Annotated in this window: 40 protein-coding genes and 1 pseudogene; 22 read left to right on the forward strand and 19 right to left on the reverse strand. The window is 64.2% G+C overall.

The features are described from left to right. Positions 1 to 127: 127 nt before the first annotated feature. Both J7I44_RS13880 and J7I44_RS13885 read left to right on the forward strand, forming a co-directional pair. Positions 128 to 532 (forward strand): hypothetical protein, encoded by a 405-nt coding sequence (locus J7I44_RS13880; protein ID WP_209622031.1) that lies wholly within the window; start codon positions 128 to 130, stop codon positions 530 to 532. A 100-nt stretch (positions 533 to 632) separates the two neighbouring features. After that, the gene (locus J7I44_RS13885; RefSeq protein WP_209622033.1) at positions 633 to 2444 is read left to right on the forward strand and encodes a copper resistance system multicopper oxidase; all 1812 of its coding nucleotides are present in this window, start codon (positions 633 to 635) and stop codon (positions 2442 to 2444) included. A gap of 49 nt (positions 2445 to 2493) precedes the next feature. Here J7I44_RS13885 and J7I44_RS13890 read toward each other — a convergent pair whose 3' ends face one another. Next, complete coding sequence (locus J7I44_RS13890) at positions 2494 to 2709, reverse strand: hypothetical protein (RefSeq protein WP_209622035.1); 216 nt, start codon at positions 2707 to 2709, stop codon at positions 2494 to 2496. Between J7I44_RS13890 and J7I44_RS16935 the strand changes: the two genes are divergently transcribed. The 3 genes from J7I44_RS16935 to J7I44_RS13905 are packed head-to-tail and all read left to right on the forward strand — an operon-like array spanning position 2690 to position 5324. Continuing rightward, entirely contained in the window at positions 2690 to 3787 is a 1098-nt protein-coding gene (locus J7I44_RS16935) for a copper resistance protein B (protein WP_209622036.1), read from the forward strand. The genes J7I44_RS13890 and J7I44_RS16935 overlap by 20 nt on opposite strands. A 14-nt stretch (positions 3788 to 3801) precedes the next feature. Then, positions 3802 to 4881, forward strand: a complete 1080-nt coding sequence (locus J7I44_RS13900; RefSeq protein ID WP_209622038.1) for a c-type cytochrome — start codon at positions 3802 to 3804, stop codon at positions 4879 to 4881. Further along, complete coding sequence (locus J7I44_RS13905) at positions 4878 to 5324, forward strand: DUF411 domain-containing protein (RefSeq protein WP_209622039.1); 447 nt, start codon at positions 4878 to 4880, stop codon at positions 5322 to 5324. Before J7I44_RS13900 ends, J7I44_RS13905 begins: the two co-directional genes overlap by 4 nt. Positions 5325 to 5391: 67 nt before the next feature. Here J7I44_RS13905 and J7I44_RS13910 read toward each other — a convergent pair whose 3' ends face one another. Continuing rightward, positions 5392 to 7413 carry an acyltransferase family protein gene (locus J7I44_RS13910; RefSeq protein WP_209622040.1) on the reverse strand — a complete coding sequence of 674 codons (2022 nt, stop codon included), beginning with the start codon at positions 7411 to 7413 and terminating at the stop codon, positions 5392 to 5394. A gap of 131 nt (positions 7414 to 7544) precedes the next feature. Beyond that, positions 7545 to 10259 carry an NAD-dependent epimerase/dehydratase family protein gene (locus J7I44_RS13915; RefSeq protein WP_209622042.1) on the reverse strand — a complete coding sequence of 905 codons (2715 nt, stop codon included), beginning with the start codon at positions 10257 to 10259 and terminating at the stop codon, positions 7545 to 7547. A gap of 20 nt (positions 10260 to 10279) precedes the next feature. Here J7I44_RS13915 and J7I44_RS13920 point away from each other — a divergent pair, with 20 nt between their 5' ends. From J7I44_RS13920 to J7I44_RS13945, 6 genes are all read left to right on the forward strand, one after another. Beyond that, positions 10280 to 10681, forward strand: a complete 402-nt coding sequence (locus J7I44_RS13920) for a DUF305 domain-containing protein (RefSeq protein ID WP_209622045.1) — start codon at positions 10280 to 10282, stop codon at positions 10679 to 10681. A 101-nt stretch (positions 10682 to 10782) separates the two neighbouring features. Continuing rightward, positions 10783 to 11205, forward strand: a complete 423-nt coding sequence (locus J7I44_RS13925) for a hypothetical protein (protein ID WP_209622048.1) — start codon at positions 10783 to 10785, stop codon at positions 11203 to 11205. Positions 11206 to 11274: 69 nt separating this feature from the next. Further along, complete coding sequence (locus J7I44_RS13930; RefSeq protein WP_209622050.1) at positions 11275 to 12549, forward strand: TolC family protein; 1275 nt, start codon at positions 11275 to 11277, stop codon at positions 12547 to 12549. Beyond that, positions 12546 to 13841: an efflux RND transporter periplasmic adaptor subunit gene (locus tag J7I44_RS13935; protein ID WP_209622053.1), complete on the forward strand. Its 1296-nt coding sequence runs from the start codon at positions 12546 to 12548 to the stop codon at positions 13839 to 13841. Before J7I44_RS13930 ends, J7I44_RS13935 begins: the two co-directional genes overlap by 4 nt. Continuing rightward, positions 13838 to 17008 (forward strand): efflux RND transporter permease subunit, encoded by a 3171-nt coding sequence (locus tag J7I44_RS13940; RefSeq protein WP_209622056.1) that lies wholly within the window; start codon positions 13838 to 13840, stop codon positions 17006 to 17008. Before J7I44_RS13935 ends, J7I44_RS13940 begins: the two co-directional genes overlap by 4 nt. A gap of 3 nt (positions 17009 to 17011) precedes the next feature. After that, positions 17012 to 17356, forward strand: a complete 345-nt coding sequence (locus tag J7I44_RS13945) for a copper-binding protein (protein WP_209622059.1) — start codon at positions 17012 to 17014, stop codon at positions 17354 to 17356. Positions 17357 to 17371: 15 nt separating this feature from the next. Here J7I44_RS13945 and dmeF read toward each other — a convergent pair. Then, positions 17372 to 18196 (reverse strand): annotated as a pseudogene (dmeF, locus tag J7I44_RS13950) (CDF family Co(II)/Ni(II) efflux transporter DmeF); the annotation flags it as partial. 43 nt (positions 18197 to 18239) lie between these two features. Between dmeF and J7I44_RS13955 the strand changes: the two are divergent. Next, the gene (locus J7I44_RS13955) at positions 18240 to 18506 is read left to right on the forward strand and encodes a metal/formaldehyde-sensitive transcriptional repressor (protein WP_209622065.1); all 267 of its coding nucleotides are present in this window, start codon (positions 18240 to 18242) and stop codon (positions 18504 to 18506) included. A gap of 57 nt (positions 18507 to 18563) precedes the next feature. Continuing rightward, positions 18564 to 19328: a site-specific integrase gene (locus J7I44_RS13960; protein ID WP_209622068.1), complete on the forward strand. Its 765-nt coding sequence runs from the start codon at positions 18564 to 18566 to the stop codon at positions 19326 to 19328. Positions 19329 to 20555: 1227 nt separating this feature from the next. Here the strand turns inward: J7I44_RS13960 and J7I44_RS13965 are convergent. Further along, on the reverse strand, positions 20556 to 20726 hold the full coding sequence (locus J7I44_RS13965) for a hypothetical protein (protein WP_209622071.1): 171 nt from the start codon (positions 20724 to 20726) through the stop codon (positions 20556 to 20558). A 469-nt stretch (positions 20727 to 21195) separates the two neighbouring features. Further along, entirely contained in the window at positions 21196 to 22380 is a 1185-nt protein-coding gene (locus J7I44_RS13970; RefSeq protein WP_209622075.1) for a DesA family fatty acid desaturase, read from the reverse strand. A gap of 228 nt (positions 22381 to 22608) precedes the next feature. On the opposite strand from J7I44_RS13970, the gene nhaA reads away from it, so the two are divergent. Then, positions 22609 to 23973, forward strand: a complete 1365-nt coding sequence (nhaA, locus tag J7I44_RS13975) for a Na+/H+ antiporter NhaA (RefSeq protein WP_209622078.1) — start codon at positions 22609 to 22611, stop codon at positions 23971 to 23973. A 226-nt stretch (positions 23974 to 24199) separates the two neighbouring features. Beyond that, positions 24200 to 25333, forward strand: coding sequence for an ATP-binding protein (locus tag J7I44_RS13980; protein ID WP_209622082.1), 1134 nt, complete (start codon positions 24200 to 24202; stop codon positions 25331 to 25333). Between the two features lie 397 nt (positions 25334 to 25730). Here J7I44_RS13980 and J7I44_RS13985 read toward each other — a convergent pair whose 3' ends face one another. Continuing rightward, a complete protein-coding gene (locus J7I44_RS13985) occupies positions 25731 to 26231 on the reverse strand; it encodes a hypothetical protein (RefSeq protein WP_209622085.1) in 501 nt (166 codons plus the stop codon). A gap of 643 nt (positions 26232 to 26874) precedes the next feature. Between J7I44_RS13985 and J7I44_RS13990 the strand changes: the two genes are divergently transcribed. After that, a complete protein-coding gene (locus J7I44_RS13990; RefSeq protein ID WP_209622088.1) occupies positions 26875 to 27177 on the forward strand; it encodes a hypothetical protein in 303 nt (100 codons plus the stop codon). Between the two features lie 403 nt (positions 27178 to 27580). On the opposite strand, the gene J7I44_RS13995 is transcribed toward J7I44_RS13990, so the two are convergent. The 4 genes from J7I44_RS13995 to J7I44_RS14010 all read right to left on the reverse strand — a co-directional run bounded on the left by J7I44_RS13995 (position 27581) and on the right by J7I44_RS14010 (position 30860). Beyond that, positions 27581 to 28408, reverse strand: a complete 828-nt coding sequence (locus tag J7I44_RS13995; RefSeq protein WP_209622091.1) for a DUF5677 domain-containing protein — start codon at positions 28406 to 28408, stop codon at positions 27581 to 27583. 61 nt (positions 28409 to 28469) lie between these two features. Continuing rightward, a complete protein-coding gene (locus J7I44_RS14000) occupies positions 28470 to 28847 on the reverse strand; it encodes a DUF4160 domain-containing protein (RefSeq protein ID WP_209622094.1) in 378 nt (125 codons plus the stop codon). Positions 28848 to 29097: 250 nt separating this feature from the next. Beyond that, on the reverse strand, positions 29098 to 30387 hold the full coding sequence (locus J7I44_RS14005; protein ID WP_209622097.1) for a Y-family DNA polymerase: 1290 nt from the start codon (positions 30385 to 30387) through the stop codon (positions 29098 to 29100). Further along, positions 30387 to 30860: a LexA family protein gene (locus J7I44_RS14010; protein ID WP_342451988.1), complete on the reverse strand. Its 474-nt coding sequence runs from the start codon at positions 30858 to 30860 to the stop codon at positions 30387 to 30389. Before J7I44_RS14010 ends, J7I44_RS14005 begins: the two co-directional genes overlap by 1 nt. A gap of 285 nt (positions 30861 to 31145) precedes the next feature. Here J7I44_RS14010 and J7I44_RS14015 point away from each other — a divergent pair, with 285 nt between their 5' ends. Continuing rightward, positions 31146 to 31364: a hypothetical protein gene (locus J7I44_RS14015; RefSeq protein WP_209622103.1), complete on the forward strand. Its 219-nt coding sequence runs from the start codon at positions 31146 to 31148 to the stop codon at positions 31362 to 31364. Positions 31365 to 31432: 68 nt separating this feature from the next. Next, positions 31433 to 32194, forward strand: coding sequence for a S1/P1 nuclease (locus J7I44_RS14020; RefSeq protein WP_209622106.1), 762 nt, complete (start codon positions 31433 to 31435; stop codon positions 32192 to 32194). On the opposite strand, the gene J7I44_RS14025 is transcribed toward J7I44_RS14020, so the two are convergent. From J7I44_RS14025 to J7I44_RS14040, 4 genes are all read right to left on the reverse strand, one after another. Continuing rightward, positions 32191 to 32517, reverse strand: a complete 327-nt coding sequence (locus J7I44_RS14025) for a hypothetical protein (RefSeq protein WP_209622109.1) — start codon at positions 32515 to 32517, stop codon at positions 32191 to 32193. The two genes, J7I44_RS14020 and J7I44_RS14025, sit on opposite strands and share 4 nt — an antisense overlap. A 239-nt stretch (positions 32518 to 32756) precedes the next feature. After that, positions 32757 to 33287, reverse strand: a complete 531-nt coding sequence (locus tag J7I44_RS14030; RefSeq protein ID WP_209622112.1) for a 2'-5' RNA ligase family protein — start codon at positions 33285 to 33287, stop codon at positions 32757 to 32759. Continuing rightward, a complete protein-coding gene (locus J7I44_RS14035) occupies positions 33256 to 33549 on the reverse strand; it encodes a hypothetical protein (RefSeq protein WP_209622115.1) in 294 nt (97 codons plus the stop codon). Before J7I44_RS14035 ends, J7I44_RS14030 begins: the two co-directional genes overlap by 32 nt. 36 nt (positions 33550 to 33585) lie before the next feature. Continuing rightward, entirely contained in the window at positions 33586 to 34554 is a 969-nt protein-coding gene (locus J7I44_RS14040; RefSeq protein WP_209622118.1) for an SOS response-associated peptidase family protein, read from the reverse strand. Positions 34555 to 34718: 164 nt separating this feature from the next. On the opposite strand from J7I44_RS14040, the gene J7I44_RS14045 reads away from it, so the two are divergent. The 4 genes from J7I44_RS14045 (at position 34719) to J7I44_RS14060 (ending at position 39596) form a co-directional block, all read left to right on the forward strand. Next, positions 34719 to 37130, forward strand: a complete 2412-nt coding sequence (locus J7I44_RS14045) for a DEAD/DEAH box helicase (protein WP_209622121.1) — start codon at positions 34719 to 34721, stop codon at positions 37128 to 37130. Further along, complete coding sequence (locus J7I44_RS14050) at positions 37127 to 37984, forward strand: ribonuclease H-like domain-containing protein (protein ID WP_209622124.1); 858 nt, start codon at positions 37127 to 37129, stop codon at positions 37982 to 37984. Before J7I44_RS14045 ends, J7I44_RS14050 begins: the two co-directional genes overlap by 4 nt. Positions 37985 to 38927: 943 nt before the next feature. Continuing rightward, complete coding sequence (locus J7I44_RS14055) at positions 38928 to 39242, forward strand: helix-turn-helix domain-containing protein (protein ID WP_425599762.1); 315 nt, start codon at positions 38928 to 38930, stop codon at positions 39240 to 39242. A gap of 36 nt (positions 39243 to 39278) precedes the next feature. Further along, positions 39279 to 39596, forward strand: a complete 318-nt coding sequence (locus J7I44_RS14060) for a hypothetical protein (RefSeq protein WP_209622130.1) — start codon at positions 39279 to 39281, stop codon at positions 39594 to 39596. Between the two features lie 592 nt (positions 39597 to 40188). On the opposite strand, the gene J7I44_RS14065 is transcribed toward J7I44_RS14060, so the two are convergent. From J7I44_RS14065 to J7I44_RS14080, 4 genes are read right to left on the reverse strand one after another with little or no spacing between them, the layout of a single operon-like run. After that, a complete protein-coding gene (locus J7I44_RS14065) occupies positions 40189 to 40656 on the reverse strand; it encodes a hypothetical protein (RefSeq protein ID WP_209622133.1) in 468 nt (155 codons plus the stop codon). A 2-nt stretch (positions 40657 to 40658) separates the two neighbouring features. After that, a complete protein-coding gene (locus J7I44_RS14070; protein WP_209622135.1) occupies positions 40659 to 42641 on the reverse strand; it encodes a hypothetical protein in 1983 nt (660 codons plus the stop codon). Between the two features lie 46 nt (positions 42642 to 42687). Continuing rightward, entirely contained in the window at positions 42688 to 44256 is a 1569-nt protein-coding gene (locus J7I44_RS14075) for a site-specific integrase (protein WP_209622139.1), read from the reverse strand. Next, entirely contained in the window at positions 44246 to 45556 is a 1311-nt protein-coding gene (locus J7I44_RS14080; protein WP_209622142.1) for a site-specific integrase, read from the reverse strand. The genes J7I44_RS14075 and J7I44_RS14080 overlap by 11 nt, the downstream gene beginning before the upstream one ends. Positions 45557 to 45772: the final 216 nt, after the last annotated feature.

Below are 45772 nucleotides of genomic sequence, written 5' to 3' on the forward strand. Positions count from 1 at the left end.
GGGCCATCACGTACCATCCATCCTCAGGTCTCGCTAAGACCGCGGGGCAAAATCAGAGTTTCCCTAAGACCGCATGGACCCGCCTCCAGGGTTGAGGGGGCGGGGTCCTGCCGGTACGCTCCGGGTCATGACCGCCTCGCTTCGTCCGTTCGTCCGTTCCCGTGGCCTGCGTGCCCTGGGACTGATGGCGTGGCTGATGCTGGTCATCACCTCGCTGGCCGCCGCGCCGCTGGGCATGGGAAGCGCACCTGCGCATGCCATGCATGCAGCGACCGCGGCGGTCGGTGAACCATTGCATCACCCGGCTTCGGGCCACGCGCCCTCGCACGATTGTTGCGAGCGGCACGCTGACTGCTGCGGCAACCCCAGCGGGCATGTCTGTGGCTGTGTCGGCATGTGCGCCAGTGCACTGCCGCCGACGCCCGCCGGCGTGGTCATGGCGTCCTGGATCGGTGCGGTGTACGCCCCGCCCTTGCGCCTGCATGCGCCTTCGGCGCCAACGGCGCCCCCGTTGCGCCCACCGTCCGCCTGACCCTCCCCCGCTAGATCCGATGCGTGCGTCGGGCGCCGTGAGTGCCCACCGTCGCGCTGATCGCGCTTTGGCGCGACGTTTGGCCTTTGGAGAGTTCCCCATGAAGTCGTTTTCCTCGCCTGCCGCGACCGATCTGTCGCGGCGGCGCTTCGTCCAGGGCATCGCCCTGGGTGGTGCGGTGGCCGGTCTTGGCCTGCTGCGGCCCGGCCGGGCCTGGGCACAACCGGCCCACGCCGGCCAACTCCCCGTGCTCAGCGGCACCGATTTCGCCTTGGCGATCGGCCAGACGCCGGTCAACTACACCGGTGCGTCACGCCTGGCCACCACCGTCAACGGCAGCCTGCCCGGCCCCATCCTGCGCTGGAAGGAAGGGACCACGGTCACGTTGCGGGTGAGCAATCACCTGCCCGTCCAGACGTCCATCCATTGGCACGGCATCCTGCTTCCCTTCCAGATGGACGGCGTGCCTGGCATTGCCTTCGACGGCATCGCGCCGGGCGAGACCTTCGTCTACCGCTTCGAGGTGCGCCAGTCGGGCACCTACTGGTACCACTCGCACTCGCGCTTCCAGGAGCAGACGGGCGTGTTCGGTCCGCTGGTGATCGAGCCGGCCGGCCCCGAACGCTACCCGGCCGACCGCGACTATGTGGTGATGCTCAACGACTGGACGGATGAGGATCCGGAACGGATTTTCGCCAAGCTCAAGAAGCAGAGTGACTACTTCAACTTCCACCAACCGACCGTGCCGGACCTCGTCCGGGACGTGCGTCAGATGGGCCTCAGCCAGGCGCTGGCCATGCGCAAGATGTGGAATGAGATGCGCATGAACCCCACCGACCTCTCCGACGTGGGTGGCTATACCTACACCTACCTGATGAACGGTGCGGCGCCCGCCGGCAACTGGACCGGCCTGTTCCAGCCGGGCGAGAAGGTGCGCCTGCGCTTCATCAACGGCTCGGCCTCGACCCTGTTCGACGTGCGCATTCCGGGCCTGAAGATGACGGTGATCTCGGCCGACGGCCAGGACATTGCGCCGGTGCCGGTCGATGAGTTCCGCATCTCGGTCGCCGAAACCTACGACGTGCTCGTCGAGCCGCAGGAAGATCGCGCCTACACCGTATTCGCCCAGTCGATCGATCGCACCGGCTACGCCCGGGGCACGCTCGCGCCCCGTCCGGGCATGGAGGCGGAGGTGCCGGCGATGGATCCGCGGGTATGGCTCAGCATGCAGGACATGATGGGTGCGATGCCGATGGGGGCCATGGGGCACGGCGGCCAGCCGGACGGCATGGGTGCCATGCCCGGCATGGACATGAGTGGCATGCAGGGCATGGGCGACCCGCAGGGGATGCACATGGGCAGCATGGGCAACCTCACGCCCGCCGGCATGCCGAAGGTTCGCCACGCGCGCACCGAGTACGGTCCCGGCGTGGACATGCACGTCGACATGCCACGAACCAACCTGGACGATCCGGGCATCGGCCTGCGCGACAACGGCCGGCGCGTGCTGACCTACGCGGACCTGCATTCACTCGATGGCCCCATCGATCCGCGCGAACCGGAACGCGAGATCGAGCTGCATCTGACCGGCAACATGGAGCGCTTCATGTGGTCGTTCGACGGCCAGAAGTTCTCCGAAGCCAAGCCCGTGCATTTCAACTTTGGCGAGCGCCTGCGCATCGTGCTGGTCAACGACACGATGATGAACCACCCGATCCACCTGCACGGCATGTTCAGCGAGCTGGAGGACCCGAGCGGCCAGTTCCTGGCGCGCAAGCACACCATCAACGTGCAGCCGGCGCAGCGGGTTACCTATCGCGTCAACGCGGACGCCGCGGGGCGCTGGGCCTACCACTGCCATCTGCTGTACCACATGGAGGCGGGCATGTTCCGCGAGGTGGTGGTGTCATGAGGCGCTCTCCTTCCCTCGCCCTGAGGCACCTCATCCCCGGTGCCACCCTCTACTGCGCACTGGTGCTGCCGGCCCAGTCCCAAACAGTCCCGGCGCCGGCCACCAGCACCTCGTCGGCCGATAGGGGATCGATGTCCGGCATGGACATGGGTGGCATGCCCGGCATGACGATGCCGGCGCCAGCAACGACCGCCGCGCGGCCTACGCCTTCGACAACGGTGGCTCCACCACCGGCACACGGGTCCATGAAGGGTATGCAGGGCATGGACCATGGCTCGATGCAGGGCATGGACCATGGCTCGATGCAGGGCATGGATCACAGCTCGATGCAGGGCATGGACCACGGCTCGATGCAGGGCATGGACCATGGCTCGATGCAGGGCATGGACCATGGCTCGATGCAGGGCATGGACCATGGCTCGATGCAGGGCATGGATCACAGCTCGATGCAGGGCATGGACCATGGCTCGATGCAGCGCATGGATTACAGCTCGATGCAAGGCATGGACCATGGCGCGCTGCAGGGCATGGACCACGGCTCGATGCAGGGCATGGATCACAGCTCGATGCAGGGCATGGACCATGGCGCGATGAAGGGCATGACCATGGGCCCCATGCAGGGCGGCAGTCCCCCTCCCGACGCCCGCGATCCGGATTACTCCGCCGGCGTCGGCTATGGGCCCAAAGGCGGTATCCATGAGGCCATGGACGACAACGCCAGTTTTGCCAAGGTCTTGGTCGACCAGTTGGAGGCCTTCAACGGCAAGGGCGGCGACGGCCAGCAGTGGGAGATGCAGGCCTACTACGGCAACGACTACGACAAGCTATGGGTGCGTACGGAAGGCGAACGCAGCGGCGGCAAGCTGGAAGACGGCGATATCGAGGCGTTTTGGAACCACACCGTTGCCACTTTCTGGAGCACCCAACTGGGCGTGCGCAGCGATGCGGGAGAAGGCCCCAACCGCCAGTGGGCCGCCTTCGGCATCGAAGGGCTGGCGCCCTACTGGTTCGAACTGGAAGCCACCGGTTATGTCGGCCCGTCCGGCCGCACCGCCGCCCGCTTCCGCGCCGAATACGAGCTGTTTTTCACGCAGCGGCTGATCCTGCAGCCAGAGTTCGAAGCCAACGCCTACGGTAAGGACGACCCGGGCCGCCGCCTGGGTAGTGGGCTATCCAACGCCTCCCTTGGCCTGCGCTTGCGCTACGAGTTCCACCGTCAATTTGCGCCCTACGTCGGCGTGGTCTGGACGCGCCGCTTCGGCGGCACGGCCGACTTCGCCCGGCAGGATGGACAAGGCCTGTTCGACCGGCAGTGGGTCGCCGGCGTCCGTATCTGGTTCTAGATAAGGGGATAACCATGAAGCAACACGTCAAGCACTACAGCATCGCGGTGGTCGCGCTGCTCGCCATCCTGATCGCCGGCGGCGCGGTGTTCGTCTACTCCGGCGTCTACAACATCGGCGCCGATGACCACCACACTCGTCCGGTGTTCGCCATTCTCCAGGCGTTGCGCGAGCGCTCGATCCACGCACGCTCCGAGCACATCGTGGTGCCCAACCTGGAGGACCCGCAACTGATCCTCAAGGGCGCCGGCCAGTACGCGGCCATGTGTACCGACTGCCACCTGAAACCCGGCATGAGCGACTCGGAAATCCGCCCCGGCCTCTACCCGCAGCCGCCCAACCTCTCGCAGGTGCGGGTCGACCCCAAGGATGCGTTCTGGATCATCAAGCACGGCATCAAGATGAGTGCGATGCCCGCCTGGGGCACCAGCCACGAGGATCCGGCCATCTGGAGCATGGTCGCCTTCCTGCAAAAGCTGCCGGACATGACACCGCAGCAGTACAAGGAGATGGTCGCCAAGGCGCCGCCGGATGAAGACATGGACATGGGTGACGAAGACGGTGGTCACTCGCACAGCCACGGCGGCGACGAGGCCGAAGGCCACCACCAGGGCGAAGCCGGCAGCATGGCGCAAGCGGATGAAGGCCACGCCCACGAGGCGTCGCCCGCCGCGCAGCCCGAGCTCTCGCGGGAGGGCCTGACCCCACGCGCCGCGCCGGACGCCGAAGCCGCCGCGCAGGCCTTCCACGGGGCGTTACAGCGGGGCGATCGCACGGTGGTGCTCGGCATGCTCGCGCCCGAGGCCACGCTGACCGAAGACGGGCAGACCCAGTCGCGCGAGACGTACGCCGCCGACCACCTGGCCGAGGACATCGCGTTCCTGAAGCACGCCACGGTCGTGCCGCTGTGGATGGGTTCGATGCCCATGGGCGATATCGCCATGGTCGGCAGCGAGGCACGCATCACCCCGACCCGCGACGGCAAGCCGCGCGTGCTGCGCAGCCATGAGCGGCTGACGCTCAAGAAATATGGCTCGGCCTGGAAGATCACCGCCGTGCAATGGCAGTCCGCACCCGAGGAAACCACGCCGTGAGCTCCTGGCTGGTGCGGTTGGCAGGGCTTGCCCTCGGCTTCACAGCAGCGACGGCAGCGGCCGCTCCCGCCGTCGAGGTCTGGCGCGATCCCTCCTGCGGTTGTTGTGCGGCATGGGTGACGTACCTGCGCGAGCATGGCTATGCGGTCCTCGTCCACGAGGATGCTGCCATGGCCGGCATCAAGGCCAAGTTTGGCGTTCCAACGACCGCCGCGTCCTGCCACACCGCGCGCTTTGGAAGCTACGTCGTGGAAGGCCACGTGCCTGTCGAGGACATCCAGCGGCTGCTGCAGGAGCACCCCCAGGCCCGTGGCCTGGCAGCGCCGGGCATGCCCATGGGTTCGCCCGGTATGGACATGGGTACGCCTGAACGCTACGCGGTCGTGCTGATCGGGATGGACGGCAGCGTGAGACCCTTCGCGATCCACGGCCCGGGCGCCTGACGGGCGCCGATGAAGATGGGCGGCACGCGGTGCGTGCCGCCTATTCCGCCATACGACTCAGCGGCCATCAGCGGCGCGACGCCGACGCGTGCCCACGCAACGCCGGTGTTCCTGTCGATCGTCCCCGCCGGCCCGTGACGGTGGCGCGGCGCCAGGCCGCCACGCTCGACGGCGCCGTCGCGGTAGGCGGCCATCGTGTCCACTGTAGCCAGGCGGCCGCCAGCGCAATGCCACCGAAGGTCAACGGGCCCCCTGGCCATGAGTGGCTGTGCACCACGTTCAGCACGCAACCGGAGAGCGCCAGCAGCAGCGCCGGCGCCCACGGTCGCCCGGCGCGCCAAAGCGAAAGCGCCGCCGCCAGCGTGCCTATCGACAAGGCGACGCGTCCGGCGATCGCCAGGATGGGACTGTCGGTACCGCCCAGGATCGGATGGGTCCAGATCGCCTCGACCGGGGCCCGCCACGTCGCCGGCGAGGCTGAGGCATGGGCCACCTCGACCAGACTGCCGACCACGATACCGGCGGCGGTATCGAAGACGATGAAGCTCATCGCGAACACGAACAAGGCCACGCGGCACACCATCGCAGGCGCATCCGCCCGTGATCGCACCAACCGGGCCACGGCCAGCGCCGACAAGGCGAAGAGTGGCACTTGGCAGTAATGCACGAGGAGCCACGTGTGCACGTCCAGGGCCATGAGGTCGTCCGGATGCGGATGGAAGATTTCGAGGATCGCCAGCAGCGCCGGCGCTCCGGCGACCGCGATCAGCTCCCATAGGCGCGCACCCGCTACCCGCGGCAGGCGTTGCCTGGCAGTGCCGGCCCATGCCGGCTGTACGGCCGGGACAGGTGCGTAGAGTGGGCTGGTGAGCGGCTTGTCGGCCGTGCCCGTACCCGAGGTCGCACCCTGCCCTTGCGGACCAGTGCCCGGCCGCCCACCGTTCATGAGCGCGAAGACATTGGGCGCTTTGCGTGCCAGCAGCAGGCCGAGCCCGATGCCGATCGCGCACGTGAGCACCACGCTGGTAACGAAGTGGGCAATCATCCAGGCATCGGTGTGGGCCGGCAGCAACGGCCACAGCAGGATCTTTATCTCGGCGATCAGCGGAAAATGGGCCGAGTGCAGGAAGAAGGCAAGTCCGCCGTACTGCGCGATGAAGGTTCCGACGCGCGTGCGCGCCAGTTGCTGGAACACGCCCCAGCACGCGACGACCCCCAGCAACCGCAGGGCACGCGTACCGACGTCGATGTAGTGCGGGCGAGGCCAGGTGGACAGGTCGACCAGCCACGGCGCCACGGTGCGCAGGGTCACCAGCCCCACGTAGAGTGCCATCAGATACCACGCCGTCCTGGCGCTGACGTGCAGAGGAACCTGTCGTAGCCGCAAGAAGCCGCCGAGGTAGAAGAAGAACACCACGTCGGTGCGAAAGAAGATGCCCAGCCCGCTGCCCGCCAGCCATGCTGCGCCGAGGAAGGCCATGCCCAGGTAGGGCGTGTGGCGCAGCGACAGGTAGAGCAGCGGGCTCACCAGCGCGGTGACGAACAAGTCGCGCACGAACCAGAACTGGAACCCGATCGGATGCTGGGTGATGCCAAACAAGGCATTGATCCAATCTTTCACCCCGGCGTGGGCGAAGTTGATGTTGATCTCGCGGAAGATTGGGTAGTGCGGATCGAACGCGTACAGCACCCCCAACACCGCCACGAACAAGATGTCCCAGAAAACGACCGGCAGGTACAGCGAGGTGAAGCGCTTGCGGATGCGTTGGCGCAAGCTCGCGCCCGCATGCTCCGTGTCGAAGGCAAAGAACAACCAGCCGGACACCATGCTGAGCAGCGGCACCACGCTGAAGAAGAAAAACAAGATGAAACTGTTGACGAACGTGGCGACCTCGTGTCCTGAGGTGCTCATGCCAGTGAACGGCGAGCCATCGACGTTGGGGTATTGCAGGTAATGCAGGAACACCAGCCCGACGATCAGCACGATGCGCGAGAAGCTGATGGTCTGGGAGGCCTGCTGCTTGGACAGCGCCTGGGCATCGCCGCGAACGATCCGCCCGACCGCGTCGCGGTACGTCAGAAAAGCCATGGGCTCTACTCCCGATCCGTTGGGGCTGGATGAGGCGCGGTGCACAGATCGCGCAAGGGATCAGTCAAACGCACGGGCGGTCGAGGTAGCGTTAATGAACATGATGGCCGCGTCGGCTCCCGCACGGCACGCTAGACGATGTAGCGATCCCAGCCGGCGTAGTGTTCCTGTGTGCGTGGCCCGCGTGGCAGGCTGAGCGCGATCAGCGCCACTCCCAGCACCAAGCTCACCCCGGTCGCTACCGTCGAATGGCCTGCCAACACCCACGGCGCGATCAGCAACCACGCGCCAAGCACGACGTTGACGAAGCGCAGTGCGCGCGCCACCTCGGCGGTCGCGATGATGGCCACCGTGATGGTCAGGGAACCGATCAGATGATCGCTGTTGGCCATGGCGCCGGATGAGCCCAGGGCCAGGCGGGTGAGCATCAGGAATGCGCCGATCGCCATGCTGGCAAGGAGCGTCCACGGCAGACTGAGGCCGCGCCGCGCATCGCGCCATGCGCTGGCCGGATCGGTCAGGTGATCGGCCGACGACGCCTCGCCCGCCGCCACCGCGCCGCCGCGGAAGAAGATGGTGACGATCGGTTTGCCCCGCCGGTACGCCCAGAGCAGGTACTGCCCCATGGCAATCACCTCGTCCAGCGCGAAGGGGATCATGATCAACATCGCCAGTGCGGCGACCAGGGCCGGCGTGCTCCAGGTGCCGATGACGATCGGCTGGATGATGATGAAGTAGATGCTCACCACGCCCAGCGGAATGACCAGGATGCCGAAGAAGGTGACCATCCAGGGCATGGTGCGCCAGCGCGCCCGCGTGCCCATGACCGCCATCAGGATTTCCAGCATGTAGCTCACCGCGCCCAGGCCGGCATCGGGAATCGGCCAGGCCTTGGACACGCTGGAGGTGATGATCTCTTCGGTGCCGTTCTTCGGATCGAGCGGACTGCCCGCGAAGAAGGGTTCCCAGACCGCATCCACGTGGCCCAGCTGATAGGCCGCCAGCATGCGCGAGATCAGCAGGCCGATGAGGCCCAGCGCCGCGATCGGCAGGCGCTGCGCGCCCGTCGAGGGGCAATAGGTCCAGCCCGGCGGCACCACTTTGGCATCCATCATGCCTTCCATGCTCATCCCCGGCATCATTACGACCAGGACGGAGAAGGTGATCGCCAGCGCACCCACCAGTAGGTCGTTCTGGAACTGCGCGGCGCTCGGGCTCCACAGCACCAGCGGCGCGAACAGCAGCCAGACGCCGACGAACGCGGCGGCCCACTGACCGAACCAGGCGGTGCGTCGCGAAAGGGACAGCGCGCCGGCGATCACCAGCAGCAACCCGCTGACGGCATCGCTCCAGGACAATGCGGCGGCCCGCCATTCCACTGGCGGCAGGTGCCGCTCCAGCGTCACCTCGTAGACCCGGCGCGTGATCGTGGCGGGGCCGGTGAAGCCGGTCACCCACGCGGTAGTCATCAGCCAGAAACCCAGCCCGATATTGGCCAGATGGGGCCAGCGGGTGGGCGGTCCGTCCGGATGCATGTCGTGGTGGTTGGCATGTGCCATCCCCTGGGCTTGCGCCGATCCCTGGTGGGAGCCATGGCCCTGCCTGCCCTCGTTACGCCCGGGACTGCGCCAGGCCACCCGCGAGGGATCGAGCTCGTTGGCCTCGTACCAACCAGTGGGATCGGCCTCGAGCGCCAGGACCATCTTGGGCAAGGTTCCGCGCAAGGTGTGCGCGGGCTGCCAGCCGAGGACATCCCGGGCCCGGCGCGTATCGAGCAGGTAATGGTCGTTTGCCTGCTCGACCATCCACGGTTGGATGAAGGCGCCCTCGCCCAGCACATTCGTCTGCAGCCAGGCACCGATCTCAGCGGCAGCCTCGGGCACGCGCACGGTTTTCCAGGCGTGGCCGCGCAGAGCTTCGCCAATGATGTTCTGGATTTCGGCGTAGCCCAGGGCTTCCGCTTCGCCAATCAACACCGTCCACTCCGGCGGCAGCTGCGTGCGACGCGCGATGGTGCGTGCGAAGGCGTCGGCCAGGTCCTCCACGTGCACGAACGCCTGGCCCGCGCACAGCATGCCCGGGTAGAGATGGGACAGGACTCCGCCTTCGTAGATGCGCGCGATCTGCTGGACCGGAAACGGGGAGTGCCCCCGATCGTCGTAGACGCCCGCGATACGCATCAACACGAGCGGAACGGCCCCGTGGCGCACGCAGAGCACCTGCTCGGCCGCGAGCTTGGACTGCGGGTAGGGCCAGGTGGCGCCGAGCGGCGAGTCTTCGTCGATGGGCTCGTTCGGGCCTTGTTTGGGCGCGTAAACGAGCATGGTGCTCGCATAGACCAGTTGCTCTACCTCAAACGCGTCCAACGCATCGATCAGCCGCCCGGTCCCCTCGACCGTAATGCGCTCATACAGCGGACTGGGATCGCCCGTCAGGTCGTAGTAACCCGCCAGGTGCAGCACCGAGGCCAACTGGCGGCCGAAGCGCTCGGCCACCTCGGTCAGGGCCTGCTGGACCGACCGCGTATCGCCCAGGTCACAGGCGATCCGTTCGATAGGTGCGCCATCGTCGGCGAACCCGGGACGGTCCAGGCCCACCAGGGTGTAGTCCGCAGCAAGGCGCCTCACCAGGGCGCCTCCGATAAAGCCAGAGGATCCCGTGATCAGCACCACGGGTTTGCGGGACGCGACCATCGGGTGACTCCGTGCGCGAGGACTGCGCACCTTCGCGCAAGCGCCGTCGGACGCCAGTGAGCAGGCCGTGAACACGGCGGCGAACCATCGACGTGGGTCCACCCTTTGGTTCACGGCGTTGAGACAGCTGCGAGGACACGTTTCGTACTCCAACCCGCGCCCTGGAGAAGCGTATGAAAAGCACGACCTTGATGACCGCTGCTGTTTCCATGGCACTTGGCGTCGCGGTGTCCCTCACCGCTTCGGTCTGGGCGCACGGCAACAGGAGCTCGGCGCCCGCGCAGACGCGCCCGTCGGCCACCGCTCAAACGGGCGATGCGATGGCCGGCATGCACAGTCGCGGTTCCATGGAACTGCACCGGATCATGGAAGAGAGCCAGGCCATGCCCATGCCGATGACCGGTGATGTCGACAAGGACTTCGCCACCCTGATGACCATGCACCACCAGACCGCCATCCAGATGTCGAACGCGTTGCTGAAATTCAGCAAGAATGATGGCTTGAGGGCACTGGCCTCCCAGATGAAGGCCGCTCAACAAGAGGACATCCGCAAAATGAAGCCCTATACGAAGTAACCGTGGCTTCCGGCGATCGTGGGCCTATGCAAAGTGCGTCCATTCGAGGCGCGTTTGACGCGGATCAAGCAGTTGGCTCTGCTCTGCTCTAAGATCCCACCATGGCCCGCCTACGCCTCCTCCGACCCGCGACCCGTCGCCGCCTTGCCTGGCTGGTGGCGGTGTTGCTGGTGTGGCAGCAGCTGGCCATGGCGGCCTATGCGTGCACCTTGCCGCCGTCGGCGATCGCGCCTGCGATGGCCGTGGCGTCAGCCAATGCCATGGCGATGGAGGGCACCTGCCCGACCATGCACGACAGCGTGCCTGACCGGACGGTGTGTCAGGCGCATTGCCATCCTGATCGGGCGGCACAGCCGGATGCACGCACCGGCTCGGTGCCGCCCAGCGCGCTGGCCGCCTTGCCCGTTTATTGGCCTGCGCCCACGCTGGCACTCGCCACATCGGGCCGCGCGCCGCAACGGCTCGACCGTCTGCGCGCGCCACCCCCACCTGCCACGCTGCTGTACTGCTCACTCCTGATCTAGACCGGCGCTCGCCATGCGCGCCTCGTGCCGTCGTGCGCGAGGTTCCTCGATCATTAGGAGTGCCTTTCCATGGTGTGCCTGCCTTTTGCCCGATGCCGCCTGGCGTCGGGTCTGGCGATCGCCCTCGTGTGGGTGGTGGCCTTGCCTTCCTATGCCGGCGACGAACCCGTCTCGCTCGACCAGGCGATTCGCCTGGGCGTCGCCCAAGCTCCGTTGCTCACCGCACGCGATGCCGACATTGAAGCGGCCCGCGAAGAGGCGGTGCGTGCCGGTCGCCTGCCCGATCCCTCGCTGACCTTCGGCGTCTCCAACTACCCCGTCACCGGACCTGGTGCCTTCCGCCTGGACGCGGACACGATGACCATGCGCACGCTCGGCGTGGCGCAGGACATCCCCTCGCACGCATCGCGCGAGGCCGAACGCGATCTGGCTGATGCCCAAATCGTGGCGGCCACGGCCGAGCGCACCGTCACCGCGCAGAACGTGCGCGAGCAGATCGCCGAGGCCTGGATCGAGCTCTGGGCCGCCCAGCAGAAGCGCGACCTGCTCGCCGCCTTGCGCGAGCAAAGCGGGCTGGCCGTCAGGCTGACCCAGGCCCGCCTGCGTGGCGGTGAAGGCAGCGCGACCGAGGCGCTGGCGGCACGCGCCGACGCCGCCTCGCTGGACAACCGCCTGGCCGGCGTCGAGGCCGAGCTGGCCGCCGCGCAAGCCGGCCTGCAGCGCTGGCTGGGCCAACCGGTGACGATGCTCGGCGACGCTCCGGATTTCGACCGCCTGCCGGTCGCACCCACGCAGCTGGAACAGACGATCGACCGCCAGGCCCCCATGCAGGCCTGGCAGGCCCGTGAGGAGGTTGCCCAGGCGGCCCTGACCCAGGCACGCGCCGCCAAGCGCCCGGACTGGAGCGTGAGCGCCAGCTACGGTCGCCGTGCGCCGGGCCTGTCGGACATGGTCATGCTGCAGGTGGGCGTGAGCCTGCCTTTGTTCACCCGCAACCGTCAGGATCGGGGCGTCAGTGCCAAGCAGGCACAGCGTGACGCGGTGCAGGCCGCGCATGAAGACGCTCGCCGTGCCCAGCGCGAGGCCGTGGCGCGCACGGTGGCGAACTGGCGTGGCTGGGGTGGGCAGATCGCGCGCTACCGGGACACCCTGCTGCCGCTGGGTCGGGATCGCGCGACAACCGCGTTGGCGGGCTACCGCGGTGGCGGCAGCTTGCAGCCCTGGCTGGATGCGCGCCGCGACGAGATCGAACTTCGCCTGACCTATGCCGATGCGCTGGCCACCCACGCGCGACTGTGGGCCGCGCTCGCCTACCTGCTGCCCGACGCGGAGGCCACGCCATGAAGCGCTTTCTGCTCATGCTGGGGATCGTGGCGCTGGCGGTGGCCCTGCTTGCTGGCGGCTATGTCGCAGGCCGCCGCCAGGCGCCCGCGTCCACTGCCACGGGGGCGGGCAAGACCGACACCAGCGGCCGCAAGGTTCTGTACTGGTACGACACGATGGTGCCGCAGCAGCACTTCGACCACCCTGGGCTCTCGCCGATGGGCATGCAGATGGTGCCCAAGTATGCCGACGAGGGGGCCGGTGGCGAGGCGGGCGTGGTGACGATCGATCCGGCGACCGTACAGAACCTGGGCGTGCGTACCGCGCCGGTCGAGCGGCGCGTACTGGCCGCCGCGGTGCAAGTGCCCGGCACGGTCACCTGGAATCTGCGCGAAGCGACGACGATCAGCGCGCGCGTCGATGCCGTGATCGCCCAACTGGATGTGCGCGCGCCGTACATCACCGTCGCCGCCGGCCAGCCGCTGGCCGAATTGCTGGCGCCGCAGTGGAACAGCGCACTGGCCGAATACCGCGCCCTGCAGCAGGCGCAGTCGGCGGACGCAAGAGCGCTGCGCGACGCCGCGCGCGAGCGATTGCGGGTGCTGGGCCTGACTGATGCCGACATCCGCGCGGCGCGCCCCGGCAACGGGGCCGCCCTCACCCTGCATGCGCCGCGAGCCGGCGTGGTCACCGCGCTGGACGTGCGCGAGGGCCAGCGCGTGGCCGCGGGTCAGACGCTGATGACGCTCAACAGCCTGACCACCGTGTGGGTGGAAGCGGCCTTGCCGCAAGGCGCGGCCGGCGCGGTGCGGACCGGCGCGCCGGTCACCGTCACCGTCGACGCGGTGCCCGGCCGCCGCTTCCACGGCACCGTGGAAACCCTGCTACCGGACATCGACACCACCACACGCACGCAGAAAGCGCGCATCGTCCTGGACAACCCAAACGCGGTGCTCGCCCCCGGCATGTTCGCCACCGTGCGGCTGACGCCGGCGCGGGGCCAGGCGGTGCCGGTGGTGCCCGACGAGGCCCTGATTGCCACCGGCCGCGACACGCGCGTGATCCTCGCCGAAGGCGACGGCCGCTTCCGCGCCGTGCCGGTGCGCACCGGCCGCTCGGCCGGCGGCTACACGCAGGTGCTCGACGGCCTCAAGGGTGGCGAGCAGGTGGTGGTCTCCGGCCAGTTCCTGATCGACTCGGAGGCGAACCTGTCCGGTGCGCTGGAGCGCCTGAACGCCCCGTCCCAACCGGTGCCAGCGACCCGTACGCCGTCGATGCAGGGAATGCCGATGCGCTCCGGGGACAAGCCATGATTGCCGCCGTCATCCGCGCGATGATCGCTCACCGCGCGATGGTCCTGCTGGCGGCGCTGGCACTCGCACTGGCCGGCGTGTTCGCGGCGCTGCATACGCCCATCGACGCGCTGCCGGACCTGTCCGACACCCAGGTCATCATCCGCACCCCCTGGCCGGGCCAGTCGCCGCAGGTAGTCGAGGACCAGGTCACCTACCCGCTGGCGACTACCATGCTCTCGGTGCCGGGGGCGAAGACCGTGCGCGGCTATTCGTTCTTCGGCGACTCCTACGTCTACGTACTGTTCGACGACAAGACCGACCTGTATTGGGCGCGCTCGCGCGTGCTCGAGTACCTGAGCCAGGTGCGCGCCAGCCTGCCGGCGGACGTCAATCCCTCGCTCGGGCCGGATGCCACGGGCTTGGGCTGGATCTACGAGTACGCACTGGTCGACCGCACGGGCAAGCACGACCTGGGTCAGCTGCGCGCGCTGCAGGACTGGTTCCTGCGCTTCCAATTGAAGACCGTGCCGGACGTGGCCGAGGTGGCGAGCCTGGGCGGCATGGAGCGCGCCTGGCAGATCGTGCCCGATCCGCAGGCGCTCGCGGCGCGCAGCATCTCCGTGCAGCAACTGGTGGAGGCGGTGAAATCCGCCAACGGCGCCAGCGGCGGCTCGGTGATCGAGCAGGGTGAGGCGGAGCTGATGGTGCGCAGTCAGGGGTACCTGCGCAGCAAGGCCGACTTCGAGAACGTACCGGTCACCGCCAATGGCCACGGCGTACCCGTGCTGATGCGTGACGTCGCCACCGTGCGCCGCGGCCCCACCTTCCGCCGCGGCATCGCCGAGCTGGACGGCCAAGGCGAGGTCGCCGGCGGCGTCATCGTGTTGCGCACGGGCAAGAACGCCAAGGCGGCCATCGCGGCAGTCAAGGCCAAGCTGGCCCAACTCAAGCACAGCCTGCCGGCGGGCGTGGAGATCGTGCCCACCTACGATCGCTCGCAGCTCATCGACGCGGCGGTGGAGAACGTTTGGGGCAAACTGCTGGAAGAATTCCTCGTCGTCGCGCTGGTCTGCGTGCTGTTCCTGGGCCACCTGCGCTCGGCGCTGGTCGCAGTAGTGACCCTGCCGCTCGGCGTGCTCACCGCCTTCCTGGTGATGTGGTGGCAGGGCGTCACCGCCAACCTGATGTCGCTGGCCGGCATCGCCATCGCCATCGGCGCGATGGTCGACGCCGCCATCGTGATGATCGAGAACACCCACAAGCACCTGGAGCACTGGCGGGCGGAACGCGGCAGCGAGCCGCAAGGCGCCGAACGCTGGTCGCTGATCGCCCAGGCCAGCGCCGAGGTCGGCCCGGCCTTGTCCGTGAGTCTGCTGATCATCGCGCTCTCGTTCGTGCCGGTGTTCGCCCTGCAGGGCCAGGAAGGCAAGCTGTTCTCGCCGCTGGCGTTCACCAAGACCTACGCCATGGCGGCGGCGGCCGGCCTGGCGGTGACGCTGGTGCCCGTGCTGACGGGTTACCTGGTGCGCGGGCGCATCCGCGGTGAGATGGAGAACCCGCTCAACCGGTGGCTGATGCGTGGCTACCGGCCGGTCATCAACACCGTGCTTCGCTGGCCGAAAGCGACCCTGGTGCTCGCCGGCCTGCTGCTACTCAGCGCCGTGATACCGATGAGCCGCCTGGGCAGCGAATTCATGCCGCCGATGGACGAGGGCACGTTGCTGTATATGCCTACCGCCCTGCCCGGCCTTTCCGCCGGCAAGGCCAGCCAGTTGCTACAACTGACCGACCGCATGATCAAGACCGTGCCGGAGGTCGACCACGTGTTCGGCAAGGCGGGGCGTGCGGAAACGGCGACCGACCCCGCGCCGCTGGAGATGTTCGAGACCACCATCACCTTCAAGCCGAAGGACCAGTGGCGCCCCGGCATGACCATGGCGAAGATCAAGGAGGAGCTCAACCAGGCGGTCAAGGTGCCCGGCCTCACCAACCTGTTCGTGCCGCCGATCCGCAACCGCATCGACATGCTCTCCACCGGCATCAAGAGCCCGATCGGCATCAAGGTGCTCGGTACCGACCTCAAGACCTTGCAGGACGTGGCCGACCGCATCGAGACGCTGGCGAAAAGCGTGCCCGGGGTCAGCTCAGCCATTGCCGAACGGCCCACCAGCGGTCGCTACGTCGACGTGCACGTGCGGCCCATCGACGCGGCGCGCTATGGCCTCACGCAGGCGCGCGTGCAGCAGTTGGTGGCCACCGTGGTCGGCGGCGACCCGATCGGACAGACGATCGAGGGCCGCGAGCGCTACCACATCGTGGTGCGTTATCCGCGCGCCGAACGCGATTCGGTCGGTGCCCTGCGACAGCTACCCATCGTCGCTTCCGATGGCGCGCAGCTCACATTGAGCCAGGTCGCCGACATCACGCTGGCGGCCGGGCCGTCCATGCTCAAGAGCGAGGACGGCCAGCTGGCGACCTACGTGTACGTCGATACCGATGGCAGCGACCTCGGCACCGTGGTCGGCCGTCTGCAGCGGGCGGTGGCGCAGCAAATCCAGCTACCGCCAGGGGTCACCGTCGCCTGGTCGGGCCAGTTCGAGTTCCTCGCCAGCGCCATGCAGCGAATCAAGCTGGTCGTGCCGATCGCGCTGGCGATCATCTTCGGGCTGATCTACGCGGTGTTCCGGCGCGCCAGCGAGGCGGCGCTGATCATGCTGAGCGTGCCGCTGTCGCTGGTCGGCGGGCTGTGGCTGATCTGGTTGCTCGGCCATGCCGTGTCGGTGGCCACCATCATCGGCTTCATTGCGCTGGCCGGCGTCGCCGCCGAGTTCGGCGTGGTCATGCTGCTCTACCTGCGCCAGGCCTGGGACCGCCGGCTCGCGCTCGATCCGCATGCCGGCCCGGCGGCGCTGGACGAGGCGATCCGCGAAGGCGCCGTGCAACGCGTGCGGCCCAAGGCGATGACGGTTGCGGTGATCCTGGCCGGCCTGTTCCCGATCCTGCTCGGCCACGGCGCCGGCGCCGAGGTCATGCAGCGCATTGCCGCACCGATGATCGGCGGCATGCTCACCGCGCCCCTGCTGTCCATGGTGGTGCTTCCGGCCGCCTTCCACCTGCTGGTGTTGCACCGCCTGCGCAGAGCACAGCGCCATTCCATTACTTCACCCAACCCGCAAGGAGATTGACCCATGAAGACGAAAGCATTGGCCCTTGTCTTGGTCGGCACGCTCGCTGCCGCCCCGACCTTCGCCAGCCCGCCGCAGATGGATCCCAACATGCCGGGCATGCAGCACACCGCCAAGCCGACCGAGGCACAGGGGGTCGGCATCATCAAAGGCATCGACCTCAAGCAGGGCACCATCACCCTGCAACACCAGGCGATTCCAGCGATCGGCTGGCCCGCCATGACCATGCCCTTCCATGCCACACCGGACGTGCTCAAGCAGGCCAAGGTGGGCGACAAGGTGCAATTCACGCTGCATCCGGACGGCATGAATAGCATGGTGTCCGCGATCAAGCCTGCCCGGTCCTGACGCTCGCCGCGACACTCAGCAGCTATCGGGACGTGCGACCTCAACCGTCACATGCACGAGTTCTTCGTGTACGGCAAGCGCGTCCCGCACCGCTGTGGGTGCGATGTCCGAGCCGCTTACGAGCGCCAGGATGCAGGCGTAACAGCCCTTCCCCACCCGCCAGACATGCAGGTCACTGATGGCGGCCTGAGGGAAGCGCTCGGCCACGACCTCGCGGATTTCCACCACCACCGGGCTGTCCATCTCGGCATCGAGCAACACTTTTCCCGATTGCTTCAGCAGCCCATAGGCCCAGTTCGCGACTAGACCCGCGCCTGCAATGCCCATGGCCGGGTCGAGCCAGTTCCAGCCGAAGTACCTGCCGCCCGCCAGCGCCAGGATCGCCATGACTGATGTCGCCGCATCGGCGATTACATGCAGGTAAGCCGAGCGCAGGTTGATGTCATGGTGCTGGTGGTGAGCGTGATCGTGCCCGTGCCCGTGCCCGTGCCCGTGACCATGTTCGTGATGTCCGTCCTTTAGCAGCCAGGCGCATAGCAAGTTGACGGCCAGGCCGATGGCCGCGATGACCATGGCCTCCCCATAGTGGATAGCGACCGGCGAGAAGAGGCGCTCTACCGATTGGAAGAGCATCAGCGCAGCGACTACGCCCAGTAGCAGCGCGCTGCTGTAGCCGCCCAGCACCTCGATCTTCCAGGTGCCAAAGGCAAAGCGCTCATCGTGCGTCAAGCGCCGAGCCAGTGCATAGGCCGCCATGGACAGACCGAGGGCCAAGGCGTGCGAGCTCATGTGCCAGCCGTCGGCCAATAACGCCATGGAGTTGACATGACGGACTCCTATGGGATAGCCCCCTAGGGTATCTTAGGGGTGATTTGGAGACACCATGACCCACGTCAGCAAGGACAAAGCCAAGCTCATCGCCCGGGTCCGTCGCATCGCCGGACAGGTGGCCTCCCTGGAACGCGCCCTCGAGGCCGAGGCCGAGTGCGGGGTCGTCCTGCACCAGGTGGCCGCCGTTCGTGGCGCGATGCAGGGGTTGACCCTCCAACTGCTCGAAGGGCATCTGCGGGAACACTTGTCGCCGGAGGCAGGCGTCCCCGACGGGGAGTTGGAACCCGTGCTCGCCATTCTGCGGAGCTACCTCAAATGAGTGCGCCGGGGTGCGGGCGCATGGCGCTTCCCACACGGGGCGGGCACTAGGCATCGCATGAGCGCCGATGTGCTACCGCCCTCGCCCCGGTCCGTCGAGGATTACCTCGATGCCGCCCAGCGCGAGAACACCCTGCGCAGTTATGCCTCGGCCGTGCGGCATTTCGAAGAGACCTGGGGCGGATTGCTGCCGGCGAACGCGGCGCAGATCGCCCGCTACCTGGCCGCCTATGCCGGCGCCCTTTCCATCAACACCTTGAAGCATCGCCTGGCGGCGTTGGCCCAATGGCACAAGGACCATGGGTTTGCCGATCCGACCCAGGCGACGCTCGTCAAGCAGACGCTCAAAGGCATCCAGGCCGTCCATCCGGGGCAGGAAAAGCGGGCGACCCCGCTGCAGCTAACCGAGCTTGGGCGCGTGTGTCACTGGCTCGACGAGGCCCTCGAGGCTGCCGAGGAGCGTGCCGATGCCGCGGAGGTTCTGCGCTTGCGGCGCGACAAGGCGATGCTGCTGCTGGGCTTTTGGCGCGGTTTTCGCACCGACGAGTTGGTGCGGCTCAAGGTCGAGCCTGCGCCTGCCGAGCCGGTCCGTGCCCCGTACGCCCGCATCGTCCACGCATGGGTGCGGTCCATCGGCTTGGACCCCTACAGCTACGGCACCCACAGCATGCGGCGCACCAAGGTGGCGCTCATCTATCGGCAGACGAAGAACCTGCGCGCGGTACAGTTGCTGCTCGGGCACACGAAGCTTGAGAGCACGATCCGCTACTTGGGTGTCGAGGTCGATGACGCGCTCGAGCTGGCCGAGCAGACGGAAGCATGACCGCTTCCGGCCGAAGCAGACATTCTCGAGCACGGCATTCTTTCTCCTAAAGGGCCACTTTCGAACGATCTCATCCAGCCGTCAGCGCTCACAACGCGACCTGCCTGGAAGGTGAACTTCACGTGGGAGACGTTCTTGCCTCGGCTGTCGACGAACTCGACTTCGACCTCGTGCTTGGAACAGGCATCTATCGGCATGGCCATATAGTCCCAGCCGAGGAAGCGGTAAGCGTCGGCGGTCCACTTCGAAATAACGGAACAGACCAGAATTTCCCTCCTGGCGATGATGCGCTCGAACTCGCCGAGCAGACTGAGGCATGAACGCGACTGACCAGTAGCGAACATGGCATGGGCCGCCTGGCGTCCCATTGACTCTTCCTAGGAACGCCAGTGCCTCACCCCCGCGCTCACCTCCGGGTGATCACCTCGAGGCAAGCATCTGGGTCGGCTCAACCGGCCCAGGTCTGCGAGATATCGTCCCTCACGACCTCGTCGATCTCCCTGGGAGGAAGGTCGTGGAGTCCGTCGACGCGGCCATGCCGCATACCGAAGAAGACACCGTTGCGCCGATACGTGGCGGTCCACGTGATCCGATTGGGGCCGGCGTTCTGGTATATGCCGTCGTACGTATAGCCGTTGGCGGTCCTGCCGGATATATCAACCATGAGATCTGCCTGTGGTGGTGTGCTCGTGCACGTCCTTAGCCGAAACGACCAGCGGAGGCGCGGCCAACGCCATCGGTGCCTGGGCAGAGTGGTGGCTAACGTTCGCTTGATGGGGGGGCGATCGGCGTTGCGTCGTCCACGCGATCGAATCCCGTCGCTTCACGGTCAGACTGAAGCGGCTCGGATCGGGGGATCCCCTGCGTGGGCAGGAGGAACGCGCTCGCGGGTTGCTCCCATCGCCGCGCGACCGATCCATGATCCGATGGCAACCAACCACCATATCGCCCAGTGGCGGCATCGACGGTGCCTGGAGCAAAGCTGAGCTTGTGTGGAAAGAAGTACAGCGAATTGATCTGGTTGACGGCATGCATGAGGGTGGCCTTTCGAGTACGAAACCGTTCAACATTAGCGATGGGCGCCCGCAACTGGCCGATGATTTTGGTGGTCGCTCGATCGACTTCGGCGCCAGGGTTAGTCGCCCTCGTTGCGATTAGGCGGCGACACCAGGGAACACTAGATCGACCGACCATGCCCAAGGGTCGGGCACGCGTCGACGGCCACCTCTATTCGACGGTCTGGCCGAGGTGCCGCAAGAGGGCGATCTGCCGTTGGCGGGCTCTGACCTTTGCCGTTGCATCGCCATCATCAAGTCCGCCATTGCGGACACGCTCGCGGTGCTGCTGTTCCTGTCCAAGCTGGCGCTGGGCACTGAGAAGGCGGGTGGCGATGAGCATGGCGCGTCCTCTCCGTTCACCCCGTTGCCATGCGAGCTGCTCATGACGGCCGTTTTTCGAGGACACGAGGGATGAGCAAAACGCCCCGAAATAGGTTGGCTTGGACATGGCCGCGACCGCAGGAGGGCTGAACTCGGGCGAGTGGCTGCCCGGCGCTCGCGTGCAGGCGCGGCGTTGATCCACCGCAAGCATCATCCGGTGACGTCGGCTTGTCCGGTGACGATCTTCTCGGGCCGGCGGCGCCAGGCCCGCCTTCCGAAAGAGTCTCAAAAGAAACGCGACCAGCGAGCCATGCGCGCCAGGTAACGGGAATTGATAGCTTTGCATGATGCGGCCCTCTGGCCGCGGCGCACACAGGGCGCCAGGACACCTACCATGCTCCTTGCGAGGTTACGTTTTGGTCGAGGCGGGCCGCATCGGCGAGACGTCGTGCGTCGCGGACAAGGCGCAAGCTGGCCCTTGTGCGCGTTTACCCTTGCTCCACCACGCGGCAGCCCTTCAATTGCGCGGCGAAATCGACCAGGACACGGATGCCGCTGGCCTCCGCGTCGGCGCACCATCGCCTCAGTTCCTCCGCAAGCGTTGACATGTCCCTTCGGTTGCGCGCAGTGAGGTCGACCAGCCGGTCACGGAAGTCACACACGTCGGACAGATAGCGTCGCGTACGCACCACGGCGGCAAGCTCGGAGCGGGTGGCAGGATCCAGCCAGCGCCCGCCGCTGGCCAAGGCCCGCCGCAGACGCCGCAGGTGTCGTCTACCAACAGGCCGCTGCGCGAGGACCGGTGCGATCACTCCGGAAGCGTAGTCGTGCAGGATCCGCGCGTGTTGCAGCAGCAGCGCGCGCAGGGTTTCTTCGTCCGGCTCCTGGATGTGGGCACGGTAGCCGAGTCCAGACGCAACCCGTCGCACCTTCGCCAGCCCCAAGCGCTGCAACAGGCAAATGACCAACCATCCGCCGTCGAGCTCGAAGCGGCGCTGGGAAAACCTGGCCGACGCAGGGAACGCGTGGTGGTTGTTGTGCAGTTCCTCGCCGCCGATCAGCAGGCCCCACGGCACCAGATTGGCGGACGTATCGGGCGTTTCGAAATTGCGGTAGCCCAACCAATGACCGAGGCCGTTGATCACGCCGGCGGCCCAGAAAGGTATCCAGGCCATCTGCAATGCCCACAGTGCCAGGCCGACCACGCCGAACAGGACGATGCTGATCGCCGCCAGGAGCGTCGGTCCCAGCCACGACCATCGTTCGTAAAGGTGGCGTTCGATCCAATCCTTGGGCGTACCCACCCCGTAAGTCGCCAAGTCGACCTCGTTGCCAGCCGCGGCCTTGTACAAGTCGACCCCGCGCCACAGGACGGTGCGAATGCCGTGGACCTGCGGGCTATGCGGGTCCTCGGCCGTCTCGCAGCGGGCGTGATGCTTGCGGTGCACGGCAACCCACTGCCGCGTCACCATGCCGGTGGACAACCAGCACCAGGCGCGGAAAAGATGCGCGACGGCGGAATGGAACTGCACGCCGCGATGTGCCTGGCTGCGGTGCAGATAGAGGGTCACCGCGACGATGGTTCCCTGCGTGGTGGCAAGGAAGTAGAGGATCCAGGCACCCCATGACGCGCCTGTCAGTCCGCGTGCTGCAAAGGAAAGAAGGTCCGGCATCGTGGGTCACCCCGCAGGAAACGATTCCTATGTAGCGCGTGACAGCGAAGGCTGAAGCCAAGGGCGCGTGAAGTCCTTTTTCCTTTGGCGTCACCCTTGGGGCTCGAACATGGCGGGCGGATGCGAGCCCACCGGCAACCGACGGCTCCGTCCAACGAGTTCAACGACGGACCCGCTGCGGTTGGAAAGACTCCAGCGCACGGGTGACACCCCGATGGAAGCAGGCATGTGAATAAGAAGCACCAGCCGACGGGGCCGACCCGGTTGCCGAAGGAATGGATCGACTGGCTGACTCGTCCGTTCTCGCGCTTCATGCGCGTGGAAGCCGGCGCCGGCGCCATGTTGCTGCTCGCCACCGTCGCCGCCCTGGTGCTGTCCAACTCGCCCGCGGCACGACATGTCGACGCGTTCTGGGAAACGCCGATGGGCCTGCGATGGGGTGCCATCGAACTGATCCGCCCGCTCCGTGGCTGGATCAATGACGCGCTGATGACCCTGTTCTTCTTCCTCGTGGCACTGGAGCTGAAACGCGAGCTGGTGCTTGGCGAGCTGCGCAAACCTCGCGTGGCTGCCTTGTCGATCGCCGGCGCATTGGGCGGCATGCTGGTACCTGCCGGTCTCTACCTGCTGCTGCAATCGGGCCGTCCCGGGGCAGCAGGCTGGGGTACCGTCATGGCGACGGACACCGCGTTCGTGAGCGGTTGCCTGGCGTTGCTCGGCGAGCGCATCCCCAAGCGGTTGCGTGTCTTCATGCTCTCGCTCGCGATCGTCGACGACATCGGCGCGGTGCTGGTGGTCGCGATCGGCTACAGCCATGCGATCGCCTGGCTACCGCTTGCGCTGGCCGCGCTTGGCCTGGTGGTGATACGCGCGCTGGCGTGGGCGGGGTTGCGCAGCCTTCCGTTCTACTTCACGGTCGGCGCCATGGTCTGGATCGCCGTGGACGCCTCTGGCGTGCACGCGACGGTCGCCGGCGTCATCCTCGGCCTCATGACCCCGGCCCGCCCGTGGGTCAGTGCCGATCGCCTGTACGCCATATTGCGTCAAGTGGTTGCCCACCCCGCCGCCGAGCGCGGCAGCGGCGCGACCCGCGACCGGGAGACCTTACAGGTGGCCGAGATCGCCGCACGCGAGACGCTCTCCCCCGTCGAGCGGCTCGAGCTTGGCCTGCACCCGTGGGTAGCGTTCCTGATCATGCCGCTTTTTGCCTTCGCCAACGCCGGACTGTCACTCTCGTCGGAGCATCTCGGTGGGCCGATTGCCTGGGCCGTGTTCGTCGGCTTTGCCGTGGGCAAGCCGATGGGGGTGTTCGCATTCAGCTGGCTGGCCGTGCGATTGGGTATCGCCACGCGTCCCCCGGATCTTGACTGGCGCATGCTCGCCGGTGGTGGCCTGCTAGCGGGGATCGGGTTCACGATGGCGATGTTCATCGCCAACCTGGCCTTCAAGGAGAGCGAGCTTGCCAGTGCCAAGCTGGGAATATTTCTCGCATCGGGCTGCTCCGGACTCGCGGGCCTGGTGCTGCTGTGGACAATCCAAGGACGTCGCCGGCAAAGGCCAACCCGGCGCGGAGTCGAGCTCATGATCCCGTGATCCAAGAGGGTGCAGGCCGGCCTGTCCCGGCCACTCGCGCCTGTTCCATAGGAAAAGCACAACCGGTCGGCGTGAATAGCGCGCTGTCGATCCGACGCTGCTTCGCGCCGCACCGCGGCGTAAGCTACCTGTTGCCCGCCCCTTCGCCAGCGTCGTCAGGCAGAGGGCCGGACAGGATGGCATGAGCCGCTCGCCGGCCCGTATCCCAACGCTGCGAGGGCATACCGTGAAACTGTCGACCTTCATCCGGTGCCACATCGAGGCCATCCTCGCGCAGTGGGATACCTTCGCGCGGGACAACAGCCCCCAGCCGCACCTGCTTTCCCACGAGGAACTGCGGGACCATGCGCGGGAGATGCTGATGGAAATCGCTGCCGACATGGAGGCCAGGCAAACGGACCGCGAGCAACAGCGCAAGTCCGAGGGGCATGGGGCATCGGGCCATGAGGGGCGCGCGGCAACTGAACACGGAAAAGGCCGACAGCTGCATAAGTACACCCTGTTGCAGGTGAGCGCGGAGTTCCGTTCGCTAAGGGCCACCGTGCTGCGGCTGTGGGAACCCTATCTCGAACATGCCGATACCGACGCACTGCACGAGGTCATCCGTTTCAACGAGGGAATCGACCAGGCGTTGGCCGAATCGATCGCCGGATGGGCCAGACACACGGGCGAGACGCGGGACCTGTTCCTCGCCGTGCTCGGCCACGACCTGCGCTCTCCACTGGCCAGCATCGCCCTGGCCGGCGACATGCTTGCGGGACCGGCACTGCCGCCTGAACGCCTCGCCAAGGTGGCGTTCACCGTGACCCGTGCCACCCGGATCATGTCGGACATGATCAACGACCTGATGGGTTTTGCCAGCACCCAGCTCGGCGGAGACATACCCCAACATCCAGTGCCGTGCGATCTGCTGGCACCGCTCAACGACGCCATCGCCGATGCGACCGCCACCTATCCGGGCGCCCGCTTCCAGTTGCACGCGCCCGCTACGTTGATTGGCCGCTACGATCGGGGGCGCCTGTACCAGATGTTCCTAAACCTGCTGGTCAACGCGGCGCGCCATGGCGCGGAGGGCTGTCCGGTTCTCGTCGAGGCCGGCACGCGATCCACCGACCATGTGGTGAGCGTCACCAACAAGGGCGAACCGATACCCCCGCAGGCACTGGAGTCGATCTTCCAGCCGCTGGTGCAACTGACGGAGGAAGACCACGTCACTCGTCCACCCACCAGCCTGGGCCTGGGCCTGTTCATTGCCCGCAAGATTGCCGAAGGGCACGGCGGTGGCATCCAGGTGGCGTCGAACCAGTCCGATGGCACCCGGTTCACCGTCACGCTGCCGACCAAGAAATCGGATGCATGACCTGTCTACCGCGCCTTCGCCGAATGGATTGACAGGGGCGGCGGTCGGTTGACCATCCAGGCAATTCCAGCTGTTGCTCGACCTTCATCGGGACACCATAAACCGGTGCCGAGTAAGGGCGTCGAGCCTTGTAGAGGCGCTCAATCGAAGACGTTGATCTTGGGTCCGGCACGGCAAAATGGGTTGCGGTCTTTTTGGGTGTCAGGTCCATCCTGAGTTTGGCGTCTCCTGCTTGAGCCGGGCAAAGTCAGGCCGGCTCGCCCTTCATCCATCCTGGCCCAGGGAGGCGTGCTCAGGTCGAAAGGGGGTGCGTGCGCCGAGGTGGACATCCTTGCTACCGGGTGTCGGTGACATAGGCCGAGCGCGAGATCGTGATGCCTCTGAGGCGACTTCGCGCTCAAGTCCCCGATTTGGCCCGTGCGTAACGGAGGGCGTCGCTCAGATTGTCGTAGCGGTATTCGCCGTAGCAGAACTTCGCGGAGTCGACTCGGGTTATGCCCAAGATGTCCATCTCTTTTTGTTCCGCAGCCGAGACCGCTTGTCCGGCTCGTGCATGGATGCGTTCTGCGTGCCCGTCCCGACCGCTCAATTGACTCAGCAACGTGCGGTACAAGTCAACGGCCTGATGGGCTATTGCCGCGTTGGTGGCGGAAGGAAGCGTAGAGCCACGAGCGATCAGTGCCGCCGCTAGCGTAGCCGCGGAGTGTTTGTCGGATGGATCCCCGTCGTCGTTTTTGCGGCACCATTCGTTAGCCATTTGCATTCCACCATGGGTATTCGATGCATCATCGATGTGTTTTTTTGTCGGCACTTCGATCTGCGGTTGCGTAGCTGATTCCGGTCCGCCGGCATCGGTCGGCCCTCGTTTTCGGCAACCGATGACCACGTTACTGACCACGCCATTCGCAAGTCGGAGGGAGGGCGAGAAAGCGAACAGCACGAAGGGGTAAATGGACGGTGCGCGGTCGCATGTGACCACTTCGTGACCCCGCAAGGCTGCGTTTACTACAGCAGCCTGGACTGCCTGAGGCGGTCCTGCGGATTGCACCCGGCAGAGCTTGAGAGCAGGCCCAGCTGCAGTTCGGTCACAGGGCGCCGTCAAGCCGCCGCGACGTCGAGCGCCTGTTCGAGCCGCAGCGCCGCGAGGTGTGCGGAACCGATCGGCAAGCCCCGTGGGGCGATGGTCGTCGATCGCCGTCATTCGGGTGTCGATGCTAGATATCGTCGAAACTGGCAGACGACCCGGCGTCGTTCAACTGGTAACACCTTACAGTGCGGCTCAGAAATCCTGCCGGCACTTAAGCCGTTGGTGGGGAGCTGACGTCCGCTTCCGGCCAGGAGCGGACGTCGAACGCCTGAATTGAGCCGAGCCGCGAAGCGGCTTCGGCTTGAATGAAATGTTAGCAGGCCTGCCCGTACGCGGCCCCCACGTCTGGGTTTTGGGCGACACAAGCTAGCAGTACTGTCAGCGCTGCCTGTACAAGTGCCTCGTCCCGACCAGGTGGGGAGTGCGGTGTGTGTTTGCCGCCATGGAACAAGTTATGGCGGACACGCTGCGCCGCGTCCAACGCGGTTGCAACCGGCGTGGCGCCACGAAGCGCTACCGGATCCCAACCATGCGCCGATGTTTGGACCTGTGGCGGCTCTTGGTTGAGGAAGTCGAGAGCCTGAGCAAGCCCCGAACCTGCGGGCGCTTGCAGGGCGGCGACGGCGGCAAAGCCATCCCAATCTGGAGCCGCACGGCCGCGGCGGTTGATGTAAATATGGCCCGATTCTTTAAGCGCAAACTCGAAGCGCGAAAAAACGGCAAAGAACTCGCATGCCAGAGGAGGCGGCATCTGTAGTGAACCGAATGGTGACGGATTAGTCATGGCCTGCTAACGCTGGAGTTAAGCGGCGGCGAAGCCGTCCGCCTTGAACGAATTGTCAGGCCTTGTGCGGAAACAGGGCCAACGAAGTGACTACAGCAAAGAACCAAAGCAAGAACGGAATGAGCATGCTCCAAAAAGCCGCGTGCCAATACTTAATTCTTTGCCGCATCCAAGGAAGTGCCGCACGGACGAAGACCAAGAGAAATATGGCTAGAACAACCGGAGGATAGAGCCACCGTGAGAGAGTCGGCGAGTTGAAGAACGACGCTAGCACCACCGGGAACGCCCACGCCGGGAGAAAGTAAGACCAGTACTGACGAGCCGTAGAGAGCAGCGTGCCTTGAAAAGTCATCGTTCGCTGGGGCCTAGCGTCCCGTTAATCCGGAGCCGCGTCTTCGCAGCGATCGGATTGAACTGATTGTTGGGCCTCGCCTGAAAGCTCCGCATTTCGCTTCTGCAAGACCTCGATCTCCGAAACGTCCTTCTCGAAATGCGCAGCGATCTCGTGGAGTACGTAAAGCGTCATGCTGATGGCGTAGTCAAGGTGCATGTCGAATCCGTCAATCTCCGGACCGTACTCGACGTGTGTTAACTTGCCGTCGCTGTCCTTCTGCAATGCCTTGTCCAGACTCCGGCTAGAAGAGTGCACAGCCATGCTGAAGAATCCGTAAAGCGTGTCGTAGTAGGACTCTAGTCCGGCAAGTTTGGCAATTTGCTCGGTGCTAGGCTTTATGATCCCTTCGTCGCGTATTCTCTTCTCGAGTTCGGCAATCAAAGCGACCGCTGTTTCATCCGGCGCTTCCCCGCGCCGACGTCGATCTTCATTGAGTCGAACAAGGGCCTTCTTTCGGCTCACCTCGTCCCCGAGGACCCATTGCTTGGCGAAGTCTGGCTTCTTGCAGATTGCTCCCACAAGAAACATGGACTCGGCTAGCGCGCGAACGAGCATCTCTGCCTGAAAGATCATTCCCCTTCGCGATAAGAGGACGAAGCCTTGAAAAGTGGAAAGCTGGCGAGCCAAAAGAGTCGACAAGAGGAGATCGCTCAAGTCCTCTGATCCGATATCGATGGTATATACCATCTTGTGCGCTAGGCGGTTTACTGCGACCGACAATTCCAGCTTCGATGAATACCGGTTCTCGAAATCCGCTTCCCACGAAGAGATCTCGTCGCTCAGAAATCCGTCGGTGTCGAAGGTGGTCATCGTCAATCCTAACGCTGGAGTTAAGCGGCGCGCGGTAGGCGCGTCCGCCTTGAACGAACTGTTAGGCGTCGTCGCCCCGCAGTTCGGCTACGAGAGCATCTGGCGACTCGCCTGCTTGAAGAGCGGCCCACAAGGCGACAATACCTTCCCTGTTGTTGGTTAGCCACTCTTGGACGGACCTATCGTATTTGTTGCTAAGTTTTCCCTCGATACGAGCAGGCGGGTCAATAGAAAAGGTCGCTACGTGATGCTGTTTGCCGTAGTCGACGTGTATATGTGGAAGGGAGTGCCCCTTCTCTTGATAGATCTTTATTTTTAGCCGATCCAGCTTGACGACCAGAAGCTCCATCGAGCCATGGCTAGAGCGCGAAGGCCTAGTTAACAGGTCAACCCAACCGAGGTCTTTCTGTAGCTTTGATGCTAGATCGTTGAGATTCATTAAGGCCTAACTACTGAATATACAGACCCATGGGTCCGGTTATACATGCGCGCGCTATTGACGCCAAGGGCGTCGCAACCGTTGTTCTCAGGTCAATCTTCGCTAGGCCCGTTCGGCTAATCCATGTTGGCAAAGGCGGACCCTTTCGACGGTCCGCGGCGAGGAGATGTCCGCTTTGGGTCGAAAGCAGACGACCACCCTACCCCCGGTAACTTGGCCTAATCGCTGACTCGCAGGCCTCCTCGCGGTCCTACGCTTCGACCACCAGGAGCTGGGCCCAGTCGGTGGTGTACGCCGGAGAGAGTTGCCCGCGCCGCATCGTCCATCCCTTGGTTGCCTTGACCCCCGCGTGCCCCATGCCAACTTCCGTCCGCCCGAAACGGGCGTGGATTCGATCGAGCGTGGCCATCAGGGCTTGGCGTCGGGGGCTTGCCGCCGCCGCATCAAACAAGCCACCTTGCACGTGCATTTGGTCGGCGAGGTCTTCGAGCATGACGCCGGCCTTGGTGTAACGGTAGCCGGCTTTGAAAATCCGGGCGAGCGCGACATCGGCGGCGCGCGTCAGCTCGGCCAGATCGTCGCTTGGGTTTGGCAGGCGCACCCCAGCACACGGGTGGTATTGCGGATCCTGCGGTCGGAAGCGATTGGTTTCCAGCCAGACCTTCACCGTGCCCGCCCGACTCCCCTGCCCCCGCAACTTGTAGGCCGCGCGGCCCACGTAAGTCTGCACGGCGGCCTTCAGATCCTCGTGCGAAAAGACCGGTTCGCCGAAGGACCGCGAGGCAATGATTTGCTGGCGCGGTTCGACCACGTCCAGCCCTTTGCAGGCGATCCCCTGCAGCTCGCGTACCGTGCGCTCGACCACCACGCCCAGGCGTTCCCGCAAGCGTTTGGGGTCAGTGCCCATGAGCTGCACCACCGTATGGATGCCCAAGCTTTGTAAGTGGGCCGAGAGCTTGCCGCCGATGCCCCACACGTCGCCGACGGCGACCGTTGCGGCCACGTCGTGGAAATCCCGAGCAGCCATGGCCGTGAGGTCGCAGACACCACCGAACGCAGGCCGCTGCTTTGCAAGGTGGTTCGCCAGTTTGGCGAGCGTGCGCGTAGCACCCACGCCAACGCATACCGGCAGCCCGCACCACTGGGCGACGCGTTGTCGGATCTGGCTGCCGAGCGCAGCACCGTCTGCGTGCGGGTAGCGGCGGAGATCCAGAAACGATTCGTCGATGCTGTAGACCTCCTGGTCGTAGCGCGCCACGAACTGGCCGATCACGTTCATCGTGCGGCGGCTCATGTCCCCATAGAGGGTGTAGTTCGAGGAACGGTACTGGATGCCATGCCGTCGCACCAGGTCCTGCATCTGGTGCCAAGGGGTGCCCATGCGCACCCCTAGCGCCTTTACCTCGGCCGATCGCGCGACGACACAGCCGTCGCCGTTGGACAGCACGACGGTGGGTACGCCAAGAAGCGTGGGGTCATACAAGCGCTCGCAGGAGACGTAGAAGTTGTTGACGTCCACGAGCGCGAAGCGCGGGGCCATCAGATGAGCTTGTGCAAGGCGTACCGAACCACGCCCCAGATCTCGAATTCGTCGCCTTCCGCGATGACGCGGTCCTCGTAGTGAGGATTCTCAGCTTTCAGGTAGGGGCGCCCGTTCGCCATGTAGCGCAAGCGTTTGCAGGTGGCCTTGCCCTGGTAGACGGCAATGACGATGGAGCCATTACGCGGCTCGAGTGCGCGATCGACGACCAGCTCATCGCCATCATTGATGCCCGCGCCGGTCATCGAGTGACCCTTGGCGCGGACCAAGTAGGTCGCCTCACGGTGATGCGGATCCATCACCACTGTGTTGAGGTCGATCGGGCTCTCTTCGTAGTCCTCCGCAGGGGACGCAAAACCGCACGGCACCTCGGTGAAGTGCCGGAGCAGCCAGGGGCTGGCCTCGGCGACGGTGCCGAGGTGCTCGATGCCCTCGACGTCCTCCCTGCGCAGACGGTCGATCAAGCTAAGCACCACGGGCACGTGGGGCTCGGGGACGCGGATACGCTGAGAGGGTGCGCCGGGCCGGCCGGCTCCGGGGCGAATGCCCCCGCGGTTGTTGCTAGACGTGCTCATGCTGGTTTGATTTCTGGGACAGAAATCAAAGCTACCACGCAGTCTGGCTCATAACGCGAGATTGGCTACCTAGCCCGCGCCGTACCTTAAGTCTCAGTTCTTGACGTGCTTGAGGCCGATGGGCATCTCACCCGCGCCATCGATCAAGTGATCGCCCTTCCAGCCGCGTGGGAGAATGCGCCCATGACCATACCCACCGACGCCTTCCGCCGTTTCCAGGCCGAACTGGCGGCCCTTGATGCCACGAGCCGCCCTTCCAAGTCGCCAATGGAACTGGCAAAAGGAGAGTTTCTCGCGCTCAGGAAGCGCTACGGCCTGACAGTCGCGGACGTCGTGACCTTCTTTCCGGAAGAAGAAGGGATCGCCTACCTTCAACAGCTCATCGCGGCGCGTACGCGATAGCGCTGGTCTCCCGACATCGCGCCGGCTGGAGCCCATGGCTCAGCAAGCCCACCCGTTATCATGGCGTGATGCACACACGCCTCCTGCTTGCTCTCGTCCTCCTCCTGCCGGCTAGCCATCTTTACGCGTGGGGCCGCGACGGCCACACCGTCGTTGCCCAAATTGCCGACGATCACCTGACACCCGCCGCCCGTGCCGAAGTCCAGCGACTGCTCACCTTGGAATCGGGTGCCACGCTGGAATCCATCGCCTCGTGGGCCGACGAGCACCGCAACCCCGCCACCAGCAAGTGGCACTACGTCAATTTCCCGCGCGGCTCGGACCTCCATTACTCGCCAGATCTATGTCCCGGCGGCGATCAATGCCTCGTTGCTGCGCTAAAACGCCAGGAGCTCGTGCTGGGCGATCACCATGCCTCGGACGAGGACCGGGCGAAAGCGCTGCGCTACGTGGTCCACCTGGTGGGTGATGCCCACCAACCTCTGCATGCCGGCTACGGTGACGACAAGGGCGGGAATACGTACCAGGTGCGCTGGCAGGGTCGCGGCTCGAACCTGCACCACGTTTGGGACACGGGGCTGATCGAAACATTCGGGCAAGCGCCCACCGAACTGGCTCAGCGTATCGAGCGAGACCTGTCCCATGTGGCGAGCGGTGGAGATGTCGAGGATTGGGTTCACGAGAGCGGCGCGCTGGTCAGCTCGCCAGGCTTCTACCCGCCCCGCAAGATCAGTACGGAATACATTCGGACATGGCGTCCCGTGGTCGAGCAGCGCTTGGAACGGGCAGGATTGCGGCTGGCCGCAGTGCTCAACCGGTTGCTGGGCTAGCGACAGGCGCAGCCGCCATCCCCTGCCGCTGCATTGCGCAGCGGCACCCAAAACGCGGCGGCCGTGGCTTCCAACGTTCGCCGCGGATGTTGCTCCAGCAGCAACGATTTCTCGGGAATCACAAGCTCCACTGTCACTTCAGACCCCGTGCGCTCGTGGTAGTCGCGACCGAGCTTGCGCGCATGTTTAATGGCGCTGGCTAGCGTAAGTGCTTCGGCCAGGCCGGTCGCACCTTGACGCACACGCCAGCCAACGACGCCTTCTTCGACACAAAAGACAGACCGCATAAGCCACACGCCCAGGTAAGGAAGGGCCCCGGTCATCGGTCCGCGCCTGGACACCCATGGTCGGCTCGCGCCTGACTCCCTGTCGCCTTGGTCCTGACTCGCGGGGCAGCCATAGCTTGTTCGGCGCCAACGTGCTTGCCCATCAGGCGCCCACGACCCCATCTGTAAGGCAATGCCGACAGCTACCCGGGGTGCGCTGCCAAGGCAGCGCCCGCTGTCGCAGCCGGACGACCTCGCGTCATTGGTGCTCGATGTTGACCCGGCCTCAATTCCCCTCAGATGAGGCGAGACTCGCCGAGCGGCACCTGCAGTTGCACCTGCCATGGGCCGCCACCGGTTCGCTCGAGCAGCACGACCGCCCTACACGCTGCACGAATCCCCTCGCCACTGCCCGGCAACGCTGCGGTGAGCGCCGCCATCACTTCGTCGCGCGCATCGCGAACCTGGCGCGCGACCGATAGGTGCGGTGCGTATCGCGGGAACGGATCCGCGGGCAAGTGTCGCTTGAAGACCCTCTCTACAGCCGCGCGTAGGGCAACGAACGGCGCCACCGGTTCGGGGTCGAGGAACACAGTCGTCGGGAAGCGGGAAACGCGCGCAAGGGTGTAGTGGAAGCTCAGCACAGAGGCGACCGCGTCCGCCAGCATCGCTTGGTCGCGCGGGCTAAGCGCCCTGAGCGGGAGGAACGGGTAACGGAGGGTGATGTGCGCGCCCAGCCCGCGCTGCACTGAGGGGTCCCAGCGCTCTCGCAAGCGCCCGACAACCGGGTCGGCCTCAGGCGTCAGTACGGCTAGGAACGCGGCCATGCGCATGCACTTCGCGGTAGGCCGCGAGCGCCGCGGCCTCGTCGAACTCACCCGGGCCGTAAAACCCCGCGACGTCGCAGAACTCGGCAAAGGCCTGCTCACAGGCCTTGCAGCCACATTCTCCGGCGCAGCGGCTCGGGCACCCGTGGACACAGGTGCACGGCAGCTCGCGGTCCGGGGCAGCTTCGATCTGCGCCGGGTCCGGGAAATAGCCCTGCGTATGCGGGTAGCGGCGGCGGCCTTCGGGAGTGGGCTCAGTCATGGCTCGATTTTACGCCGTCGTGTCGACGCCGTCCGATCACGCGGCGAGCCTGTGTTGGTAGTAAGGGCGCGCCCGGTCATCCAGGATGGCATACAGGGCCTCGCGTGGCGCCACGGCTGGATTCAGCCAGGCATCGACGTGCTCGGGCTTAATCGGGACGATGCAGCGGTCGTGGCCTGCGGCCGCAACTTCCGGGGGTGGTTCGTCCGTGATGGCGGCGAAGGTGAAAAGGTCCGATCCGTTGTCCGCGCCCTTGGAAACGTTCCACAGACAGGCCACCAGCATGTCCTGAGGCGGCTGCGGGTCAAAGGCGAGTACCACGTTCTCCTCCCTTTCTCCCTCTGCCAGCGCTCTACCCTCGAGCCGGTGGCGGGCCACATTCTCATAAAAGCGTGTGACCACCAGAATGCCATGGCGGTAGCCAAAGAGTTGGCTCCAGGATTCCTCAAGCTTGTCCCGCCGGGCGTTGTAGGTGCCGGGATACTTGCGCTCCACGGCCGCGTTCCAGCCTGGCATGCGGCACTGGTAGCGCATGGGCACCACAAACCGCTGGCCATCGCGCTCGATCAGCACAGGCGCATATGAACCCGGGAAGATTCGAGCATCGTCATCGACCAGGTCGCGCCGCTGGAGTGCCGCCAGGTTGGCTTCTGTCGCCGCGATCTTGTTGGTCGCAATGCGCTTGTCTTCGGCCGCCTTCTTGGTGGGCTTGGGGCCCGCCAGCACTGCCTCCGCCTTGGTCAGACGCTCCCGCTGGGCCTCCAGGTCTTCCCGGTAGCGCTGCTCCAATTCGCGATCCCCCTCAGCCACGAGCTTGGCAAGCTCAAAGCCCGCCTCGCTGTCCGGGTGCCGGAAGCTTTCACGAAGGGCTTTGGGGATCTTCGACCACGTGCCGTCCCGGCGGCGTTCCCAGAACAGCTCGGTAAAGCGCTGAAGGCTGATCGTCGCGCCAAACTGACGCACATAGCGGACGTAGTCGGCCTTGATCTGGGCGGAGTAGCACATGCGAACGCTCCGGCGTAGGGAGTGACTAGCATACCGACCGGGGCGTCGAAGGGGCGCGGAGGTGGGCACCTGGTCGGTCATCAACCAACAAGCTTTCCTGACCAGTCTCATCGGGCGAGACGCGCCCTCGATCTACTGCCACCAAGAATCAAAGGTGGCTCCCATTGAACGCTCTCCCTGATCGTTACCAGGCCTCGGACGATCTCGTCCTGCGCGGCCCGAGCGATGGGCGCGCGCTAGCCCAACGGCTATCCAAGCGCTACGCCGAACGCATCACCGGCTCCTTCGTGGTGCCGGGTCGCGAGGGATCCTTCGCGCCCTTGCCCGCGGACCTACCGCCGGCACTAGCTCACGCCCTGCGATCGCGCGGCATTGATGCGCTCTACAGCCACCAGGCCGAGGCCTGGGTCGCGACACAACGCGGTGAGCAGGTAGCGATCGTGACGCCGACAGCATCCGGCAAATCCCTCTGCTACACCCTGCCCGTACTCAGTGCTGCGATGAAGCAGGGAGCCAAGGCGCTGTACCTGTTTCCGACCAAGGCATTGGCCCAGGACCAGGTCGCCGACCTGCTGGAGCTCAACAAGGCCGGTGAGCTGGGGGTCAAGGCCTTCACGTTCGATGGCGACACGCCGGGCGACGCACGCCAGGCGATTCGCCTCCACGGCGACATCGTCGTGAGCAACCCTGACATGCTGCACCAGGCGATCCTGCCGCATCACACCAAGTGGGCACAGTTCTTCGAGAACCTGCGCTACGTGGTGATCGACGAGGTCCACACCTACCGCGGCGTGTTCGGATCGCATGTGGCCAACGTGATCCGGCGACTCAAGCGCGTATGCGCGTTCTACGGGGTGACTCCTCAGTTCATCCTGTGCTCGGCAACGATTGGCAACCCCAAGGAGCACGCTGAGGCGCTGATCGAGCAACCGGTCACCGCCATCACGCAAAGCGGCGCGCCCTCGGGCGACAGGCACGTGCTGTTGTGGAATCCGCCGGTGATCAACCCGGATCTCGGCCTGCGCGCCTCGGCGCGCTCGCAGACCAACCGGATCGCCCGACTGGCCATCAAGGCGGGCATGAAGGCCCTGGTGTTCGCGCAAAGCCGCACCATGGTCGAGGTGCTGACCAAATACCTGAAGGACGTCTTCGATCACGACCCACGCAAACCTCCACGCATCCGTGCCTACCGAGGCGGCTACCTGCCCACCGAACGCCGGGCCGCCGAGCGGGAAATGCGTGCCGGCAGCATCGACGGCATCGTGAGCACCTCAGCGCTCGAGCTGGGCGTGGACATCGGCAGCCTGGATGTCGTGGTGCTCAACGGCTACCCCGGTTCCATGGCGGCGACCTGGCAGCGGTTCGGTCGGGCCGGCCGGCGTCAGCAGCCCGCGCTGGGCGTGCTGGTAGCCAGCAGCGATCCCCTGGACCAGTACCTGGTGCGCCATCCGGAGTTCTTCGAGGGCGCTCCACCCGAGCACGCGCGCATCGCCGCCGACCAGCCGCTGATCCTGCTCGACCATATCCGCTGTGCCGCCTTTGAACTGCCGTTCGTGGGCGATGAGGTGTTTGGACCGGGCGCGGCCACGCCCTGGTTGGAAGTGCTCGGCGAGGAAGGCGTACTGCACCGCGAGGGCGACCGCTGGGAATGGATCGCTGACAGTTATCCGGCCAACGCGGTCTCGCTGCGCAGCGTGGCCGACGGCAACTTCGTGGTGGTCGACCGCACCGGCGGTAAGCAGACCATCATTGCCGAAGTCGACTATACCGCCGTGCCAGTGACGCTCTACGAAGGGGCGATCCACATGATCCAGTCCGTGCCCTACCAGGTCGAACGGCTCGACTGGGAGGGCCGTAAGGCGTTCGTGACGCGCACCCACGTGGACTACTACACCGACGCCATCGACTACACCAAGCTGAAGGTGCTCGACTGCTTCGGCAGCTCCAGCGCGGGGCGCGGCGAGGCCCACCACGGCGAGGTGCACGTGGTACGGCGCGTGGCCGGCTACAAGAAGATCCGCTACTACACCCACGAAAACATTGGCTACGGACCGGTCAACCTGCCCGACCAGGAACTGCACACCACCGCCGTTTGGTGGCAGCTCGCCCAACGCGAACTCGAACAGGCCTTCGATGGGCGGCAGCAGGCCTTGGACGGCTTCCTCGGCGCAGCCTATGCCCTGCACATCGTCGCCACGGTAGCGGTAATGGCGGAGTCACGCGACCTGCAGAAGTCGGTGGGCAGCGCTGACGGGGCGTGGTTCGTCGCCTCGGACATCGCGGGCCGCGGCCAGCTGCGCGGGATGGACGGACAGCCAATGGCGCTGGCGCCCGACGCGCCCTTCACCCCGACGGTTTATCTCTACGACGCCTTCCCCGGTGGCGTGGGCCTGAGCGCGCCGTTGTTCGAACGGCGCGAGGACTTGGTCCGCATGGCCATGACGCTGGTCGATCGCTGCGACTGCATGGCCGGCTGCCCGGCCTGCGTCGGACCGATCCTGGCCGCGGACGAAGCGGCCGCGGACACGCCCAAGGCCCTGGCCTTACGGGTTCTGGGCCTGCTGGTGGCCCTGTGAGCGCGCTGGCCGACCGGCTGCGCCAACTGCGCACGCAATCAGGGTTGTCGGTTCCCGCGGCCCCGACGCCGGCGCCGAAACAGACCCTGTCGGCTGACGTACTACGGCTGATCCAAGGTCGCTCGCGGCTGCAGCGCGCGGAACCACGTGCATCTTCGACGGATCGCTTCGTGCCCGGCGAAGAGATCGCAAGCGGACTGTTCCTCACCGAGGCGGTGGTGGACTGGCTGTCTCCGCCACCCTTGATCGACACGACCTTTGCGCGCTGGGACGAGGCAGTTGGCACTGCCAGGCTGCTTCATTTCGATACGGAAACCACCGGGCTCGCCGGCGGCACCGGCACACGGGCGTTCATGATCGGTGCGGCCCATTGGGAACAGAACGGTCGATTCCGCATTCGCCAGCTAACGATCACCACCATGGCCGCCGAGACCGCGATGTTGCGGACCTTCGCGGGATGGCTGCGCGACGACACCGTACTCGTGAGCTATAACGGCAAGAGCTACGACGCGCCCCTGCTCGCCACCCGCTACCGCTTGGCCCGGCTGCCCAACCCGCTCACCGGCCTCGGCCACCTTGACCTGCTCCACCCCGTCCGTCGGCGGTGGAAGGGTGTATGGGAGAACTGTCGCCTCGCGACTGCCGAGCGTCAGCTCCTCGGCGTGGTACGCGACGACGACCTTCCAGGATCGGAAGCGCCAGCGGCCTGGCTTGCATATCTCCGAGGCGGACCGGCCACCAATCTGCGTCGCGTGGCTCACCACAATGCGCAGGACCTTCGCAGTCTGGCGGGCGTGCTCCTGCGCGTTTCGGGGCTCGGCGCATGTCCGCCGGCCGCAGTACCGATCGCCTAATACAACAGGCCTGCTTCCGGCCAGCAGCGGCCATGGAGCCTGTGGATCTGGTTCTAGCCCCGGACGCTTCGCAACGGCCCATGCGCTGGCCTCATTGCCGCTTGTTGAGATGAGCGCCCGAGCCATGATGGCGCTTGTACCACTGGTCCAAAACGATGGAGCCCATGGCGATCGCGCCAATCGTTCCGAGGGAAATGTAGAAGGCGACCATGCTAGTTAGCCTTGGTAGGTGAAAGTACGGCGAGCAACGCAGCGGCCCTATCGCATTCCATCAGGTTGAGCCGCAAAAAACCACCGCAACTACGCAGGCAGACATAGCGCTCCGGCATCCAACTGGACCGCTACTGCATGCAGGCCAATAGTGAATCGCTGCGTGCTGATGCTTCTCTTTAGGACGCCTTCCCGACCTGGGATGACGCTCCCTTATGGCCCCACGCTGACGTCTGCTCTCGGCCACTTCCGTCGGTTCCAAGAAGAGCTTGCGGCACTAGACCGGGAGAACTCGCAGGGCAAGGACAGGCCCGTGCCTAGGAAAGGATCGCCGCAGTCTCGCTTGCTCGCAGCAAGGGCGGAGTTCCTGGCACTGCGTGAGCGTTACGGACTGACGGTAGCTGACGTGGTCACCTTCTTCCCGGAGGAAGAAGGGATCGCCTACCTGCAAGGGCTCATCGCCCAGAAAGAGGCGAAGCCTAAGCGTCGAGCGAAGAGCCCTGGGAAGCCTGCACTCTAGGAGGCCACCTTGCTGCCCGAGTCGAGCTTCAGCGCCGCGAAAGCGGATCGCCTCCGAGGGCAACGCGATGTCGATTACCGGCTGTATGGGCATGATAGAGGCTGCAACTGACCTATCCTCGAGGCCGCTTGCGCCGGATGCTACGAAACTCGTAGTATCGCAACCAAGGCAAAGTTACGAATCTCGTAGGCACCTCTCTACCGGGTTTGTGACGTGCCTCGACGGACAGATATCCGGCTGGTGTTCCAGCGCCGCCTCAAGGAGGCACGCCTTCGGTGTCAGCTGTCTCAGAAGGAACTCGGCATTCAGGCAGGCTTGGACCCGTTTGTGGCCAGCACACGCGTCAACCGGTACGAGTTGGGTGTCCACGAGCCCGATATCGCCACGATCGAAAGGTTGGCTGCGGCGTTGGGAGTCCCGACTGCGTATTTGTTCGCCGACGATGACCGCTTGGCCCGCCTGATCCTGGCTTTTGAGCGACTTCCGGCTTCAGAGAAGGATTGCTTGCTCAAAGCAATCGAGTCTTGACCTGAAATGCGCGGGTGCGAATTCAAGGAGACCCTCATGGCCCGGCCCGGTACACCACCAACCTTTCTCACCGCCGGCTGGTACATAAGCTTTATGAACTACGCCGCGACGGGCGAGGGGTTAACGTCGTGTTTAGCGGTAGCCGGTAGTGCCCACGCCGCCGAACAAAGACTCAAAGAACGGCTGCCTGAGTACTTCCACCGAGGCATCTTGACCAAGTCCATCTGCCCAAACCCGGATGTGGATGTCAGCACGATGATCGAATGGATCCCGGCTGCCGCGCAACGCCTTTTTGGGCAGGTACCGCTGTTCGCCGGGCATTACTTCACCGAGCTTCATTACAACCTGTCCTGACGTCGAGGGTGGGGATCGGGTGACGCCTTGTATGAGCTCAATTGAAGCCAGCAGAAAAAGCCAGTCGCGCAGCGAGGGCCCTTTTTTTTGCTGCAGCCCTCGTCGGAATAGTCGCGCCCTCCGTCCTTGGCGTGGTCGTTGCCTGCACGCCCGACACGACTCTACGTACAGGCGACGTGGGCCAATTTGTGTCGTCGACCGCAAGTGTCGGCGGGTTCTTTTCGCGGCCTGTCACCACGGTCCAAACAACGACCAGCAGCATCGTGATCGAAGGTCGCCTTTCAGCGGTCCGCGGTCAGGGGATGATCATGGTGGACCGTCTCAAAACAGGCCTCCATCTGTGCGTGCAGACGACGCCACAGGTGTGCGCTACGGCTAAGGGTCCATGGACCGGTCAGATGCTGCCGGCACAGAGCAAAAGGCCGATGTTTGCTTGGCTTGCAGCGAGCGTAAGCGCACCTTTGACTATATTGTGGTTCCTAGTTGGGCTAATCCTGACCATGGTCACAGCTATCGAAGCTGGACATGCAGCTGGGTGGCTTCCCAGGGAAGGAACCGTTGGCGCCCCTGGTCCCTGAGCTTCGCGATAACGTCAGCTAGATCCACGAGTGCGCCGCCCCCGGCGCGCCGCGTTTTTTCTGCCGCGACGCTTCCCTGAACGGTCCACCATGGGTAGCGGCTTGTCCCACTCAAGCGAATCCATCCGCACATTCTGGGCATACGCGTTGTACTGCCAGCGTCGGAACTGGTCGAGCAATGCCAGGTTTGTCGCTTCAAGACGCCTCACTTGGGCTTCCAAGTCAGCTACGCGTCGCAACGTCACCTCTAGCGTGAAATCCTTGGGAAGACGAACCTTGGATTCACGCAGATCCACCTGCCGCTGGGAAAATGCCTCCTTGATGGCAGGGTAGAGATACAACGTGTGCCGTGAAATGGATTCCACCCCCAGCACCTTGGCCACGCGACTGCAAAACAACGACCAAGTGAGTTTTCCCTCCCATCGATCTAGCTCACGCAGGACCTTTGGGAGAGTCGCTCTCGTGATGATCTTCTTGGGCACGATCAAACCTTCCCGAGGCGCAGCGGCGCGCGAACAGTCACACCAGGTTCCAGCAGCGGAGCCTCACACAGCCCTAGTTCCATGAGTGCCCGTCGCACCGGAGAGGGATCGTGGCCGTCTGGAATTCTCACGGGCGTTCCGTCCGTGACATCTTCCCTTTCAAGGACCATCCGCATGGTCCGCACATGCGCGAGCTTCCATTTGTGGTTGTCTACCCAGCGATCCGCCCCGAAATCACCGGCCTCGTGAGCACGCTCAGCGCGTTCTAGCAGAAGCCTGGTCTGCTCCTCCAGAAGCCGAACTCGCTCCAATGTGACATGGTCACCCTTGATGCAGACGTGCTCCTTACAGGTCATGCATTCCCGCTGCTTCGCGCAGGGGGCCATCGCATAGTCATGTGTGCACATGCCATACAACGTCGCCTTTGCCGTACCGGGCCGGTCCAGACCTAATTCCCGATAGCTCACGGGCGAGCGATTCTGAAGCCTTTCAAGCAGTCCGGGCTTTTCACCTAAGAGAAGTTGTCGTGCCTGCTCTAAGCGCTCCTCGGGTGACCGATGATCATAGTGCCGGTTGTCGCTCGGCTTCGCGCGCCCGGCCCACTGAGCCAGCGTGTAGTCATCCATGCCAGCGCGCTCTGACATCGTGCTCAACCAGTGACGAAACTGGTGGGACGTCAACTTGATGCTCGTCCCATCGGGGTTCCTCAAGCCTGCTCGTTCAAAGAGCGATATGCGCACCTCATCCGTGCAGAATCGCACATTGAACTCGTTTGCCGTCGGTAGGCGCCACGAGAAAGCCTTGACAGGGAACTCCTGGTGGAACTCACATTCCCGATGCAGACAGAGTGCATCCCACACTTTAGTCGCCTGACCCTCACCAATGTCGGGCCAAGTGTCGAGACGATACTTTTTGAAGGTGCAATCCGCCAGTTTCCGGTAGGTAACGCAGCCGCTAGACAGGACCTGACGGTACTCTTTAGATACCTTGACCTGGGACCACGAGGGCTGCCCACGAACGCACGGCCGTGGGGCCTTCAATCCGATAGCAGCGCAGCACTGCTCGGGGCTTAGCGCCTCATCCTGGCCAAAGCCCTCAGGCGTAAGGCATCCCGAGTGGCGCATGAATACGCCTGGGTTCTCGAAAGCAAACCGCGCGGCTTGTCTCGCCTCTTTCCCAATCTCCAGAAGCCTGTTCACTGCTTCCAGTACGGCATCTTGCATGGCAGGAACAACCCATTTCTTGGTGTGTCCTTTGCCCTTGGCAGCGTGCCACCGCAAATACAGTTGCCGCTCTCCCGCTGCATCGGTCTCCCACTGAACGCAATCTGTCGTCAGCGACAACACCTCCGACACTCGGCTGGGCGCGACCATCAAGAGGATGGCGATCGAAGAGAAATATTTTTCCTCGATCGTGCTCGCGTTGGCAAAAAGGTCCGCCACGGCCAGCATGGAACTGTTCGTTGGAAGCTTGCTCTCCCGATGTTTGGCCCCCACTTCCCCGAGGTCCTCCGTTAGGATCGTGGGCTTTCTGAAAGGAGACTTCCACTGAGGGAGACTTGGAACGAAACGGTTCGCCCTACAAAAGTCGAACAGCTTCGCAAGAACAAGGCCGGTCTTGTGCCATACGTCTTCTGAGATGAAGAACTCTTTGCACTTCATGGCGGCCATGTCCATCACCGCGCCGTTGAGAAGCAGTATGTCGGCCCTTCCACAGCACTCAAGCAGGGCTGCCTCTAAACAACGGAGCGCCTGCAACCAATACGCAACGGAAACAACCGGTCGAAACGAGTAGTTGTACTTCACGTACGCCTTGGCAAAGTCCCTAAAGGGGTCAGCCATTGGGGTAAATTGGTAGGTACCCAGTGATTCCGTCCTCGTAGCGAAGACGGCCACAGTGCGTCCGTTTTTCCACCTATCGGCTTCCCAGGCGGAACTGCCGCCGAAGGCACTGAACTCGCGAGCCAGCTTGATGAAAGCTGCCAAATTCGCTCGTCCATCTCTCTCTGCGCGAGGAACGAACTGGGTGACTTCACCCACCGGCCACCCCCAGCAGCTGAGTGTTATTCACAGCTTTCGCTTCGTTGCAGAGTTGTACGCAGTGCTCAACCGCCAGGATCAGTTGATCGTTTGCGTTGATCACGAGATCAGCGCAGCCTGCATCCCGCGCCCGTTGCTTCTCCGCGTAAAGGTCCGCTAGCACCTCTTGATGAGGGCCATCGACCCACGGCTGGAAATGCCTGCACGTATAACAAGCCCGAAATCCGCTGGCGCAGAATCCGAAGTTTCCGCAGGTGCCAACGGCATGCTGCCGGTCGTTTGGCACCCTGCTCCGAGGGTTAGCGCCTCGAATTGCCTCGCGCTCCGATCGCACTAATCTGCCCATGCACGCCTGGGCGAACGGCGCGAGCTGCTTGCCAATTAGTTCGTTAATCACCACGGCTTCCTGCGCAGTGTTTTCGGTATAGACCCTTACGTTCTGCACATCGGAATGATCAAGAAGCTCAGCGATCACGAACGCACTGAAACCCTCGCGGCGTAACTTTGTGCCGCGGGTTCGGCGGAATCGCGAAGCAGTGATCCTGATACATTCGCCCGTTCGCTCCGATCGTGCCGTAGATAGACGAGCCAGCCTCTCCAGAATGCCATTCAAGTGCAAAACGGGGGCATGAAGAACATCCTGTCTTGGCCCATTCAGCAGCCTCCTGAGATCATCTTTGGAGCGGCACGATTTGAGTCTCGCGGCATTAGCGAAGATCGGCAATTGCTCGCGAAGCGATTGCTCCAAATTGCTACCAATTGCTTCTTCCACCATCGCGCAAAATTGATGATGGAGGCGACCGAGCACCAGATACAGATCTTCTACTATTGCCAATTTTCGAAATGACCCACGAAAACCCACTCCTCGTTGCTTGGCACGCGGCACATTAAGGCTGTACATTGTCACCCCTCCTCTTGCTTCCATTCTGAGGTCAGCGCCTCTAAGCGCAGAGATCTGCACTGCGCGGCGGGCGGTCATCATTACACAGAACAGATAGGCATACTCTTCTAGGCATATCTCTCGTCGAACCACCGAAGAGTTTGCCCACGATAAAAGAGACGCCATTTCTAGATCCGTGAGAGGCCCATTATTCGGGCAGCCCCCCATGACAGCGGCACCCTTTTCGTTACCCTTGATTCTCATAGAAAGAAGCAGCGTGACTGCTTCGTCCGATATGCCCCCGTAGCCATATTCTGACCACGCCAGAAGAAAGCCCTTTAGCGCGCCCAACAGGAAATCCTCTTTCTGTCCCAACTTAGCGCGCCAATCCAGCAGCTTTTCGACCGACACTTCCGCTGCGTCCGTGTCCCGAACAAATCGCTTGAAGCAATTAGCCATGTTTCTTACGTGTCGAGCAGACATCTCTTCAGCGTATCGCTTAAGCGTGGAACGGAAGCCCTGCTCTGCTTTACGGGAAAGCGAGTTTGCAAACCCAAGGGAAACAGTCACGTCCTTGCTCAACTCCCAATGAGATTCCGCCACATTAAAGACGTAACCATCCTTAGACGTAGCTTCCATTGCTCCCAAGGGCCTCGCGGAATTGACGCAGTTAATCTTCATCTTGGCCCTCAGCGGCTTTGCGCAATAGGTTGGACTGGACTGCCTTGGCGGCAAGGCCGCTAAGTTCTTGGATGTGACGTCGGTTGTATACCTCTCCGGATGCGCGGCTCCAGTGGCCGTTTAAGAACGCACGCATATCGAGTTCGCGTCCTTCCGAGATGACATCGGCGGCGGAGCCAACGTCCTCACGCGCCTCAGCATTGTGGCGATCAATTGCGCACGACAGCTGATAATTAAAGTAGTGCCGAAAAGAATGGGGGTGCAGGGCTCGGAAGCCAGGATCGATTCTGCGCATCGCGGCAATAATGGATCCAAGTGCTGAGATCGTCAGGGGCTGCCCCTCCCCCTCGTCATGCCGGTGCTTCACGAACAAATAGGGGTGCTTACGTGCCGCCTTAATGGGCGCTCTGTATCGAAAGATGTATTCGTTGAGATCCCTGCTCAGGTGTAGCGGTATGGGGAGCGGTCGCTCTCGGGTTTTCGCGCTCGGCTGGTTAGTGCGTGGATCAAGGGGATCGTCCTGACTGCGGATTACCCATACGCGAGGCTCGTCACCAAGATCGACTTTATCAAGCCGCAGGCTCAGCAGCTCTCCACAGCGCATCCCTGTGTAATAAAACATTTTGAAAACTATGGAATTCCTCAATCGGACTGCACGGTCTCTGAAAGGGTTTGCAGGGAAATCAACGTCCGAGAACGCCATAAACCTATTTACGAGTTCTGTTGACGGAGTCCTCTCGACAGCTTCTCTGTCTGATCTTCTGGATAAACCTCGAGGTCGGTGTTTCCGCAACTGCCGGGCCATGCAGGCGATCTCTGCCGCGTAGGCGGACGAGGAGGCATGCCTAGTGGTGGTTGACGCAACGAACTCCACGTAGTCGGCAATTGTGCTTAATCGGTTGTAATGCTGCTCGCGTCCAACTACTGGCAGTGGTTGCTGTGAGGCCACATTCCCCTCAAGGAATGCTTTGCTTATGCGCGCGTTTTGCAGAGGGTCCGCGCGTACGAAGCGTTGATTCAACGCCGCATAATCTCTTATTGAGACAATGTCAGAAATCGATAGAAACCTGCCTTGCGCGAATTCGACAGCCAGGTCACGGGGTGGGCTTTGCCTCGCTTGCCAAGCGAGCAACACCAATATGTCTCTCAACTTGTTGATGATCGTGTTTACAGCGGCGCCTGCGTTCCTAAGCTGCGAGGTTGTAAACAGCGTCGGGTAGAACAAGGGAAGCCCGCGCGCGTCGATCAACATCGGAGCGCGCTCACCATCTGCAAACATGTTCCTCGAAAGCCGGTACATCGCCACCTCTGTTCTCGACATCTCCCGAAAGTCAACACTATCAGGGTGGTTTTTTAACAATTGCGCGAACTAATCAAAGGCAAAAAAAAGAGCCCCACGAAGGGGCTCTGCGGATCTAAATCAACACTTCTAAGATAAGTGTTCGCTAAGGATGGTCTGATCAATCGCCGCGCAACCACTCACGCGTGACATTGGTCCCGTCAAAGCGAAAAACGC

Origin of the sequence: Frateuria flava, assembly GCF_017837635.1 — a bacterium.
Taxonomy (GTDB): Bacteria; Pseudomonadota; Gammaproteobacteria; order Xanthomonadales; family Rhodanobacteraceae; genus Frateuria_A; species Frateuria_A flava.

What these genes read in the sequence shown, in the direction of transcription:
- J7I44_RS14000 (WP_209622094.1), bottom strand. Translation starts at nt 28,847, where the DNA reads ATGAATCTCAACGATCTAGCATCAAAGCTACAGAAAGACCTCGGTTGG.
- J7I44_RS13920 (WP_209622045.1), top strand. Translation starts at nt 10,280, where the DNA reads ATGAAAAGCACGACCTTGATGACCGCTGCTGTTTCCATGGCACTTGGC.
- J7I44_RS13990 (WP_209622088.1), top strand. Translation starts at nt 26,875, where the DNA reads ATGGCGGACACGCTGCGCCGCGTCCAACGCGGTTGCAACCGGCGTGGC.
- J7I44_RS14025 (WP_209622109.1), bottom strand. Translation starts at nt 32,517, where the DNA reads ATGACCGGGGCCCTTCCTTACCTGGGCGTGTGGCTTATGCGGTCTGTC.
- J7I44_RS13970 (WP_209622075.1), bottom strand. Translation starts at nt 22,380, where the DNA reads ATGCCGGACCTTCTTTCCTTTGCAGCACGCGGACTGACAGGCGCGTCA.
- J7I44_RS13910 (WP_209622040.1), bottom strand. Translation starts at nt 7,413, where the DNA reads ATGGCTTTTCTGACGTACCGCGACGCGGTCGGGCGGATCGTTCGCGGC.
- J7I44_RS13930 (WP_209622050.1), top strand. Translation starts at nt 11,275, where the DNA reads ATGGTGTGCCTGCCTTTTGCCCGATGCCGCCTGGCGTCGGGTCTGGCG.
- J7I44_RS13955 (WP_209622065.1), top strand. Translation starts at nt 18,240, where the DNA reads ATGACCCACGTCAGCAAGGACAAAGCCAAGCTCATCGCCCGGGTCCGT.
- J7I44_RS14005 (WP_209622097.1), bottom strand. Translation starts at nt 30,387, where the DNA reads ATGGCCCCGCGCTTCGCGCTCGTGGACGTCAACAACTTCTACGTCTCC.
- J7I44_RS14020 (WP_209622106.1), top strand. Translation starts at nt 31,433, where the DNA reads ATGCACACACGCCTCCTGCTTGCTCTCGTCCTCCTCCTGCCGGCTAGC.
- J7I44_RS14080 (WP_209622142.1), bottom strand. Translation starts at nt 45,556, where the DNA reads ATGTACCGGCTTTCGAGGAACATGTTTGCAGATGGTGAGCGCGCTCCG.
- J7I44_RS14035 (WP_209622115.1), bottom strand. Translation starts at nt 33,549, where the DNA reads ATGACTGAGCCCACTCCCGAAGGCCGCCGCCGCTACCCGCATACGCAG.
- J7I44_RS14060 (WP_209622130.1), top strand. Translation starts at nt 39,279, where the DNA reads ATGGCCCGGCCCGGTACACCACCAACCTTTCTCACCGCCGGCTGGTAC.
- J7I44_RS13995 (WP_209622091.1), bottom strand. Translation starts at nt 28,408, where the DNA reads ATGACCACCTTCGACACCGACGGATTTCTGAGCGACGAGATCTCTTCG.
- J7I44_RS13965 (WP_209622071.1), bottom strand. Translation starts at nt 20,726, where the DNA reads ATGCTCATCGCCACCCGCCTTCTCAGTGCCCAGCGCCAGCTTGGACAG.
- J7I44_RS13890 (WP_209622035.1), bottom strand. Translation starts at nt 2,709, where the DNA reads ATGCCCTGCATACCCTTCATGGACCCGTGTGCCGGTGGTGGAGCCACC.
- J7I44_RS13925 (WP_209622048.1), top strand. Translation starts at nt 10,783, where the DNA reads ATGGCCCGCCTACGCCTCCTCCGACCCGCGACCCGTCGCCGCCTTGCC.
- J7I44_RS13935 (WP_209622053.1), top strand. Translation starts at nt 12,546, where the DNA reads ATGAAGCGCTTTCTGCTCATGCTGGGGATCGTGGCGCTGGCGGTGGCC.
- J7I44_RS13885 (WP_209622033.1), top strand. Translation starts at nt 633, where the DNA reads ATGAAGTCGTTTTCCTCGCCTGCCGCGACCGATCTGTCGCGGCGGCGC.
- J7I44_RS14015 (WP_209622103.1), top strand. Translation starts at nt 31,146, where the DNA reads ATGACCATACCCACCGACGCCTTCCGCCGTTTCCAGGCCGAACTGGCG.
- J7I44_RS13945 (WP_209622059.1), top strand. Translation starts at nt 17,012, where the DNA reads ATGAAGACGAAAGCATTGGCCCTTGTCTTGGTCGGCACGCTCGCTGCC.
- J7I44_RS14040 (WP_209622118.1), bottom strand. Translation starts at nt 34,554, where the DNA reads ATGTGCTACTCCGCCCAGATCAAGGCCGACTACGTCCGCTATGTGCGT.
- J7I44_RS14030 (WP_209622112.1), bottom strand. Translation starts at nt 33,287, where the DNA reads ATGGCCGCGTTCCTAGCCGTACTGACGCCTGAGGCCGACCCGGTTGTC.
- J7I44_RS13900 (WP_209622038.1), top strand. Translation starts at nt 3,802, where the DNA reads ATGAAGCAACACGTCAAGCACTACAGCATCGCGGTGGTCGCGCTGCTC.
- J7I44_RS13940 (WP_209622056.1), top strand. Translation starts at nt 13,838, where the DNA reads ATGATTGCCGCCGTCATCCGCGCGATGATCGCTCACCGCGCGATGGTC.
- J7I44_RS13880 (WP_209622031.1), top strand. Translation starts at nt 128, where the DNA reads ATGACCGCCTCGCTTCGTCCGTTCGTCCGTTCCCGTGGCCTGCGTGCC.
- J7I44_RS16935 (WP_209622036.1), top strand. Translation starts at nt 2,690, where the DNA reads ATGAAGGGTATGCAGGGCATGGACCATGGCTCGATGCAGGGCATGGAC.
- J7I44_RS14075 (WP_209622139.1), bottom strand. Translation starts at nt 44,256, where the DNA reads ATGAAGATTAACTGCGTCAATTCCGCGAGGCCCTTGGGAGCAATGGAA.
- J7I44_RS13960 (WP_209622068.1), top strand. Translation starts at nt 18,564, where the DNA reads ATGAGCGCCGATGTGCTACCGCCCTCGCCCCGGTCCGTCGAGGATTAC.